Below are 57,671 nucleotides of genomic sequence, written 5' to 3'. Positions count from 1 at the left end.
CAGGCCCGGGTTCTCCGCCGCGGGCCAGACCGCCTGGGCGCTCGCCGACCAGGCACGGTTCGCCCACCAGATGACCTGCATCCCGGGGGCCGGCGCTGTACTGACCGCGATGAATCAGATCACCGAAGCGCAGTCCTACGGACTCGGACGGATTCCGGGCCTCCCGTTCAAGGGCGGGTGGGGGCCGGACGACTCCGGCGACTACCTGGTCCGGCAGTTCGGTGTCCTGCAGACCCCGGACGGGGAGGTCGGCGTCGCGCTGGCGGTGCGACCCGGGGACGGCACCTACGACACCGGACGGGCGATGCTCGACCGGATGGCCGGCACGCTGCGGACAGCCATCGACGACGGCGGTTTCACGGACGCGACCGCGTGCGCACCCGAGCCCTACCCCGAAGCGGCGCCGGTACCCGACGACGCGGAGCCGCGCTGACCGTTCCGCCCGACGGTGGGGACGGAAGGGCCCGGCGGAGGGACTCGCGTTGACCGCGTGGAACCCGGACACGGCGCCCGTATCCACCGCGTTGGAGAGCAGCCCGGTTCCCGCGTGGGGCGCGCCGGATAGGATCGGGGACGTGAGTACTCTGGAACCCCCAGCAGACGAGAAGATCCGTGCCGGGACACCCCCGACGGCGGATTCACCGATCGGCATCTTCGACTCCGGTGTCGGTGGGCTGACGGTCGCCCGGACCATCGTCGATCAGCTCCCGAGCGAATCGATGATCTACATCGGGGACACGGGCAACGGCCCCTACGGTCCACTGCCCATCCGCCGGGTCCGGGAACACTCCATGGCTGTCGCGGACGAACTGGTCCGCCGCGGGTGCAAGATGATCGTCATCGCCTGCAACACCGCCACCTCCGCCTTTCTCCGTGACGCCCGGGAGCGCTACGAGATCCCGGTCATCGGTGTGATCCTGCCCGCGGTGCGGCGGGCGGTCTCGACGACCCGCAACGGCCGTATCGGTGTCATCGGCACGGCCGGGACGATCAGCTCCGGCGCCTACCAGGAACTGTTCGCCGCCTCCCCGTCCGTCGAGTGCTTCGCCACCGCCTGCCCGAGCTTCGTCGACTTCGTGGAGCGCGGCATCACCTCCGGACGGCAGATCCTCGGAGTCGCGCAGGCCTACGTCGAACCCCTGCAGGCGGCGGGCGTCGACACCCTCGTTCTGGGATGCACGCACTACCCCCTGCTGAGTGGCGTCATCCAGTTGGCGATGGGGGAGCACGTGACGTTGGTGTCATCCGCCGAGGAAACCGCCAAGGACGTGCTGCGGACCCTGAGCCAGATGGATCTGCTCGCGGAGCCCGGAACGCCGTCCCGCACCTTCGAATCCACCGGCGATCCGCGCCTTTTCACGCAGCTCGCAGGCCGTTTCCTGGGTCCCGATGTGACACAGGTGAGCCACCTCGACGGGCTGTAACCCGCGCCGGACACGACACGTTTTCAGGCTGAGAGATACCCATGCGGCCCCGAGTCATGGCACAGTGATTCCTATGAAGTTGACCATCCTCGGGTGCACCGGAAGCCTGGGAGCCCCAAAAGGGCCCGCTTCCGGGTACCTCCTGCGCGGGACCCGCGGCCCGGCGGTGATCATGGACTTCGGTCCGGGAACCCTCGCGGCGCTGCAGCAGGTGCAGGATCCGGCGGACGCCCACGTGATGTTCTCCCACCTGCACGCGGACCACTGCATGGACTTTCCCTCCCTCATGGTGTGGCGCCGCTACCACCCGGCGTCCGCCGCTCCCGCGCGCAACCTGTGCTGCGGTCCCGTCGACCTCCCGACCCGGATGGGGCGTCTCTCCGCCGACATCGAGGGCGAGGTGGACGACATGTCCGATTCCTTCGCGTTCGTGCCGTGGCGGGACGGTGAGCCGGAGACCGTCGCCGACTTCACCGTGACCCCGTTCTCCGTGGTGCACCCCATCGAGGCCTACGGGCTGCGTGTCGAGGAACCCGCGACCGGTCGTGTCCTCGCGTACTCCGGGGACACCGGGTGGTGCGACAACCTCGTCGAGCTGGCTCGCGGCGCGGACGTGTTCCTGTGCGAGGCGACGTGGGGTGATGAATCCGCCGGGAAACCGGAGGCCATGCACATCTCCGGGCAGGAGGCGGGGCGCGCGGCGCGGCTCGCGGGTGTGCGGCGGCTCGTTCTCGTCCACATCCCCCCGTGGGTCGACGACGAGGCCACCGTCGAGGCCGCCCGGTCCGAGTTCGACGGCGAGATCATTCTGGGACGCGCCGGGATGGAGCTGGACATCTAGCTCCGCGCACCATCTGCAGCGGCTTCCGGGGCCCGCGGCCGGCGGCACGGAAAACCCCGATCAGCGGGGTTTTGGCGCGCCGGGCGCGGCGGATCTCATCAGCGGAGAATCCGACCGGTGCGGTCGGGGTGCGTCGACTCCGCCGGGGGTCGGTGTGGCTGCCGCCCCGCGCGGGGCGGCACCGCCTTCGTGGGGTGGTGGATGCGGTACACATCCACCGGTCTAAGGCGTGATCACCAGCTTCACCACCTTGTTCTCCGCCGCGTTGGCGAACAGGTCGTAGGCCTCGATGAACCGGTCCATCGTGTAGTGGTGCGTGGCCATCTTCCTGGCGGGCAACTTGCCGGATTCGACCATGCGCATCAGTTTGTCGATGGAGTAGCCGTCGATGAGTCCCATGCTGATGTTGATGCTGGAGATCCACAGGTCCTGCAGGGGCAGATCGACGGACCTGCCGTGGACGCCGACGTTGGCGACGCTGCCGTGTGGCCGGACGATGTCCAGGCAGGTACTGAAGGTCTGCGGGATGCCGACGGCCTCGACCGCGACATCGACCCCGAGGCCGTCGCTGGACAGTGCCCTGATCTTCTCGACCGCGTCGGGATCGCCGGCGTTGACCTTGTGGGTGGCGCCGAACTCGATCGCGGTGTCCATCCGGTTCTCGTCCATGTCGACGGTGATGACCCGTCCGGCGCCCGCGAGCCCCGCGGTCATGACGGCGGACAGCCCGACCGGCCCGGCACCGACCACGGCGACGGTGTCGCCCGGTTTCGTGCGGCCGTTCAGGATGCCGATCTCGAACCCGGTGGGAAGTGCATCGGTGAGGAACAGGACGTCCTCATCGCTCAGCCCGTCCGGAACGGCGTAGAGGGATGTCTCGGCGAAGGGCACCCGGCAGTACTCGGCCTGGGTTCCGTCGATGAGATGCCCGAGGATCCATCCGATTCCGCCGACGGTCTGGCAGTGCGAGTAGTTACCGACCTTGCAGAAGCTGCATTTTCCGCAGGAGGTGATGGCGGGGATGATGACCCGGTCACCGACCTTGAACTCCGTGACCGCGTCGCCGACCTCCGTGATGGTGCCGACGGCCTCGTGGCCGAGGATCCGGCCGTCGGTCACCGCGGGGACATCACCCTTCAGGATGTGGAGATCGGTGCCGCAGATGGTGGTGGCGTCGATTCTGCAGATGACGTCGGTGGGGTCCTGGATGGTCGGATCCGGTACCTCCTCCCAGGACTTCTGGCCGGGGCCGTGGTAGACGAGTGCCTTCATGGGGGCCTCCTTGTTGAGATTGAGTTTCACCAAGAATGTACTTTTGTTAACCTATTTGCCGACGGTATACCATTTACCCACCCTGCAACAGGGGTATGTTTCGATACCGATTTCAACGTCCTGTTCGGAGGGATGTTTCCGGACAGGGGGTGGGCGGGTTCCGGGGGTCATCGTCCGGTGACGCCGCCACCGCGGAGACCCGACGGGCCGGTCGCGGATACCGTCGCAGGGCACGGTGTCCGACGTACCGGGTTCCGGGGGTGGCCGCTCCGGCGGCGGGAACCGGTGGGACATCGGCGGCGAGGGTGGGGCCCCGGGGCGGCGGTGCCGTGCCGGGTATCCTGACGGGCATGACATCTTCCTTCACTCGCGCAGACGGCCGCTCACTCGACGAGATGCGGCCGGTTTCCATCACCAGAGGCTTCACCACCAACCCGGCGGGAAGTGTCCTGGTCGAATTCGGCAACACCCGGGTCATGTGCACGGCGTCCGTCGAGGAGCGGATCCCGCGCTTCAAGGTCGGTTCCGGTGAGGGCTGGTTGACCGCCGAGTACTCGATGCTCCCCGCAGCCACGCACGACCGCATGCCCCGGGAGTCCATGCGCGGGAAGGTGAAGGGCCGGACCCACGAGATCTCCCGGCTGGTCGGTCGCTCACTGCGCGCCGCCATCGACCTCTCCCAGCTCGGCGAGAACACCATCGCCCTCGACTGTGACGTGCTCCAGGCCGACGGTGGCACCCGCACCGCCGCGATCACCGGTGCCTATGTCGCGCTCGCGGACGCCGTCGCCGCGCTGCGCGAGCGCGGGGTCCTGACCGGAGATCCGCTCCTTCCCCCGGTCGCCGCTGTCTCGGTCGGCATCATCGACGGTCGCGTCTGCCTCGACCTGCCCTACGAGGAGGACTCCCGTGCCGAGGTCGACCTGAACGTCGTCATGACCGAATCAGGCAACTTCGTCGAGGTCCAGGGTACCGGCGAGGCGGGCACCTTCTCCCGGGACCAGCTGAACGCGATGCTGGATTCCGCGGAGATCGGCTGCCGCCAGCTCATCGCCGCCCAGAAGGCCGCTCTCGAGACACCCCTGAAGGGCTGAGCGCCGGTGCTTCTCCATGTGGCATCGCACAACCCCAAGAAACTGAGGGAACTCCGCCGGGTGCTCGACGCCGCCGGCGTCGAGGGCATTGAACTGCTCTCGTCGGAGGATCTGCTCGGATACCCGGAGCCCGTCGAGGACGGGCGGACCTTCGCCGACAACGCGCTGATCAAGGCGCGGGCAGGCGTGGCGGCCACCGGGATCACCACCCTCGCCGATGACTCCGGACTCGCCGTCGAGGAGCTCGGTGGAATGCCCGGCGTGCTCTCCGCGAGGTGGTGCGGCAGGCACGGCGACGACGAGGCCAACAACGAACTGCTTCTGGCGCAGATGGCCGATGTCCCGCTGAAGCGACGGAAGGCGGCGTTCGTCTCGGTCTGCGCACTGGTCACCCCGGACGGGGAGGAGTGGGTCGAGAAGGGCACCTGGTCCGGGCGGCTCGTCCGCACCCCGGTGGGGGAGAACGGCTTCGGCTATGATCCGCTGTTCATCCCCACGGAGGAGGACGAGCGCGTGGGCGACACGGACGAGCGGCCCCGGTCCTCGGCGGAGTTGTCGCCGGAGGAGAAGGACGCCCTGTCACACCGCGGCAAGGCACTCGCCGCGCTGGTGCCGGCGCTCGCGGAGCTAGTGCGGCGTTCCGAGCTCGAGGGTACCGCCGTGGGCACCGACGAAGGACGCCTCATCGCGGTGGACACCGGCGATGAGGCGGAGGTTGAAGCAGCGGAAGAGGATGACGCGCAGGAATCCCGCGACAGCTAGGGGAATGAATCAGAGATCGAACGCCGCCGTGACCTCACGGCGGCGTTTGTGCTCGATCCAGAAGGACATGAAGGGGACCGTGCCGGCCAGCGCGGTGGTCAGCCAGCGCACCGGCTCCCACCGGGCCTTGATGCCGAGGTTCATCGTCGCCATGAGGTAGCACATGTAGAACAGTCCGTGCAGCTGGCCGATGAGGGTGGCCCAGCTGGGCATCTCGACGTGGAAGATGTAGTCGAGGATCATGCGGCCGGTGAGGATCAGCAGCCAGATACCGGTCACCCAGGCGGCGACGACGAAGATCCGGAGGGCTGTCCGGATCCGGTCCCGGCGGCCGTTCGGGACGGTGGTGTCTGTTGAGGTTGAGGGGGCAGTCACGGAAATGGACCTCTTTCACTCGGTTTTGTCGCTGCGGCGACGGGGCGTGTTGAGGGCGTTGAACGTCTCGATGTCGATTGACGGCCGGGGCGGGAGGAAGTCCTCGTCGATCTCCGTCATCTCCCCGCGGGCCTCACGCTCGGCCTTCTCCCGCTCGCCGGGAGCCTGGCCGGTCTCCCGGACCTCCCGTTCATACTCGCCGATCTTCCAGTAGGCGTAGATGAAGAAGGCTCCGAATGCGGGCCACTGCAGGGCGTACCCGAGGTTCTGGAAGGAACCCGATCCGGACCGGAACCGGGTCCACTGCCACCAGGCCAGAAACAGGGTGGTCAGAACCGCGACGGCGAGGAGCAGGAGCCGGAAGAAGTGCACGCGGGGGCGTGTCTGTTTCCCGGGCTTGTCCATGTCGTTCACACCTGTCGACGATACCCCACCGGGGTACGCCGTCAGTCACCCGGAGGGAACCTGATTCGGACGCCGTGGGCCGGTGATTGTAGGATGACGCGCAGCGTGCCCTCAGTGGGCACCCGCGCCCGTGGCGGAATTGGCAGACGCGCTGGATTTAGGTTCCAGTGTCTTATGACGTGGGAGTTCAAGTCTCCCCGGGCGCACCCCACCCCTCCGGGCGTTGTCGTCCGGAGGGGTTTCTGTTTCCCCGGGTGCGTACGGATACCGGACCCGTGAGCATCTCCCGCGGTTACGACGCCCGGTTGGCGGAATCCGGCACGCTGATCGGCGTCGAGTTCGGGGAGGGCCGGAATCCGGGAGGGGAATCATCCGTGGGGAGGGATGTGCGGGTTCATTCCTGCCCAGCCCGGGGATGGTCCCGGGCCCCGCCCGGGGGCTCGGTGATGACTGCGCCGCCTCTCCCCGGGGGCTCGGTGATGACTGCGCCGCCTCTCCCCGGGGGCGGGTGCCGAGCGGGGTCGACGAGACACGGGATCTCGTGTCCGGGATCCTGGATGAGGGGCGGGATACGTCGGGGGCGGTGCGGGAGGGCTGAGGTAACCACCCCTTTGCGGGGGTGGTCAATCCAGTTCCGGGGGCGAAACAGTTTTTCCCGCTCAACTACGGTTTTTGTCGACGCCGCCCCCGTTTCGCGAAGGTGGAGCACGGACACGCTCACAAAAGATGACGCTTTCCTCATGATTCTGTGGCACATTTGCCTGGGCAAAACTAGCGGCTCCCGGGCCGCCCACTTCCATGCAAACAGGAGAGTTTCCACGTGACTGAGCACCAGCACACCTTCGGCAGCGACCGACTCATAGACAACCTCGGGGAGCAGAATTACGCACTGAGTTTCTCCGGTCAGGGTTTCGACTGGTTGCGCACGCTGCGCGACTCCCTCGCCACGGGTGCAGGCTCCAACGTCTCCGGCATAGTGGAACAGGCCGACAAGCTCCTCTCACCGGTGTCCGACGCCCTCGTCGGCGCCCGCCCGCACGGCTTCGATCCCGTCGCATGGGCGGACACCGACGGGGAACCGGCCTTCGACACCGCGCAGGCCGCGGTCAGCGTCCCGGGTATCTTCACCGCGCAGCTCGCGGTCCTCGACTCCCTGGAATCCCAGGGCCTGGACATCGAACTCGCCACGGCGGTCATCGGCCACTCCCAGGGGGTGCTCGGTGTGCATCTGATGAAGGACGTCTCCCGGGCCGCGGAACTCGTCGCCGTCGCGGAGCTCATCGGCGTGGCCATGACCCGCACCGGCCGGATGACCGGGCTCATCCAGCAGGGCGAGAATTACCCGATGCTCCTGATCCAGGGGATCACCCGGGAGCAGCTGACCGAGGCCATCGCCGCGACCTGCGGCGACGTCGATGAGCGGGTCCGCCCCGTCATCGGTCTGCGCAACGGGATCGACGCCTTCGTGGTCGTCGGCCGGCCCGCGGACCTGACCGCGGTGAAGGAACTGCTGCAGAAGTTCGCCGCGCGCGACGCGAAGGCGATCGAGAACAAGGAGCGCGGCGGCAAGCCGTTCGCCCCCGCCTTCACGCCGCTGAAGGTGCAGACCGGTTTCCACCATCCCGCCTTCAACCCGGGCGTGGAGCAGGTCGTCGAATGGGCCGGTGCCTGTGGCATCGACACGGATCTCGCCCGCGCCGTCGCCGCCGACGTGATGGTCAACCCGGTCGACTGGGTCGCCGAGGTCAGCGGTGCGGCCGATGCGGGAGCCTCCTGGATCTTCGAGATCGGCCCCGACGGCGGCGTCGCCGCTCCCACGCGGAAGATCGTCACCGGCCGTGGTGTCGGTGTGCTCGCCGTTCACGACGGGGCCGGCCAGGCACGGCTCTTCGATCCGGGCCTGCCGATGGAGCCCCCGGCCGACTTCAGCCGTTTCGCCCCGCGCGTCGCCCGCGACGCCGACGGCAACGACATCCTCGTCACCAGGTTCACCGAGCTCACCGGCTATTCGCCGATGCTGCTCGCAGGCATGACCCCCACCACCGTCGACCCCGAGATCGTCGCCGCCGCCGCGAACGCCGGCAACTGGGCTGAGATGGCCGGTGGGGGACAGGTCACCCCCGCGATCCTCGAATCGAACATCGCGAAGCTCACCGACCTCCTCGAACCGGGTGTGAACGCCCAGTTCAACTCCATGTTCCTCGATCCGTACCTGTGGAAGATGCAGATCGGCGGAAAGCGCCTCGTGCAGCGCGCCCGCGCCAACGGCGCCCCGATCAACGGGGTCGTCGTCACCGCCGGTATGCCGGACCACGACGAGGCCGTGGAACTCATCCACGAGCTCCGCGAGGCCAACATCCCGTGGGTCTGCTTCAAGCCCGGTGCCGTCAAGCACATCCGCAAGTGTCTCGATGTCGCGGCGGCCGTCCCCGAGATTCCCGTGATCATCCAGGTCGAGGGCGGCAAGGCCGGTGGGCACCACTCCTGGGAGGACCTCGATGACCTGCTGATCGCCACCTACGGCGACATCCGCGCGCACTCGAACGTCGTGCTCTGCGTCGGCGGCGGTATCGGCACCCCGGAGCGGGCCGCCGACTACATCACCGGCGAGTGGGCGACCGCCCACGGCCTGCCCGCCATGCCCGTCGACGGCATCCTCGTCGGTACCGCGGCGATGGCGACGAAGGAGGCGAAGACCTCCGAGGCCGTCAAGCAGCTGCTCGTCGACACCACGGGCATCGACGGCTGGGTCGGCGCCGGCCACGCCGCCGGTGGCATGGCCTCCGGCCGCAGCCAGCTCGGCGCGGACATCCACGAGATCGACAACTCCGCCGCGAAGGCCGGTCGACTCCTCGACGAGGTAGCCGGCGACGCCGACGCCGTCGCCGCCCGCCGCGACGAGATCATCACCGCCATCGGCCGCACCTGCAAGCCCTACTTCGGTGACCTCACCGACATGACCTACCGCACGTGGCTGCAGCGCTACCTGGAGCTCTCCGGACCCCACAAGGGGGAGTGGACCGACATCACCTGGTTCAACCGCTTCGAGGAGATGGTCGCCCGCACCGAGGCCCGCCTCACCGACACGGACCACGGAACCTTCACCCCGGCCGTCACCCTGACCGAGGCCGACGCACCGCGCACCGCGGTCGAGAAGCTCATCGAGACCTACCCGCAGGTCGAGTCCGAACTGCTGCACCCGGCGGACGTCGCCTGGTTCCTCGGGCTCTGCCGCACCCCGGGCAAGCCCGTCAACTTCGTCCCCGTCATCGACGAGAACGTCCGCCGCTGGTGGCGCTCCGACTCCCTGTGGCAGGCCCACGACGAGCGCTACGACGCCGACCAGGTGTGCATCATCCCCGGGCCGGCCGCCGTCGCCGGCATCACCCGGATGAACGAGCCCGTCGCCGATCTGCTCGCCCGCTTCAACGCCGCCACCATCGAGCGCGTCGGGGAAACCTCCACCGAGGCACCCGCCACCGTCGACACCGCCCCCGTCCCGCGGGTGCTCGCCGCGCCGGGCACCTACTGGGCCGGACGCCACACAGCATCCCTCATCGACCGCCTCGGTGCACCGGACGCCTGGGAGACCGCCACCGACGGCCGCTCGGCGACCCACTCCGCGACCGGATCGACCCTCGTCGAGCAGGACGACACCCACGCGGTGCTCACGGTCCCGCTCGCCGGTTCCACCGCGGCCGGCACCACCACGGATCTCACCATCCGCTTCACCCTGCCCGCCGACGCCGTCCCCGGTTCCGTCCCGCAGGTCACCCAGGCCGACGCCGAGAAGGCGATGGGTGAGCTCACCCGCGTCGCCGCCGGCGGCACCCTCGCCGAACTCGACGGACACACCGCCCGCTGGTCCACCACCCTGGACCTCGGCCACACGGCCGACTACCAGGGCGTGACCACCGGCTACCTGCCCTCAACCCTCACCCCGGCAGGCACCGCCCCCGACGTCCTCGTCGGCCGCGCCTGGCCCGCCGTGTTCGCCGCCGTGAACTCCGCCGTCATCCCCGGCACCGACTCCGCGTCCGTCGTCGAGGGCATGCTCTCCCTGGTCCACCTCGAGCACCACCTCAAGCTCGACCGCGAGCTGCCCGTCCCCACGGCCGACAGGCCCGTGCAGCTCGACGTGACCGCCACCGCCGACGAGGTCACCGACACCGACATCGGACGTGTCGTCGTCGTCCGCGCGAAGCTCACCGCCGACGGCGAACCCCTGGGCACCCTGTCCGAGCGTTTCGCCATCCGCGGCCGCAACGGCCGGGCCACCGCGAACACCAACACCTCGGTCCTGCCGAGCGTCATCGACAGCCCGCGCTCCTTCCGCTCCATCGCCACCGTCACCGCCCCGAAGGACCTCCGGCCCTTCGCCGTGGTCTCCGGTGACCGCAACCCGATCCACGTCTCGCCGACCGCGGCCGGACTCGCCGGCCTGCCGGGCGTCATCGTCCACGGCATGTGGACCTCCGCCATCGGCGAACTCATCGCCGCCTCCGGCTACTCCGACGACAGCACCACCACCGCGCCTGGCCGCGTCGTCGAGTACACCGCCACGATGCTCGCCCCGGTCCTGCCCGGCTCCACGATCGAGTTCACCGTCGAGCGCACCGGCATCGACGACCGTCCAGGCTGCGGTGAGGTCCGCAGCGTCACGGCCACCGTCGGAGGCAATCCCGTGCTGGTGGCCACCGCCGTCATGGCCGCGCCCAGGACCTTCTACGCCTTCCCCGGCCAGGGCATCCAGTCCCCGGGCATGGGCATGGACGCCTACCTCTCCTCCGCCGCGGCGAAGGAGGTCTGGGACCGCGCCGACGCGCACACCCGCGGCAAGCTGGGCTTCTCCGTCCTTGAGATCGTGCGCAACAACCCGACCGAGGTCGTCGTCCACGGCGAGCGCTTCCACCACCCGGACGGCGTCCTGTTCCTCACCCAGTTCACCCAGGTCGCCATGGCGACCCTCGGCGTGGCCCAGGTCGCCGAGATGCGCGAGGCCGGCGCCCTGAACCAGCGCGCCTACTTCGCCGGCCATTCCGTCGGCGAGTACAACGCCCTCGCCGCCTACGCCCGGGCGCTCACCCTGGAATCCGTCGTCGAGATCGTCTACCGCCGCGGCCTGACCATGCACCGCCTCGTCGAACGCGACGAGAACGGCAACTCCAACTACGCGCTGGCCGCACTGCGCCCGAACAAGATGGGGCTCACCGCCGACAACGTCGGCGAGTTCGTCGCCCGCATCGCCGAGGAGTCCGGCGAGTTCCTCGAGATCGTCAACTACAACCTCGCCGGCCTGCAGTACGCCGTCGCCGGCACCGTCACCGGCCTGAAGGCACTCGGTGCCGCCGCCGAGAAGGCCGCGCCGGGTCAGCGTGCGTTCATCCTCATCCCCGGCATCGACGTGCCCTTCCACTCCTCGGTCCTGCGTGACGGCGTGGACGATTTCCGCGACCACCTCAACTCCCTGCTGCCGCAGGAACTGGACCTGGACGTTCTCGTCGGGCGCTACATCCCGAACCTCGTCGCCCGCCCGTTCGAGCTCACCCGTGACTTCGTCGAGTCCATGACCGAGGTCGTCGACTCGCCGCTGCTCACCGGGATCCTCGAGGATTTCGACGCGGCCGCCGCGAACGAGCAGAAGCTCGCCCGCACCATCCTCGTCGAGCTGCTCGCCTGGCAGTTCGCCTCCCCGGTCCGCTGGATCGAGACGCAGGACCTCGTCCTGCGCGACACCGACCACGGTGGACTCGGCGTGGAGCGCTTCGTCGAGGTCGGCGTGGGCTCCGCCCCGACGATCGCGAACATGATGGGCCAGTCACTGCGTCTCCCGCAGTACGCCCACTGCGACATCGAGGTCCTCAACATCGAGCGTGACCGCAACGTCGTGTTCGCCACCGACGAGATCATCCACGAGACAGCCGTCGAGGAGGAGAACACCGACACCGGTGCCACCGCCGGGACACCGGCCGTCGAAGGCTCCGCTCCCGCGGAACCCGCGGCAGCAGCCGCCCCGGTCGAGCAGGCCGCTCCTGCCGCGCCGGCCGGCGGGCCACGCCCGGAGGACATCGCCTACGGGCCAGCCGACGCCACCGCGCTGCTCATCGCCCTGTGGACGAAGGTCCGTCCGGAGCAGATGGGTGTCACCGACTCCATCGAGACCCTCGTCGACGGTGTGTCATCCCGCCGCAACCAGCTCCTGCTCGACCTCGGTGTCGAGTTCGGGCTCGGCGCCATCGACGGTGCCGCCGACGCGGAGATCGCCGACCTGAAGAACACCGTCTCCCGCATGGCGAAGGGCTACACCGCCTTCGGCCCGGTGCTCTCCGACGCGATCGCCGACGCCCTGCGCCGAATCACCGGCCCCACCGGCAAGCGCCCCGGCTACATCAGCGAGCGCGTCACCGGAACCTGGCAGCTCGGGCAGGGCTGGGCCGACCATGTCACCGCGGCCGTGGTCGCCGGCTCCCGCGAGGGAGCCTCCCTCCGGGGCGGCGACCTCGCCACCCTGAGCCCCGCCGCGCCGTCCAACACCGGTGAGCTCGACGCCCTCATCGACGCCGCCGTCCAGCAGGTCGCCGCCGACCACGGGGTCTCCGTCGGACTTCCGTCCGCCGGCGGCGCCGGCGGCGGGGTCGTCGACTCCGCCGCACTCGGCGAGTTCGCGGAGCAGGTAACCGGCAGGGCCGGCGTCCTCGCCGCCACCGCCCGCACCATCCTCACCCAGCTGGGCCTCAACCACACCCCGCGCACCGCCGGTCTCTCCGACGCCGAGGCCGACCAGAGCTTCTTCGAGCTCGTCAGCAAGGAACTGGGCTCCGACTGGCCGCGCCTGGTCTCGGAGACCTTCGAGGCCGAGCGCACCGTGCTCATCGACGACCGGTGGGCGACCGCCCGCGAGGACGTCATCCGCGTCGCCGCGGGGGAGATCGACGGCGAGGGCCTCGACGTCACCGGCACGGGTTCGGCCGTAGCCGACCTAGCCACCCACCTCGCAGGCAAGGCCGACGAGACGACCGCCGCCACGCTGCGCCGCCTCGCGGAGCAGGCACGCGACACCACGCCCGGCGCCTACGCCGACGATGTCGCCGTGGTCACCGGCGGATCGCCGAACTCCATCGCCGCGGCGATCGTCGCCGAGCTCCTGGCCGGTGGTGCGACCGTCGTCGCCACCACCTCCTCGCTCAACCACGACCGCCTCGAGTTCTACAAGGGCCTCTACCGCGACAACGCCCGCGGCGGTGCCGCACTGTGGATCGCGCCCGCGAACCTCACCTCGTACGCCGACCTCGAGTCCGTCATCGACTGGATCGGCTCCGAGCAGACCGCCACCGTCAACGGCGAGAAGAAGGTCACCAAGAAGGCACTCGTCCCGACGCTGCTGTTCCCGTTCGCCGCGCCACGCGTCATGGGCAGCCTCGACGACGCCGGCCCCCGCGCCGAGAACGAGATGCGACTGCTGCTCTGGTCCGTCGAGCGGCTCATCTCCGGGCTGTCCGCCATCGGCACCGACGTCCGCGTCGGCCGCCGCATGCACGTCGTCCTGCCCGGCTCCCCGAACCGGGGCCGCTTCGGCGGCGACGGCGCCTACGGCGAGGCCAAGGCTGCACTCGATGCCCTGGTCACCCGGTGGAACGCCGAACCCGTGTGGGGCGACCGCACCTCACTCGTCCACGCCCTGATCGGCTGGGTCCGGGGCACCGGACTGATGGGCGGCAACGACCCCCTCGTCGAGGCTGTCGAGGCCGCCGGCGTACGCACCTACTCCACCGCGGAGATCGCCGCCGAGCTGCTCACCCAGATCGCCCCCGAGGTCCGCGCCACCGCCGCCCAGTCGCCCGTCACCGTGGACCTCACCGGCGGACTCGGCGAGGCCGATCTGGATCTCGCCGAACTCGGACGCAACGCCGCCCGGGACGCCGCCGCGGCCGAAGCCGAACAGGACCGCGACGACACGAAGCGGGAACTGGCCGCGCTGCCCACCCCGTACCGCCGCGTGCGGCAGACGGCCCCGGACTTCTCGGGACAGGTCACCGCCGACCTCGACGACATGGTCGTCATCGTCGGCACCGGCGAGCTCGGCCCCTACGGCTCCGCGCGCACCCGCTTCGACGCCGAGGTCACCGGTGACCTCACCGCCGCAGGCGTCATCGAACTCGCCTGGTCCATGGGCCTGATCACCTGGGAGTCCGACCCGACCCCCGGCTGGTACGACGCAGAGGGCAACGAGGTCGAGGAAGCCGACATCCACGACCGCTTCCACGACGAGGTGCTCGCACGCGTCGGCGTGCGCCGCTACCACGACGACTTCGGCATGGTGGACAACCTCGCTCCGGAACTGACCACCGTCTACCTCGACCAGGACATGACCTTCAGCGTCTCCGACGCCGAGGCCGCCCGCACCTTCGTCGACTCCGAGCCGGACAACACCAGCGCCTGGTTCGACGAGGAGACCGGCGAGTGGAACGTCACCCGCCACGCCGGGTCCGCCGTCCGCGTCCCGCGCCGCATGGCCATGTCCCGCTTCGTCGGCGGCCAGATCCCCGAGGGCTTCGACCCGACCGTGTGGGGCATCCCCGCCGACATGGCCGACAACCTCGACCGCGTCGCGCTCTGGAACATCGTCTGCACCGTGGACGCGTTCCTGTCCTCCGGGTTCAGCCCGGCCGAGCTCATGCGCGCCGTGCACCCCGCCCGCGTGTCCTCCACCCAGGGCACCGGCATGGGTGGCGTCGAGTCCATGCGCTCGCTCTACATCGACCGCATGCTCGCCGAGCCGCGCGCCAACGACATCCTCCAGGAGGCGCTGCCCAACGTCATCGCCGCGCACGTCATGCAGAGCTACGTCGGCGGCTACGGTCAGATGATCCACCCCGTCGCAGCCTGCGCCACCGCGGCGGTCTCCGTTGAGGAGGGCGTGGACAAGATCAAGCTCGGCAAGGCCGACGTCGTTGTCGCCGGCGGCTTCGACGATCTCTCCATCGAGGGCATCACCGGCTTCGGTGACATGGCGGCCACCGCCGACTCCGCGGAGATGGCCGGAAAGGGCATCGAGGAGAAGTACTTCTCCCGCGCCAACGACCGGCGCCGCGGCGGCTTCGTCTCCTCCGCCGGAGGCGGTACGCTGCTGCTCGCCCGCGCGAGCGTCGCCGCGGAACTCGGACTGCCGGTCCACGGTGTGATCGCCTTCGCCGAGTCCTTCGCCGACGGCGCGCACACTTCGATCCCGGCACCGGGTCTCGGTGCCCTGTCCGCGGCCCGCGGCGGGGTGAACTCGCGGCTGACCAGGGCACTGGCATCGGTGGGTGTGACCGCCGACGAGATCGCCGTGGTGTCCAAGCACGACACCTCCACCACCGCGAACGACCCGAACGAGTCCGACCTACATGAGCGGATCGCCGCGTCCATCGGACGCGCGGACGGCAACCCGCTCTACGTCATCTCGCAGAAGTCGCTCACCGGCCACGCCAAGGGCGGTGCCGCGGCCTTCCAGATGATCGGCCTCACCCAGGTGCTGCGCAGCGGCATCCTCCCCGCGAACCGGGCGCTCGACTGCGTCGACCCGGTCCTGGCGAAGCACAACCACCTCGTGTGGCTTCGCCGTCCGCTGAACCTGGCCGCCCGCCCGCCGAAGGCCGGACTGGTCACGTCCCTCGGGTTCGGCCACGTCTCCGCGCTGGTCGCCATCGTGCACCCGGGCGCCTTCGTCGAGGCGCTGCGCAACGCACAGGGTGACGACGCTGTCGCATCCTGGACCGCCCGTTCCACCGCCCGCGAGGAAGCCGGACTCCGCCGGATCCTCCGCGGAATCTACGGCGGACCCGCCCTGTTCACCCGCCCCACCGACCGCAACCTCGGAGCCACCGGGGCAGCGGCCAAGGAACGCGAAGCGAGTGTCCTGCTGGACAACGACGCCCGACTCGTCGACGGCGTCCTACGCACCGGCGGAGAGATCTAACGCTGGCGTACCGCTGACCGACCGACGACCGCCCGGAACTGTGCTGCCCCGAAAGTAGAATGGATCCATGCCCGCACCGCTGCTGCCCGCCATCGGAACCGACCTCGTCCACGTTCCCGGCTTCGCCGAGCAACTCGACACCCCGGGCAGCACCTTCACGGACGTATTCACCGCCACGGAGAAGCGCACCGCGGCCCGGAAACCGGCCCATCTGCGGGCCGAGCACCTCGCCGGGCGTTGGGCCGCCAAAGAGGCGTTCATCAAGGCCTGGTCCACCGCGCTCTACGGGCAACCACCCGTCATCGCTCAGGAACGTCTCGACTGGCGGGAGATCGAGGTAAGACCCGACCGGTGGGGGAGAGTCACACTCGTCCTCCACGGGGAGGTGGCATCAGCTGTCGCAACCAGCCTGGGGGACGTGCGCGTGAGCCTGTCGATTTCGCACGACGGGGACTACGCGACGGCGGTGTGCTGGGTGGGGTAGACCCCTCCTTGGGGGTGATCTCTTTTGAGTGTCTTCCAGAATCGGGAATCGGCAACTATATTCGTATTTGAGAAATGAACCTCAGTAAGCGTCAGCCCGTTTCTGACGTTGAATGCTCCGAAGGCCGATGGACAGTGATGTTCATCGGCCTTTTCTCATACGGAAGGGCCCCGTAATGGCTGAAAATCAGCAGCGCTACCTCGTCGGAATCGACGTCGGATCGTACTCGGTCGGAATGACCGCGGTCGCCATCGACGAGAATGGAATTCCGACGGAAATCCTGAGCTCCGTCTCGCACATCCATGACTCCGGGCTTGATCCGGACAGCCAGAAAGCGGCGTTCACCCGGTTGGCCGTTTCCGGCGTCGCCAGAAGAACCAGACGGTTGTTCCGTCGGCGTCGAAAGCGCCTGATCCAGCTGGACCACTTCCTGGAGAAGCAGGGTTGGCCCGTCAACGAGATGGAATCCTACGAGGATCCGTATCTTCCGTGGAAGGTTCGCGCAGAACTGGCGGCACACAGAATCAATGATCCGGTGGAACTCGGTGAGAAACTGTCCATCGCGCTGCGTCACATCGCCCGCCACCGCGGGTGGCGTAACCCGTACACCAAGGTCTCATCGCTCATGGTGGACGTTCCACCCAGTGAAGCCTTCGAAGAGATCCGGACGACGATCGCAAAGACAACCGGTGTACGTATCCCTGAGACCGCGACCGTCGGACAGATGGTCGCGGCAACCAGCTTCGGCCAGCACAAGCTGCGCGGTGAAGGTGGCCTACTTTCCGCACGGTTGCAGCAATCCGATCATGCCCGGGAGATCCGGGAGATCTGCACGAAACAGGGTATCGACGCGGCACTTACGCGGAAGATCATAGAGCGGGTTTTCGTCGCGGAATCACCTAAGGGTTCCGCATCCGGGAGGGTCGGTAAAGACCCGCTGCAACCGGGGAAACGCCGTGCTCTGAAGGCTTCGGATGCATTCCAGAGGTATCGGATAGCCGCACTCATCGGCAACCTCCGGATCCGTGAGGCCGATGACCGACGGGCGCTGACTCTCGAGGAACGTAATCTGATCAATGATCACCTCCTGAACCTGACGGCCAAGGTCGAGCCCGACTGGAACAGCGTAGCGGAGATCCTCGGGATCGACCGAGGCAGGCTCCTCGGTACCGCGACAATGACGGACGACGGCGAGCGTGCCGGGGCCCGACCTCCGGTCCACGACACAAACCGGCAGATTCTCGCCTGCTCCGTCAAACCCCTGGCAAATTGGTGGAAAGAAGCCGATGACAGCCACCGGGTGGCGATGCTCAAGGCACTCGCCAACGGCGAGGTGGACGACTTTGATTCGCCAGAGGGCGCGGCGATCCAGGAGTTCTTCGCAACCCTCGATGACTCTGAGCAGGAGAAGCTCGACAAGCTGCACCTGCCCATGGGACGGGCAGCTTACTCAGAGGACACACTCCGACGTCTTACCCGAGTGATGCTCGACGATGGTGTGGACCTCTACGAGGCGAGGCGACGCGAGTTCGGTGTGGCACCGGACTGGAAACCACCGGCACCGCGAATCGGTGAACCCGTCGGAAACCCGGCAGTGGACAGAGTCTTGAAAACGGTGGCACGGTGGCTCGAAGCGTCCATCGACACGTGGGGAACACCGGAAAGCGTGAACATCGAACATGTTCGTGCCGCCTTCATCAGTGAGGCCAAGAGCAGGGAGATCGACCGCGACATTCAACGTCGCACGAAGCGCAACGATCAGCTCTTCGCCGAGATGCAGAAGAACCTCGGGATCGAAGGCAGCCGGACACGACGTGCCGATCTCTGGCGCTACCAATCTGTCCAACGCCAGAACGGGCAGTGCGCGTATTGTGGCCAACCCATCGGCTTCAACAACTGCGAGATGGACCACATCGTTCCCCGTGCAGGAGCGGGATCAACGAACATCCGGGCGAACCTCGTGGCCACCTGTGGTCGGTGCAACAGGTCGAAAGGAAATCTCCCCTTCGTTGTATGGGCGCAAAAGTGTGGCATTGACGGAGTCAGCCTCAAGGAGGCGAAGGAGCGTACCCGTCACTGGATCACAGACCCCGGCATGAGGATCGGGGATTTCAGGAAATTCACGGCTGAGGTGTGCAAGCGTCTGGAACGTGCGACCGTTGACGAAGAGCTGGACAACCGGTCCATCGAATCCGTCGCCTGGATGGCCAATGAGCTTCGTGCCCGTATCTGGCAGCGCCTCCACCAAGAGGGTTCTGGCGACCCGAAGATCCGTGTCTACCGGGGATCACTCACCGCCGGTGCACGAAGAGCATCCGGGATAGAGAAAAGGCTCCAGTTCATCGGGGGAACCGGAAAAACCCGGTTGGATCGCCGTCACCATGCGGTGGACGCCGCAGTCGTCTCGCTCATGTCCGCGAGCGTTGCGGAGGTTCTGGCACAGCGAGAAAACCTCCGCTTTGATCAGGAACTCCGCCGTGAGCCTCTCCAGTGGAAAGAATTCACCGGTACCGATACACACCATCAGATTCAGTTCTCCATGTGGAAGAAGAAAATGAAGGTGCTCGCCCGGCTGCTCCAGGAAGCGCTCGATGAAGACCGGATTGTCGTTATGTCGAATCTCCGATTGAGATTGGGCAATGGTGCGGTACATGAGGACACCATCCGTCCACTCAAGGAGCTGAAGGTCGGGGAAGCGATATCCGTCCAGGATATCGACAGGGCTTCCACCGAAGCTCTGTGGTGTGCACTCACGAGACACCCTGACTTTGATCCAAAGGAAGGACTACCGGAGGACCCCGACCGGACCATCCGTATCCATGGACGTCGGTTGAATGGGGGAGACACGATCACAGTGTTCCCGATCAATGCAGCGTCCTTAGCGGTCCGGGGAGGATACGCAGAGCTGGGATCGTCGTTCCATCATGCCCGTATCTACCGCTACCCAGCGGGAAAGAAGATGGCCTACGGAATGATGAGGGTGTACACGATTGATCTTCAGAAATACCGTGATCAGGACCTCTTCGAGGTAGACCTCGCCCCACAGACCATCACCCGCAGGTATTCAGAACCCAAACTGAGGCAGGCACTTGATGCTGGCACCGCGGAATACCTTGGATGGCTGGTAACTGATGACGAACTACTGGTGAAAACAGACGCGTTCAATACCGGGCACCTTGCGCAGGCACAAGAAGAAGTTGGAACGATCACTAGGTGGCGGCTGGATGGTTTTTTCAACAATAAACAGCTTCGGCTTCGTCCGCTGCAAGTGAGTGCGGAAGGCCTTAGTGAAAACGTTTCGGAGGGATTGCGTAAAACAGTGGATAGACCCGGCTGGTTACCGACGGTCAACAAGTTCTTCGAAAGAGGAGCTGTGGTGGTAGTCCGGAGAGATGCGCTTGGGAGGCCGCGGTTGGAGAGCGCCGCACATCTCCCGGTTGCATGGTTGACAGGAGCTTAGTCCGGTGAATCCGGGATGGCGTGTGCTTGATTTCACGGAGTTCAAGGGAAGCATCGTGTATCGACGCGGGCGGCTACTAGTTAAGAGGGATGGAGCCTGTGAACAGGTCTCGCTTCCCCTCACCCAGATTGCTGTAGTTCTCATTGGGAACCACGCTTCTATCTCCGGTGCGGTGCTGACCAAACTAAGTGAATACGATATTCCACTGCTTGTCTGCAACTGGAGCGGGGTACCCGTGGCGGGAGCCCTACCGTGGCGTGATCACACTCGAATCGGTGCACGACAGCGTGCCCAGGCGGAGCTTACACTCCCACGTCGTAAGAATGCCTGGGGGCGCATCGTCAGAGCGAAAATTAGCGGACAAGCAGCAACGATCAGAAGCGTATCCTGGTCAACTTCGGAGGCCCTTGCAAACCTGGCAAAAACGGTGAAGTCGGGAGACCCGAACAACACTGAAGCTGTCGCGGCTAAAAGGTACTGGCGTACGGTCTCACAGCGTGAAATTGGATTCGCGAGAAATCCGGGCGCCCATGAAGGGGGACTGAACGGATGTCTCGATTACGCCTACACCGTCCTACGAGGTCACGGTATCCGTGCAATCGTGTCTGCGGGGCTCTGCGGAACGCTAGCTGTTTTCCATCGGCGCCGTGATAATCCGTACGCACTCGTCGATGATCTTATTGAGCCATTCAGACCGGCGGTTGATGCTTACGTTCTAGCTCACTGTACCGAGCATGGTACTGAGATGGGTGATCCTGAGGTGAAGCGAGGATTGGTCGGAGCTGTGACAGGCGTGTTCGAGGACACCGGGGAGACGATTCCGACGGTTCTCACGGCATTTTGCCAGGAATACGGGTTATATGTTGAAGCGAATCGAAAAACGCTAGCGGTTCCTATCTGGCGGGGTGGATTAGATGCCTGCAAAGGGGAGTGAACCGGTGTGGTGTCTGGTCATGTTCGATCTACCCGTGAAGACGAAGAGTCAAAGGTCCGCCGCCAATCGCTTTCGAAATGAGCTGCTGGACCTGGGGTTTTGCATGGCACAGCTTAGCGTGTACGTGCAGTACTTACCGCTAGCTTCGCGCCTGAACCAGATAGTGACCGCAGTTAAAGCAACGTTGCCCCCAGGGGGTGACGTCCGCATTGTCTCCATAACGGACAACCAGTGGGCGAAGGCGCTCCGTTTTTCGAGCGCTATGCCCACAAACCAAGAGGAGCAACCGTCTCAACTCACAATTTTCTAGCTGAGGGTCGAGTTAAACACCGAGTTCAGGGACCTATTTTTGAGCATACTGAAGTATATCAGGGGTAGTGAGAAATGAACCCCAGCATTCGAGTTAGTCCTATTCCGAGAAAGTGAAGTATATCAGGGGTAGTGAGAAATGAACCCCAGCCGACCGCCCGGCGTGGTGACACCGGCGTGAAGTATATCAGGGGTAGTGAGAAATGAACCCCAGCGAGGTTTTGACCCCGAGGGATTCGGCGTGAAGTATATCAGGGGTAGTGAGAAATGAACCCCAGCACCGACCGTGAGCGCCAGGCCGACGATGGAAGTATATCAGGGGTAGTGAGAAATGAACCCCAGCCATAGGTGGATGAGAGTAGCTGGTAGACGAAGTATATCAGGGGTAGTGAGAAATGAACCCCAGCGCCGTAGGCTTGGTACGCTAAGCGGGTAGAAGTATATCAGGGGTAGTGAGAAATGAACCCCAGCACAGAGTTGAAGGACAATCTTAACCCGGGAAGTATATCAGGGGTAGTGAGAAATGAACCCCAGCGCAGTCTGGGTAGGGTTTTCATCGTCGTGAAGTATATCAGGGGTAGTGAGAAATGAACCCCAGCATAGCCCTCAACCCAGATTCTTCGTAAAGAAGTATATCAGGGGTAGTGAGAAATGAACCCCAGCGACGAGCTGGGCGGCATCGGCCGGGAGTGAAGTATATCAGGGGTAGTGAGAAATGAACCCCAGCGGACGAGGACGATGCCCTCGGTGATCGGGAAGTATATCAGGGGTAGTGAGAAATGAACCCCAGCTGAAAGCCGATCGGTTTTCCAGCGCTGAGAAGTATATCAGGGGTAGTGAGAAATGAACCCCAGCTGGCTGAGAATGGGTGATGATGCGGCGAGAAGTATATCAGGGGTAGTGAGAAATGAACCCCAGCCCGCCCGGGAACACCAGCGCACGGCACGGAAGTATATCAGGGGTAGTGAGAAATGAACCCCAGCTCCAACATGGTGTGTCCTCTCGGGTTGTGAAGTATATCAGGGGTAGTGAGAAATGAACCCCAGCCAACAGTGTCGGGTTGACCACTAATCTTGAAGTATATCAGGGGTAGTGAGAAATGAACCCCAGCACGGCAAAGTCGCTGGCCTCGCCACGCAGAAGTATATCAGGGGTAGTGAGAAATGAACCCCAGCATCATCCTCCACGGGCCGGACTACATGAGAAGTATATCAGGGGTAGTGAGAAATGAACCCCAGCATACCGCGTATGTGCCGGGGATGAGGGTGAAGTATATCAGGGGTAGTGAGAAATGAACCCCAGCGCGTGCCCTGGCGCTCGCCCAGTTAGTTGAAGTATATCAGGGGTAGTGAGAAATGAACCCCAGCAACAGCGTGGAGGCCATCCGGTCGCTGGGAAGTATATCAGGGGTAGTGAGAAATGAACCCCAGCGCTCGTGATCGTCCCCATCCCGAAGCTCGAAGTATATCAGGGGTAGTGAGAAATGAACCCCGGCCAGCTCAAAACCGCTCACCTTGCTGTCGAGAAGTATATCAAGGGTAATGAGAAAGGATTATATCCGTTCCCTTGGTATGTATTATTTGGAGGGGGTGTTGAGGCGATGCGGGATAGTTTAAATCTATCGTATTTTAATTTGAGAAGGTGTTAAATTGGACTAGGTTTCGAACGATATTTGGTGGTGTGTATTTTTTAATTATTTTGTTTCGGGTTGTCGGGATGGTTTGGGGACGTTTCCTACGTGGGAAATAGTCCGTTATGTGGGTTTGGAAGTTATGCTGGTTATTGATCGGCGAGAATCGTGTAATCGTTCTTTATCTTTGATAGCGTTTTAAATGCATGCTTCAGCGTGAACTTGTTTGGGAGAAGCGTTCGAACAAATCGTGATAGACAGTGGTGGGCTGGCCGTTCGATGGAGGCAACGGGTCGTGGGTCTCTGGCTTTGAGTTAACCCTGCGCCACAGAGAACAGGTACGCGACGAGCATCCGCTTGATCTCTCTCACCGTGTAGTCGAAGCGTCTGTTGTCGATGCCGGGGTCACGGACCGCGAAATTGAGCAGTGAGCTTGCCGTGTGGACGAGGATGGCCGCAAGTTCGGCCCGTTGTTCGTCGGTTGCGTGACTCGCCAAGGGGCGCATCGCCTCCGCGATGATCTCGAGTACCTCGGACTCCGTCGCAGCGGCCGTGGCCCGGGTGGCCGGGGTGGACTGGATCGCGTGCCAGACCGCTCGTCTTGAGGGGTCGTCGTGCCACAGCTTCGCGACGTGCTCGATGAACTCATCGAGGAACTCGGGCCACTGGAGGGCCGGTACCTGGTGGGCGAAGGTGTCGAGCTCGGCCACGACACCGGCGGTGTCCTGGCGGTCCAGCTCACAGATCAGGACGTACTTGTTCGCGAAGAACTGGTAGAGCGTGCCGATGGGGACCTCTGCGCGCCGCGCGACCTCGTCGAAGGTGAAGGACTCGAACCCGACATCCACGAGGACACTCCGTGCCGCTGTGAGGATGCGGTTGAACCTCTCGCGTGACCGCTGTTGAGCCGGGCGTCTGCGCGGGACGAGGATCTCCGTCGAATTCTGGTCGCTCGGGGGAGTGGAACGAGGTGTCATCGGCGTATCCCGGTCACAGTCCTCGGAGAACCCGCGCGACGTGGCCGGTGGCGCGAACGTTGTACTGCGCGGACTCCACCCGGCCGTCGGTACCGACGATGATCGTGGAGCGGATGACCCCCTGCACGACACGACCGTAGTTCTTCTTCTCGCCCCACGCGCCCCACTCCGCCATCGTCTCCTGCGATTCATCGGAGAGAAGGGTGAACGGCAGGTCCTCGTCCTCCCGGAAAGCGGCGAGTGCGTCAGGAGAGTCCGGGGAGACACCCAGGACCGTGATACCGAGATCGGTGAAGTCGGACAGGTTGTCCCGGAAATCACACGCTTCCTTCGTGCACCCCGGGGTGCCGGCCTTCGGGTAGAAGTAGACCAGTACGTGGCGCCCGGCGAAATCCTCCAGTGAAACCGTCTTTCCGGTGTGGTCCGGAAGCGTGAGCGCCGGCGCCGGATCACCGGGTTCCAACCGTCGGGGAGCAGATGACGTATTCGTGGGGGATGACGAAGGCGCGGGCATGAATATCACCTTACCCGGCCCCGATTCCGGAGTTAAGACCGGATTCTCCCTCGATCGCCACTGCGTCCGCCCGTGCACCTTCGTCGCCCAGGTGCGCGTCACCCCTCCCATGAACTACCGTTGGAGGCATCGTAAGACTGACCACCACAATTAAAACCGGGAGTTCATCCGTGGCACGTGACATCGAAGACATCCAGCGCGAGCTCGACCGCACCCGCCGGCAGTTCGCCTCCACCCTGGACCAGCTCGCAGAGCGCGGCCGTCCGGAGAACATCGTGGACGACGCCAAGCGTTCCGCCACCGACAAGCTGAACGACCCGAAGGTCCAGAAGATCCTCGCCGGTGTCGCCGGCGCCGTGGTCCTGGCCGTTGCCTTCGGGGTCTACCGCTCCCGCAAGAAGAGCAGCGATCTCAAGGAGCTGCAGCGTATGCTCTCCGAGCGTCTCTCCTAGACACCCCGTCTGGACAAGATCAAAGAGGATCAGGCCCACCCCGGGTTACCGGGGTGGGCCTGATCCTCTGAAGAGGCTACTGATTCTCGTCCGCGTTTCCGGCCTTCCAGGTCTCCCAGGGGATGTTCCAGTCCCCGAGACCGTCCCAGCCTGACAACTGCCCACCCTGCGTGTTGCTGACGATGACGACATCGCCGCGTTTGACCGTGTTCTGGAACCACTGGGCGTTGTCCGTGGAAACATTGAGACACCCGTGGGACGTGTTCTGGCTTCCCTGCGCCCAGACCGACCATGGAGCCGCGTGCACGTAGATTCCGGAGTAGCTCATCTGGGTCGCGAACTGGACCTTCGTGCGGTACCCGTCCGGATCATCCACCGGTGTGCCGTACGTCGACGAGTCCATGACCAGTGTCGGGTGCTGGTCGCCGATGATATACGTGCCGTTCGGGGTGGGGAAGCGTGCTGACCCCATCGAGATCGGGATACTCCTCAGCACCTCGCCGTTGCGGGTCACCTTCAGCTGCTTGGTGTTGTCATCGGCGTAGGAGATCACCGAATCGCCGATGGTGAAGCTCGCGGCATTGTCGGCCGCACCCCAGATCCCGCCGCCGAGTTCCTTGCCGTAGATGTCGGCCTTGACCTCGACCCTGGTACCCGGTGCCCAGAACTCCTCGGGGCGCCACCGCACCTCACGGTTGTTCAGCCAGTAGAAGGCGCCTTCCACCGGAGGATCTGTGGTGATCTCCAGGGCCTCCTCGGCAGCTTTCCTGTCGGGGATGTTGAGCCCGAACCGGAATGCGATGGTCTGGCCGATCCCGACCGTGGACCCATCCAGGGGAGCCAGAGCGACCGATGCGGTCTGTGCCGGTTGTGAGGTGCTGAACGTGGTCGTGCGCGTCGTCCCGTTGGAACCCGTGGCGGTGATCGTGTAATCGCGGTAGTAGCCCAGTACCTCGGCGGTCGTCCACGTTTTACCGTCGTCGGAGAGCGTGGACTCGACCTCGTAGCCGTCCTGGTTGGTCATCACGACCTTCTTCAGGGTTCCCTCGAGCGCCTTGACTGTCACCTGCACCTTCGGATCCACGCCTGTTGAACCGTCGGGGATACTCACCGCGGGTTTGAGGGGTTCCGCAGTGGTGGTGGCTGTCTCCGTGGCAGCTCTCGCGGAGCTGCCGTCGCTGGTGTCACCGTCAATCGTGCAACCGGCGAGAAACCCGGTGGTGGCGACAATGGCCAGGAGACTGGTCAGCCTCCCGGTCTTTGACGCGTGCTGTCCGAAGGTCATTGTGCTCCATTTGGTCTACGTCTCTGCGTGGCATGTCTGTCCGGTAAGCCCGACTGTGCCGCTTCACTAGATCGGCGGCTGCGTCCGCAGGGTTACGGTGCTACCAGCCTACGTTCCGGAGGTGCGATGAGTGGGGACCTTCGGGGCGATTGTTCTTGAGCCGTGACCGTGCCCGCCGTCCCGACTTGTGTCCCGTTCGGGCTCATCCATCCTCCATCTGCAGCCGGCGATGTCGAGGACCGCTCCTGATCTGGAAATACGGCGGATGAGCTGGCGATTTTACAATCATTCCGGCCGCTTGTAATATTTCTCTTCGTTGCCGAGGGAGTAAAAATCCCGGTAACGGTACGCGCCATTAGCTCAATTGGCAGAGCAGCTGACTCTTAATCAGCGGGTTCGGGGTTCGAGTCCCTGATGGCGCACAACCTTTGACAGGCCGGAGGAAAACCTCCGGCCTGTTTTCTTTTCCCCTGATCGTGGTTACCCGAACGTGGCTGAGACGGGACCTGGCGGTGGTCCGAGGAGCTCAAGCGCCGGGGTTCCGGCTACCGGAACCGAGCTCTGTGGTGAAGGGGGCCCGGTTGGGTGGTTCCACGATGCCCACTCTGTCTCGATCTGCCCCTCATCTTCCCGCTGCCATGGGCGTACGGCGCGGGAGATGCGGCTGAGCGAGTCGGTGAAGCCGACCGCACGGCTTCACCCGTGGGCTGGGGCATCCCGAATGCCTTGAGGGAGCGCTCTGCTCCGACTTCCGGCACACCATCCGATGAACTGCATACGGAGGATCACGCGATCGGTCCGCAGGTGATTGGACTACACCTTCATGCCGAGGTCCTCCTCCAGAGGAGGCACAATCGGGAACGGACGCATCGGTGTATCGGGGTTTCTTCACCGGCTGGAGCAGTCGTGCTGTAGCCCGTCGCGGTCACTGGGCCGGTCCCTGCCGTCACAGGCATTGCTCTCCGATGATTCCCTTCCGGCGGCCCGAGACAAGGACCATCACCGCCCGGAAACCAGCTGCTGGGTGTGCTCGGCGGGCAAAGCGGCATGCCGTGTTCCACCGCGATCCTGGTGGATGGGGAGGGATCCTGTGCGTCTGGGCGCCGGATATCTCGTGGTTGTCGTGTCTTCGCCGAGACGTGGGACCACGGATGCGCCCTACCCGGAGGTTGCGGCCAGAGGCGCTCTAATCCGACGTCTCTTCACCCGGACCTGGTCGCTTTCATCGATTTCCGCATCACCCCGGCGGTACCCGAATCGAGGGCTGTAGCAGCCGACCCCAGCCCCTGTGACGACCATCACCGGCATCACCAGATTCCGGCCCCGATCGGGTACCCGAGGTGCGGGGTGCTGATTGGTCCGTCAGAGAGACTGCCGGGAATGCAGACACGAACGGGGATACGCTGGTGACCATGTTTACCGGGATAGTTGAGGAGCTAGGTCAGATCACGGGGATCGCATCTGACGGCGACATCATCCGTCTCTCCGTCAGATGTGCGGACATCCTCGAGGATTCAGCTGAGGGGGAATCCATTGCGGTGAACGGGGTATGCCTCACCGTCGCACAACTCAATGACGAGGGATTCAGTGCCGACGTCATGCCGGAGACTCTCCGTCGTTCCTCACTCGGAGCACTCGTGCCCGGCGACACCGTCAACCTCGAACGCGCCCTCGCCATCACCGGGCGTCTCGGCGGACACATCGTCCAGGGGCACGTCGATGCCACCGGGAAGATCCTCAGCCGGACACCCGGTGAACGCTGGGAGGTCGTCCGGATCTCTCTGCCGGAGCAGATTTTCCGCTACGTGGTGGAGAAAGGCTCCATCGCCGTTGACGGCACATCTCTGACCGTGTCCGGCGTTGGCGAGGACTGGTTCGAGGTGAGCCTCATCCCCACCACCCTCGAGAGCACCATCCTCGGGAGGCTCGCTCCCGGATCCGTGGTCAACCTGGAGGTGGATGTTCTGGCCAAGTACGTCGAGAAGCTGGTCAGCCGTGATGCGCAGGAGCGGTGACCCGATCCGGCGCAGCTGAACGAAGGCTCCCGGACAACTGTCCGGGAGAAACCCACGTCGTGGGCGACGTGGATCGATGGAATGTAACGGCATCATTTTCTTTAATGGCCACAAGACCTCGGACCACCGGCAGTCGTGGCCCTTCACCATCCGGCCCGTTCACGTACTTTCCCTCCGCACACGAGGCGGAGGAATCACACTCGCGTCGGACACCCTGAAATGGCGGTCGACCTGGCCCGATTCGCCGGACTACGTCGCGCAGGTGTGCCGTCGGAAGTGGACCTCGGAGAATGTATGCCGGGGATCGTGGCCCCCGGACCGCGGATCTCTGTGCAACTGCAGCCGCGCGCTGATCTCCGTACGGTAGTTGATCGGGCGCGGCGCCGAGTGAAATCGAGCATCGAGATTGTCGCCGTAGCCTGGACATCCGCCGAATCCGGGGGCCGCCGTCGCGCTTGAGCGCGTCATTCCCGGTGGAAATCAGTTTGGATGATGGCTTCGCCGTCGCCGAGGCAATCCTCGAGAGAATGACGCTAGATTCCGCACCCCGGTGGTGTCGTACCAACCCGGGATTCACACGAACAGGCGGCCATCAGCTTAGGGGCCGACGGGTGATGGGGGTCCCACTCGCCGGCTACCACCCCGCCGATCCCTGCGTGGAATCGAGTGCCCCACGAAGCAGATGGTTCAGCGGCGCAGACGCATGAGCGTACCGGCATCTGTCGACGGGAACCGCCCCGGTACCGAAGGACTCAACCGACCTACACTGGGAAACACAGGTAACCAGCTTCTCCGAAAGCGAGACAACAGCATGCGCGCACTAGTCATCGTCGACGTCCAGAACGATTTCTGCCCCGGGGGTGCACTGGGAACGGAGCGCGGCAACATCGTTGCTGAGCAGATCGCTCTCCTCCAGCACGACCCCGACGGTGGGTACGACGCGATCATCGCAACGCAGGACTGGCACATCGATCCCGGGGAGCATTTCTCCGACCACCCCGACTACGTCGACTCCTGGCCGGTGCACTGCGTCGTCGGGACCGGGGGAGCGGGCTTTCATCCCGCAATCGACGAAGAGGTCCTGGACCAGATCTTCCGGAAAGGCGAGTACAGCGCCGCGTACTCCGGCTTCGAGGGGCACGCGGCCACCGACGACGACATCTCAATGGCGCAGTGGCTCCACGACAAAGGAATCACGGACCTCGACGTCACCGGTATCGCCACCGACTACTGCGTCAAAGCAACTGTCCTCGATGCCTGCCGAGAGGGCTTCAACGTGAGGGTGCTCACCCGACTCTGCTCGCCGGTGCACCCCGACACCGAAGCTCAGGCACTCACCGACATGGAGAACGCCGGGGCCGAGATCGTCTAGTGCGGACCACCTCTTATGGGTGCCGCTCCCGGATCTGGCCGGATCCTGATTCGGTGCGGAATGCGGGAGGGACATCTCCGAGATCTGGCACATGGTGTCCGGAAGCCGGCTGGTCCGCGACGAGTCTCCCGTGATCAGAGCACCACGAATCCGAACGCGGTGAACGAGGCACCCCCAAGCGAAGGCCGGCGGGGCCTCGTCAGTTGGTCCCACTGGTGGAACGGTTCTTCCCGTTTGGGTGGGTCGGTCCGTCGATTTTGGGGGCCTGATCCATCAACTGGGCACCGTCTCCGCCCTCGCGGGGAGGTTCTCCGGAAACTGTCAGGGTGTGTGAGAAGTGACGGCGACGGCAGACCGAGCAACCACCATGAAATGCCACGCGCCGGCGATAAGGCCCGACTGGTGGTCGACCTTTCCCGTCACCTGCCCGCAGCAGATTGCCCGGGTTGTGCGGAGATGATTCCGGGGCTGCGACCACCGGCCTGGTTTCCCGGAGGTGCGGGTTTCCCGCTGACACGACCGATACCGGTTTCGTTGCCACGTCCGGGGTGTATCCGGGATGGCGCCGAGTCATCGTATCGGATCACGTTCCCGGTGGAGATCAGACGATTGCCGGAGATCCGGAAGATCCAATACGGGAGGCAGCTAATTCTTGTCCGGAAACTCCGTGGTCGGTCGCTCCCATTGAGTCAGGCTGGCCATTGATTTCCGGAGAAGTTTCGAAGGTAACAGGGAATAACCGGTGTTGCGGAGACGGACGGTCAGGGGGTTGGAATTCTGGTTGATGAACCCGACTCTCCGTGATTGCCTCCATATGCGGCGTACCCGGCTCCTTCTGATCTGGCTGTAGCGTCGCAGAGCCTCTTCCAGCGCGGTGGAGAAACGTGGATCCGGGGGATCGGGAATCCGGTGGAGGAGAGCAGTGAGGGTGGCGGCATCCTCGATGGCCTGTCCGGCGCCTTGCCCCATGTCGGGTGTCATGGCGTGCGCCGCATCGCCCAGGAGAACACCCCGCCCACGCGTGAACGTCGGAGGAAGATCCGTCAGATCGTGAATCTCGTGGTGCAGCACCGTTTCGGGGTTGACGTCGGAGAGAAGCTCGGGAATGGGATCGTGCCAGTTCCTGAAGTGGTCGAGAGGATCATCCCGGCTGTCGGTGATACCGGTTGAGAGCGTGGCGTACCAGTAGGTCCGGTCGCCGGTCAGCGGTATTACGCCGAACCGCGCCCCGTGACCCAGGGTTTCACTGAGATGGTGTACCTCCGGACTTTTCCGGTGTGACACGGAACGCAGTGCACTGTATCCGGCGTGGTGCAGACCGCGGTCCAGCCGCCACCGGCGTCTGGCGCTGCTGTGGATACCATCTGCGGCGATGACGAGGTCGAAGTTCTCCCGGACCGAATCGATGGTGAGCGTGGGGCTACCGTCGCTGTCGACCTCGGCGTCAACTCCGTTGCGCACGGTTCCGGGGAGGAGCTCCCGGGTGAGCAGATGGTGCAGATCAGCGCGGTGGAGTGCCGCAACTGGGGGAACCGTGGTTGTATTCAGTGATACGAGACAACGTCCATCCGGCGTCCGGATGGACGAGGTTTTGGGTCGATCGGCTGTACTGATCGCCCTAATCTGTTCACCGATTCCGAGTGAGTCCAGCGCGGCCAGTGAGTTGGTGAACAGGGTCAGGCCGGTTCCGCTGGACGCGGAATCGACTCTCCGCTCGAAGACCGTGACATCGTGGCCGCTGGACTGAAGCCCCACCGCGGAGGACAGACCCCCTATTCCGGCACCGATGACCCCAATTCTCATGATTCGTCCAATCCCGGAGAAAACCTCAGCCAGAACCGGGTTTTGTCCGTCCAGGCATGTGAAAACCGAGAGTATCACCTGTGCGCAGGCCCGGCGACCGTCGAATTGGTGCAGGGACGGAAAAAAAGAACTCCCCGGGTCATCGACCACGGGGAGTTCTTTCACTTGGGGGTGGCTGACGGGACTCGAACCCGCGACACCCAGGATCACAACCTGGTGCTCTACCAGCTGAACTACAGCCACCATCGCATGTCACCCATGGTATTACCCGTGCGTGAGCAGCGAGGAACATCTTAACCCAGGACGCGATCTTTACAAAAATCGGGCGAAGGCCTGCTCGGATTCTGCGGCGGCTGCCTGGGTCTCCTCGGTTCCGGGCCCCGGGTGGTCGACGAAGATCGCCCTCCGGTAGTAGTCCAGCTCCCGGATCGACTCGATGATGTCGGCCAGCGCCCGGTGCGCCATCCCCTTGTCGGGCTGCCGGAAGTAGACCCTCGGGTACCAGCGGCGGGCGAGTTCCTTGATGGATGAGACGTCGACCATGCGGTAGTGGAGGGCGGCGTCGAGAAGCGGCATGTGCGCCCTGATGAACGCCCGGTCCGTTGCGATCGAGTTTCCCGCCAGCGGTGCGGGATGCTCCGGGTCGCAGTGCTCGGCGATCAGGTCCAGGACCGCTTTCTCGGCCTCGGCGAGGGACACCGTAGAGGCCCGGATCTCGTCGGTGAGGCCCGAGGAACGGTGCATCTCCGTCACGAAGCCGTCCATGCGCGACAGTTCGTCCTCCGTGGCGTGGACGACCAGGTCCACTCCCTCACCGACGATGTTCAGGTTCGCGTCGGTGATGACCGCCGCGACCTCGACGATCACGTGCTCGGACGGGTTGAGGCCCGTCATCTCGAGATCGACCCAGACGAGTCGGTCGTTCTTCGCCGGGATCTTTCCCGGATCTGCTGTGGTGCTGTTGCTCACTGCTCAACCCATCTTCTTGTAGAACGAACCCATGATCGGGGCGCCGACGGCCGTCGGCATGATGGCACTGATCCGGTCCATGGCCTTTCCGATCGGCCCGGGGACGACCCGGCGACGGTTCCCGGACATCGCCTGGAGCGTTTCCCGGGAGCACGATTCGTAGGTGGTCCAGAGGAAGTCGGGCACCACCTTGTCGACGATGGACTTGTCCGCCTCATCGATCACCGCGTCCCGGACCGGTCCGGGCGCGAGGAGGGTGCAGGTGACTCCCGTTCCCCGCAGTTCGTAGTGGAGCGCCTCGGTGAAGGCGTTGACGCCCGCCTTCGTGAAAACGTAGGTGGCGTTGTTCGGGATCGGCATGTTTCCCGCGGCAGAGCCGACGTTGCAGATGGCGCCGCTCCCGCGCTCGAGCATGCCGGGGAGAACGGCCCGGGTCAGCTCGAAGACGGCGGTCGCGTTCAGCTGGAACTGGGTGGTCTCGTACTCCCAGTCCTGATCCATGAACGCGCCGAAGCTGGCGATGCCGGCGGAGTTGACGATGATGTTGATCTCGCGGCCGGTGATCTCCTCTATGAGGGTTCCGCGCGCCGCGGGATCCGCCAGGTCGCAGGGCCGGACTTCGACGGTGACGCCGTGTGTGCCCTCGAGTTCGGAGGCGAAGTCGCGGAGCACCTCCTCCCGGCGGGCCACGAGGATGAGGCTGTGCCCGAGTCTCGCCAGATCTCGCGCCATCGCCATTCCGATACCCTGGCTCGCCCCGGTGACGAGGGCTCGGCGGTCTTTACTGGGGGAGGGTAAAGCCATGGGGGCTCCTTCATGAGAGAACGACGGAAGCTGAATCGGGTTGACGTGGCCAATCGTACCTACCGGCTCCCTCGGTCCCGGCCCCGAGGACGCCCGGTGGCGTTTTCCGCGGCGGTTGCCGGAACGGCGGAAAGCGCCCGGTTTCATCTGTGGTGTGTGGGGAGACGGTTCCGTCCCCGGTGGTCGTCACCGGGGTGGTCGGGGGCTGGTGTGGGGTCGGTTCGACGCGTTCTGCACGACCGGGCTGCCGCCGAACCGGGGCCGACGCGATTCTGCGTCCGGGGGATCCGGCCGTGGTTTCCGGGGCGGGGTCTCCCCGCCACCGGAACCATCGCGCCGGTGGGCTGCGGTCGAACCGTCGGGGCGACCTGGCTCAGGGCATGTTCCGTCGAGCGTGCCGTATCGCCCGGGCTACGGTGCCGCAACCTCTCGTCGGGTGCTGCCCCGCCTGTTGCGGAGTGGTGCGCGTATCGGGGTCCGCCGGTGTTGGATGTCCGATACGGCGAAGGACAGCCCCGGAGCCGAGATTCAACGGCTCCGGGGCTGTCCGGAATCGTGCCCCCGGCAGGATTCGAACCTGCGACCAGCCGGATAGAAGCCGGATGCTCTGATCCACTGAGCTACGGAGGCGGGTAACCCGCGGGACGTGAAACCGCCCGGGGTCTTCCGCTGCGAGACTTTACCCCACCGGACGGCCGGGGAACCAAACCCCCCGTGGTCGTCCACACGGCTAGGGGGAGCCCGTGGACAGCGATAGTCTGTAGCCATGGATGGACAACCCGACAGCTCCCGGCGGGGAGCCTCCGACAACGCTGCCGTCGATGCCGCGGGGGCGCCGGTCACCCCACGGCCGGACAACAGTGCGTCCGGAGCGTCCCGTGGATTCCGCGGGCGTCGGGTCCGCGGATCGGCTGGACTGTATCTCATCTTCTTCCTGACCGCGGGACTGGTCGGGGCCGTGATCTCGTGGGGGTTCCTCGGTGAGTCCCTGGCGGCGTTGGGGATCCCCGACCCCGGACCCGCGACGACCGCGGGGCTGCCGTTGCTCCGGTCGGCGGCGGTGATGCTCATGTGCCTCTCGGTCGGTTCATTCCTGTTCAGCTCCTTCCTCACCTCGCCGGTCACCGGGCCCCTGTCCACCGGAGAGATCCGGGAGATCCGCGCGGCGGAGCAGTCCGCCCGGGAGCTGCGGGACCGTGATTCCGGGGCCGGTACGGATGATCCCCGGAACATCGTCGACGATGTCCCGGAGGTCGATGAGGAGATGGCACTCGGGTCGGACGCCGACCGGGTGACCCGGGCGAATCTCTACGCGGCACGGCTCGGCGTGGACGGTTCGGTGGCCGCGCGCACCGGGACCGTCGCGGCGGCGTGCGTGGGGCTGATCGCGCTACTCCTGATCCCGATGTATCTCTCGGACGTGTCGGGTGAGCCGTTGTCCAGGACGCTGCGTCCCGGGAACTGGGTGATCGCGGTCAACCAGGTCTCGACGTCGCTCGCCTGGCTGGCGGTGGCCGTGATCGCCTTGTCCACCGCTGTCGTCGGGTCCCTGTCCAGCCGGTGGGTGATGCAGCCGTTCCTCCTGCTCGGTGCGCTCGGTATGGTGGTCCCGCTGGGGCTCGAGGGACACTCCGCGACCGGTGGCGATCACGACTACGGAACCAATTCGTACCTGTGGCACCTGGTGTTCATGACGCTGTGGGTGGGCGGACTGATGGCGCTGATCGCCCACGGCCGTCGGCGGGGGACCCGGATGGGCCTCGCCGTGGAACGCTACTCGGTGATCGCCCTGCTCTCCGTCGGGGTGATGACCGTGTCCGGTCTCATCAACGCGGCGATCCGGATCCAGTGGTCGGACTGGCTCACCACGGGCTACGGCTGGCTCATCACCACCAAGACGGCCGGTGTCGTGGTTCTCGCGCTGTTCGGCTATCTCCACCGGAGGGCCACCATCCCCGCGATCAGGCGGGACCCCTCGGATCACTCGCTGTTCCGCCGCGTGGCCGTGGTGGAGGTCCTCGTGATGGCGGCGATCACCGGCGTGGCCGTCTCCCTCGGCCGGACACCGCCTCCGCCGCCGAGGTCCGCGGACCTGAACACCATGGACATCCAGCTCGGATACAAGCTCTTCGAGGAGCCGACGCTGTGGAACGTGTGGACGATGTGGCGCTTCGACATCGTGTTCGGCTCGGCCGGGGTGATCCTCGCGATCGCGTACGCCTGGGCGGTGCACCGTCTGCACCGCCGCGGAATGGCCTGGCCGGTGGTCCGCACCGTCTGGTTCCAGCTCGGAAACCTGATGCTGGTGCTCACGATGTGTTCGGGTATCGGGCTGAATATGCCGGCGACGTTCTCGATGCACATGATCGGGCACATGATCCTCACCATGGGTGTCCCGGTGTTCTGGGTGCTCGGTGGTCCGTTCACCCTGTTCCTGGCGGCGCTCGAGCCCGGTGAGCCGGATGAACCGGGGCCCCGGGAGTGGCTGCTCGTCGCCATCGACAATCCCGCCGTCCGGTTCCTGACGCATCCCGCGGTGAACACGATCCAGTTCGTGGTGCTGTTCTACATCCTCTACCTGACGCCGCTCTACGACGTCGCGGTGACCGAGCACGCCGGCCACCTCACCATGAACGTGGTGTTCCTGTGGTCCGGGTTCATGTACTACTGGGAGCTCATCGGCGTCGATCCGACGCCGGTGCGCCGGAGCCCGATGGGCAAGGGCGCGTGGCTGTTCTTCTCCCTGCCGTTCCACATGTTCTTCGGTGTGACGCTGATGCAGATGCAGACGATTCTCGCCTACGACTTCTATTCGACGCTCGGCCTGCCGTGGGAGATCGACCTGCTGAAGGACCAGAACGTGGGCGGCGGTATCGCGTGGGCGTCGGGACAGTTCCCCCTGATGATCATCTTCAGCGCGGTGCTCCTGGAGTGGTGGCGACACGACCGCCGTGAGATGCGGATCTACGATCGGCGGGCGGACGCCACCGACGACGAGGACATGACGGCGTACAATGAGATGCTCGCCAAGGTGAACGCCGGGGAGAACTACTTCGACGAGTACTACGAACGGGACATCAGCACCGACGGCGGCCGGGGCGGTCCGGGCGGTGGACGCTAGGTCGTCGCCCCGCGGCTGTGGGGGACCGGGTGCGGAGGGCCCGTTGTGCACAGTGGCGGGCCCCACGCTCCGGCGCCGCTGCCGGGGTGGTGTGACTGTGACGGTGTACACGACACCGCAGCCACTCCCGAGAGGAACCACCCACATGGCCCAGCACAGTTTCACCCTCACCGGCAACATCGGGGCAGACCCCACCTATCACGGCGTCAATGAGCGCAACGGAGTCACCAAGTTCCGGCTCTGCGCGAACCGGCGGCGCCCCGGGGACCGGGAGGGGACCTGGATCGACTACGACACGCTCTGGATCGAGGTGCAGTGCTGGGGCAGACTCGCCGAGCACGCGCGGCGCTGCCTCCGGAAGGGGATGAGTGTGTTGGTCGTCGGGACCGCGATCCTGGAGACGTGGACCGACGCGGACACGGACAGCAACCGGTCGCGGATCGTCCTGAGGGCCAGCCACATCGGCCCGGACCTGAACCGGTACCTCACCACGTCCACCACGCCCGGCGGGGAGATCGTCGCGGAGCCGTTGACCGGGGGATGGGTGACCTCGGGGTGCATCCCCGCACACCGCGCGGAAACCGCGGGCGACAGCGGGGCGGCCGGGGGCGGCGGCGCGCCGGGGCGGAAGCCTGAAGACGATTCCCACACGCGGTCGGGACGGCAGCTCGTCGGCGCCGGATCCGGCGTGGACGCCGAGGTGGATCCGCCGTTCTGACGGATGCCGGGCACGCCGCGGGCCGGAGGCAGGCGGTGGCCGTCCGTGTGCCGCGGGGTCTCCGGGATCCGTGGGGTAACCTCGTGGGGCAGGACCGCAATCTAGTAGAAAGCACTAAGGGACAAACATGGGCGAGTTCATCTACACGATGAAAAGCGTGCGTAAGGCACACGGGGACAAGGTCATTCTCGACAACGTCACCATGGCCTTCTACCCGGGCGCCAAGATCGGTGTCGTCGGCCCGAACGGTGCCGGTAAATCATCGATCCTCAAGATCATGGCGGGCCTCGACCAGCCGTCGAACGGTGAGGCATTCATCGATCCGGGCTCCACCGTCGGCATTCTGCTGCAGGAGCCGCCGCTGAACGAGGACAAGACCGTCCGCGAGAACGTCGAGGAGGGCCTCGGCGAGATCTTCGAGAAGAAGCAGCGCTACGAGGCCGTCGCCGAGGAGATGGCCACGGACTACTCCGATGAGCTGATGGAGGAGTTCGGCAAGCTCCAGGAGGCACTGGACGCCGCGGACGCGTGGGAGATCGACTCGAAGATCGACCAGGCGCTCGACGCCCTGCGCTGCCCGCCCGGCGACGAGCCCGTCACCCATCTCTCCGGTGGTGAGCGCCGCCGCGTCGCACTCGCGAAGCTGCTGCTGTCCGAGCCGGATCTGCTGCTGCTCGACGAGCCCACGAACCACCTCGACGCCGAGAGCGTGCTCTGGCTGGAGCAGCACCTGGCCAAGTACCCGGGCGCGGTTCTCGCCGTGACCCACGACCGGTACTTCCTCGACCATGTCGCGCAGTGGATCTGTGAGGTCGACCGCGGCAAGCTCTACCCCTACGAGGGCAACTACTCCACCTACCTGGAGACCAAGGCCAAGCGCCTCGAGGTCGCCGGCAAGAAGGACCAGAAGCTGCAGAAGCGCCTGAAGGAGGAGCTGGCCTGGGTCCGCTCCGGCGCGAAGGCACGTCAGGCCAAGAACAAGGCCCGTCTCGCGCGCTACGAGGAGATGGCCACCGAGGCCGAGAAGTACAAGAAGCTCGACTTCGAGGAGATCCAGATCCCCACCCCGCCGCGCCTGGGCAACCAGGTCGTCGAGGCGAAGAACCTGACCAAGGGCTTCGACGGGCGCGTCCTGATCAAGGATCTCTCCTTCACCCTGCCGCGCAACGGCATCGTCGGCGTCATCGGGCCCAACGGTGTCGGTAAGTCCACGCTATTCAAGACGATCGTCGGGCTCGAGGAGCCGGACTCCGGCGAGGTCAACGTCGGACAGACCGTGAAGCTGTCCTACGTCGACCAGAACCGCGAGAACATCGACGGAGAGAAGACCGTCTGGGAGGTCGTCTCCGACGGTCTGGACCACATCGTCGTCGGCCAGAACGAGATGCCGTCCCGCGCCTACCTGTCCGCCTTCGGTTTCAAGGGGCCGGACCAGCAGAAGCCGGCGAAGGTGCTCTCCGGTGGTGAGCGCAACCGGCTGAACCTGGCGCTGACCCTGAAGCAGGGCGGAAACCTGATTCTGCTGGACGAGCCCACCAACGACCTGGACGTCGAGACCCTGTCCTCCCTGGAGAACGCACTCGTGCAGTTCCCCGGCTGTGCCGTGGTCATCTCCCACGACCGCTGGTTCCTGGACCGCACCTGTACCCACATCCTCGCGTGGGAGGGCAACGTCTCCGAGGGGCAGTGGTTCTGGTTCGAGGGCAACTTTGAGGAGTACGAGAAGAACAAGGTCGAGCGCCTCGGTGCCGAGGCCGCCCGCCCCTCGCGCGTGACGCACCGCAAGCTCACCCGCTGATCCCGCGGTGACGTGACACCGCCCGGCGGCGCTCACCCCCTCCCGGCCCCGCACGATCGGAGACACCCCCGACCGTGCGGGGCCCGAGACGTTCAGTATGCTTTTGATGTTGAAATGAAATCGTCGTGCCGATCCCTCGGCGGGTATAGATTGGTGTTCCAGAGGCCACCAGCCGGGCCCGCAGCCCGCAGGTCCGCGACACACCCGCACGGAAGGATCCCCGAACACATGGCCAACAGCAGTGACCGCAACACCGGCAGCGCCCCCGTCCACACCGCTGAGGTGCACGTCCGGTGGTCCGACTTCGACCGCTTCGGCCATCTCAACAACGCCGCCTACATCGAGCTGGCGCAGGAGGCCCGGAACATCTTCGCGCTGGAGGAGTTCATCGGTCGCGGCCACGACGTGCCCGCCGTGTTCATCCGCCGGCTCGACGCCAGCTACATGAGCCCGATCCTCCCGGACACCTCCACCGTCGTCGTCGAGACCCGGGTGACCCGGGTCGGACGGACGTCCTTCACCACCAGCCAGTCGATCATCGACCGGCACGGCACCGTCGCCTGCGTCATCGAGTGCGTCCAGATCGCCGTGGACCTCAAGACCGCCACACCGCGGGCCATCACCGCCAACGAGCTCAAGGTGCTCAGCCGGGCGGCCGGCACCGATGTCGCCGGTGCGGCCGATGCGACGGAGGAGGGTCACGAGTGACCGAGACGCTCACCGTCACCGCCGGGGCCGAGGGGCTGCGGGCGCTGCTGTCACGGGCCACCGGCATCGACGCGGACGCCTCGGCCCGCTTCCGGCAGCGGGGGGACGGCAGCGTCGACGTGTTCGTCACCACCCCGTTCGACGTGATCGCGGCGCGCCGGGTCGAGGGCACCGCCGGGCGGGACGGAGCCGTCGTGCGGGCCTCCGACCTCCGGGACGCTCTCGCCGAGGGGCGCACCGAGATCGGTGCGGCCCGTGACATCGCGTGGCCCGGGGCACTGCCTCCGGCCGGCGGCTTCACCCTCCTCGACACCCTCCCGGTGACGGTCGTGCGGCAGCTCGCGGATCAGGGGCAGGCACTCGCACGCCAGTTCTCCGGGCCGCTCGGACCGCCGCAGTCCCTGCTCGACCAGACGGTGCTCACCGTCACCGCATCCGACGGTGCCGGCGCGGATTCCGCCGGGGACCCCGGTGCCGCGGAGATAACGATGCGCATGGTGTTCACCTGCACCTCCCTCGGGCTGATCCCGGGGGCCGCGGCGCCCGAGTCCATCCCGCGTCACCTGCGGGTCTCCGGCACCGGGACCTGGGTGCGGGTGGACGCCCCGTTCGGCACCGTCTACCGCAGCACCCGGCAGTCGGTCCTCCAATTCTGACTCCGGGGGCGCTGAGCCCGGGCCGCGCTCAGTCGAACCGGTTGACCAGCATGTCCGCGACACGCACCATGTGCTCCCACAGGGCCGCGCGGTACGGGGCGGGTAGCGTCTCCTCGTCGACGGTGTCGATGGCCGCGGCCATCATCTCCAGCCAGCGGTCCCGCTCCGCGACGCCGATCGCGAACGGGTGGTGGCGCATCCGGAGCCGTGGGTGTCCGCGGTTCTCGCTGAAGGTCTGCGGGCCGCCCCAGTACTGGGCCAGGAACCATTTCAGGCGCGCCTCCGCTCCCTCCCAGTCGTCGTGCGGGTACATCGGCCCGATGAGATCGTCCTCGCGCACCTGCAGGTAGAAACGGTGCACGATCGTCGAGAAGGTCTCTTCACCTCCGACGGCCCCGTAGAAGCTGCTCGGCTGATTCTCCGCCATGTCATCTCTCCTCCGCCGCGGGGCCGGACGGGCCCGCGGTTCCGTCGGTGGTGGACGGCTCGGCGCTGATGCCGATGCCGTTGGGGTACGGCGTCGAGATACCCCGCTTCTGCAGGTCGGTGATGATCCGGCCGAGTAGCTCGCGGCGCACGGCCCACTGGGTGCCTGCGGCGACCTTCGCCCGGACCCGGATCAGCATGTGATCCACCGCCAGTGCGTGCACCCCGTCCACCTCGGGATCGCCGAGGACGGAGTCCTTCAGGGCCTCACTCGCGGCGGCGGCGCGGGCGGAGTCGCCGATGGCCTTCTTGGCGTCCTCGACATCGTTGGACAGGCCGACGGGAACGTCGACGCGTGCGACGGCGTGGCCCTTGGTGGAGTTACCGACCCGCTGGATCAGTCCGTTGCGGACGAACCACAGGGTGCCGTCCACGTCGCGGATGGTCGTCAGCCGCAGGGACACCGCCTCGACCGTGCCCACGGCGTCCCCGACGTCGATGGAGTCCCCGACCCCGTACTGGTCCTCGATGAGCATGAAGATCCCGGAGAGAAAGTCCTTCACCAGGGACTGCGCACCGAAACCCAGGGCGACACCCGCGACGCCGGCTGAGGCGATCAGGGGGCCGACCTGCACCCCCAGCTCCGACAGGATCGCCAGGCCCGCCCATCCCCACACGAAGATCGCGACGGCGGAGCGCGCCACGGATGACAGCGTCGTGATCCTGGCCTCCCGACGTTGCCTGTCGCGCGTCCCCTCGGGGACGAGCGCCACCGACTCACCGAACAGCGAGTGTCCCGGGCCGCGTTCGATCGCGTGCCTCGAGGCCCGCCTGATGAGGATGATCAACGTCCACTGGATCCCGACGGCCACGACGAGGATCAGTCCGACCGCGATGGCCATGTCGATCAGTCCGTCGGTGTTCAGCCCGTGCTTGTCCCTGAAAACATGCCGCAACGTATCCTTCACGCCTTAAGAACCTACCGGGTGCGGGCACGGGCGTTAGGCTGGGGGCCATGAGCAACCGATCTGTGGCAGTCATCACCGGGGCGACGGGTGGAATCGGTCGAGCCGTCGTCGACATCCTCATGCCCGACTTCGATGTCCTCGCCCTCGGGCGGGACGAGGCCGCGCTGGGAGAGCTCGATGCGCTCGACCACGTGCGCGCACTGCGCTGCGACCTCGTCGCGGAGCTCCTCGACGCCGGGCCGGGCGCCGGACTGCGTGAGGTCCTGGACCTGCCCCGCGTCGACGTGGTGGTGCACGCCGCGGCGGTCGGACACAGGTTCTCGGTGGAGCAGGCCACCCCGGAGCAGTGGCGGAGCATGCTCGACCTGAACGTCGTGGTGCCGGCGGAGCTCACCCGCCGGCTGCTGCCGGCGCTCCGGGCGGCCGGGGGAAACGTGGTGTTCATCAACTCCGGGGCGGGCAACGGGGCGCATCCGGGCACGACGGTGTACACCGCCACCAAGCACGCGCTGCGCGGTCTGGCGGACAGCCTGCGCAAGGAGGAGGCGGGCGCCGGGGTGCGGGTCAGCAGCGTCGCCCCCGGTCCGACCGACACCCCGATGCTGCGGGGCATCGTCGAGTCCGCGGGCGGAACCTACACCCCCGCGCACTACATCGAGCCCGCTGAGGTCGCCGCCGCGGTCCGCCTCGCCGTCACCGCGGGGCCGACCACGCAGCTCACCGACATCGCGGTCCGACCCCGCATCGAGCTGGCCGACCGCTAGCCCCGCCCCGACACCGCCGCGAGGGCGTGCACGGCGGCGGCATCGGTCGTCTGCAGCAGCGTCGCGTCGGTGCCCGGCATCGGACTGATCGTGGTGTCCGGCATCTGGGCGTGGGTGGGGATCCCGATGAGGTGGAGCCGCGGATCCGGTGTCCCGCCGGCGGTGACCACCCGCTGCGTCACCGGATCGACCTCCGGGGAGGGGGTCGTCGAACCGTCGGACAGGCGGAACACCCTGATCCGGCCCTGCTGCAGCAGATGCCGCATGAGCGGGTCGGCGGTGGTGCGCACATCGGGCGCCGGGAGGCGGGCGTCGAGGAGCACCCGCGCGGTGACCGCCCGGCCGGTGGTGGGGGAGTGCATCCGGTACGCGCCGCCGGTCACCCCGACGGTGGGGTGCGCCCCGAGGAAGGACACGACACCGGCGTCGACCAGGGCGAGCAGCTCCCGGGTGCGGAAGGCCGGGGGACCGGAGCCCGCCATCCTGCCCAGCGCCATCATCCAGGCGTAGCGGCCGCGCCGGGATGATGGCGTGTAGCGGCCGTTCGCCCCGAGGACCGAGACGGTCTTGCGCGCCGACGCGATCGACCACATCCCCTCCTTCCACGCACTGTCCCGGCCCGCAGCGGCGTGGGCGATGTCCGCCGCCAGACCGTCCGCGACGGCGGCGGTGAACTCCCCGGGGGACATCGGCCCGGTGATCCCGCGGGCGGCCAGCGGGTCGGCCTCGGCCACGGGGTCGAACACGGGTACGCCGGGGACCCGCGCGGCCAGCACCCGGGGCAGGTCCGCCACCGGGGTGTCGTCGATGAGTTCGGCGATGTCCGCCGGATCCACGGTCAGGTCGGGCCGCATCCGCTGCAGGGCACGGTGGTGGGCCTCGTGGGCGTCCCGGGCGACGGCGGGCCACACCTGCCGGTCGAAATCGATCGGCGTGTCGCCGGCGGAGAGAGCCCGGACGACGGCATGCAGTCTGGCGTGCGGCATGCGGGGCGGCAGCGAGTGGTACTCGGACTTCGGGAACAGCGGGTAGCCACGGCCCGATGCCGCGACGATCCGCGGTTCGCGGCCGGAGGGGACGTACCGCAGGCCGGAGCGCGTCGCGGGGTCGTCCACGAATCGCCCGCCGCGGCCCGCGGTGAGGAGGATCATCGCGTCGAAGAATCCCATTCCCAGGCCACGGACCAGCACGGTGTCTCCCGGGTCGATCAGGTCCAGCCGCTGGTCGGCGGGATTACCGGGCCTGATCCACTTCAGGTCGTCCGATGCGCAGAGCTGGTCCGCGTCGTCCGGCACAGAGAGCTGCCACCCGGGGGCGAGGATCGTCGCACCCGCCCGGACCACCGAGCCGTCCGCGAGCGTGATCCCGTCGGTTCCGTCATTGGCCGCGGTGAGCGCCACCGCGCGGCTGTGGTGGTGGTGGAGCGTGACCTGCGGGGGAAGCCGGTGCCGGGTCACGTCGAGGAACCACCGGAGGTACGCGCCGTAGAGGCGGCGGCTCGGATTCGATTCGGGGCGCGTGGCGCGCAGCTCGTCGGCGAACGCGACCGCCACCGCCGGGGCGGGCCGGTGCCGCCGGAACACCCGGGCGACGTCCGGGTCGATCCCCGCTTCGTCGGGGTTCTCCCCGCGCAGCAGCTGGATCCACTCGTAGAGCGTCGGTCCCCGCCGTACGGGGGCCGACACCGTCGAGCCGGGTTCCGTGAACATCGTGACCGCACCGGCGAGGGTGTTCATGCACAGCTCACCCGCCTGGTCGGTGCGCCAGACCTCGCCGGAGCCGTGCTGGGAATCATCGATGAGGTGCACGTCCAGGGGCACGTGTCCGGGTGCTTCGTGCAGGGCGGCGCCGAGCCGCTCCAGCACCGACGTGCCGCGCGGCCCGGCGCCGATGATCGCGATCGACCGCGTGGTACCGGGATTCGGGGAAGTCACACAGACAGGCTAGTCCAGCCGGCCGGTCACTCGCCGGCGTCGACCGCCCGGTTGCGCAGCGCCCGCTCGACCCTGTCCCGGCCCTCGGCGACGACGCGCTTCAGGCCCGCCGGGTGATCACCGTCGAGGAACGCGCCGGCACGCGCGACGCCCTCGCCGGTGATGTCCCAGGACGGGTAGATCCCGTTGAGCGCGGCCAGCGCCATCTCCGGGGTGGCGGTGCGCCAGAAGCCGGGCGCCAGCTCGAAGTAGGCCTCGTTGAACTGCCGGAGGTTCGGCGCGGCGCCGGCCCAGGTCAGTCCCTCGATCTTGTGCCGGACGGCGAGGTTCGACAGACCGGAGTGCGGATCGGTGACCTCGTCGAAGATCTCCTTCTTCCGCTCCGGGGTGTTCACCGCGGCGTGCGCGGCCCACGCCCACTTCTGGCTGTCGGAGGAGGAGTCGCGGGCGAGTTCCGCCTCGATGGCGGCCTCCGGGTCCGCGATCTGCCCGGCGGCGATGAGTGCGGTCAGTGCCCGCCAACGCAGGTCGTTGTCCACCTCGAGGCCGTCGATGGGGGAGACCCCGTCGCGGAGCCGCGTGAATAAATCGATCTGCTCGGTAGTGTCGGTGCCCAGCTTCCGGCGGGACAGCACCTGCAGGAACGTCAGCTGTGCGTCCGAACCGGGCTCGGCCTTCCGTGCGCCGTCGAGGAGGGCGTCCGCGAGCAGCGCTCGCCCGGTCTCCTCCGCCCAGGTCGGGTCGGCGTAGTTCGCCAGGGCGCTCGACGCCTGGGTGAGAATCCGCTCGAGGACGGCGATCTCCGTCTCCGCGGAGGCTCCGCGGGCCACCAGCCGGATGAAGTCGCGGGCCCGCATGCGTCCGTCGCGGACCATCTCCCAGGTCGCGGACCAGCACAGTGTGCGTGGCATCGGGTCCTCGATGCGGTCGATGTTGTGCACGACGAAGTCGAGGGAATCGGCGTCCAACCGGGTCAGGCAGTACGTGAGGTCATCGTCGTTGACCAGGACGAGATCGGCGCGCTCGGTACCGATGAGATCCGGGATCTCCGTGAATTCGCCCGAGACGTCCAGCTCGACGCGCTTCACGCGTCGGACCACCCCGTCGGTGAGCGAGTACAGGCCCACTGCCACGCGGTGGTCGCGCAGTTCCCCGGCGCCCGGTTCCGCACCGTGCTGGCGGACACCGAAGGAGACGTACCTGTCACCCGACACCTCGAACTCGGCGGCGAGCGTGTTCACGCCCGTCGTCTTCAGCCACTGGTCCGCCCAGTCGGACAGGTCGCGGCCCGAGGCCTCCTCGAGGGCCCGGAGCAGATCGTCGAAGGTCGCGTTGCCGTAGGCGTGCGTGGCGAAGTGCCGGCGGACACCCGCGAAGAACTCCTCTCGACCGACGTAGGCGGCGAGCTGCTTCAGCACACTCGCGCCCTTGGCGTAGGTGATGCCGTCGAAGTTCTGCTCCACCGTCTCGATGTCGCCGGCGTCCGTGGTGATCGGGTGCGTCGACGGCAGCTGGTCCTGGCTGTACGCCCAGGACTTCTCGATGTTCGCGAACGTCACCCACGCGGTGTCGTATTCCGTGGCCTCGGCCTGGCTGATCGCCGCGGACCAGGTGGCGAAGGACTCGTTGAGCCACAGGTCGTCCCACCAGCGCATGGTCACCAGGTCGCCGAACCACATGTGCGCCAGCTCGTGGAGGACGGTGTCGCAGCGGCGCTCGTAGCGGTAGCGGTTCACCTTGGAGGTGAACACGTACTCGTCACGGTGGGTGACGCAGCCGGCGTTCTCCATCGCGCCCATGTTGAACTCGGGCACGAAGACCTGGTCGTACTTGTGGAAGGGGTAGGCCATGCCGAAGTTCGCGTGGTAGAAGTCGAAGCCCTGCCTGGTCTCGGTGAACAGGCGTTCGGCGTCGAGACTGTCCGCGACGGACTTCCGGCAGTAGATGCCCATAGGTACGGTCAGTTCGTGCGGCTGGCCCGCGGGGGTCTCCGGGTGGTGGGTGAGCTCGCCGGTCCACTCGCTGCGCACCTCATGGTAGGGACCGACGCAGATCGCGACGAGGTAGGTCGACAGCCGGTAGTCGATGCGGGAGACGTGGGTGGCCGTCCCGTCCGGGTTATCAGTCACGGTCTGCTCCGCGTTGGAGATCACCCGCCACCCGGCGGGCGTGGTGATCGTGAGGTCGTAGGTGGCCTTGAGATCCGGCTGGTCGAAGCAGGCGAACATCCGCTTCGCGTCCGCGGTCTCGAACTGGGTGTACATGTAGACCTCGTTGTCGGCGGGGTCCACGAAGCGGTGCAGGCCCTGCCCGGTCCGGGAGTAACGGCAGTCCGCCGTGATCCGCAGCGAGTGCGCGCCGGGCTCGAGTCCGTTGAGGGCCACCCCGGCGGCCTCGTCGTAGCCGTCGTCGCCGAGAGTGACGGCGTCCGCCGTGATGTCCCCACCGTCCAGCAGCACCTCGGACACCCGGGCCGCCCGCAGATCGATGAACGTGTCGCCGGCGGTGGACACGGTGAAGTCGACGGTGGTGACCGAGGAGAACTCCTTCTCCCCGCCGGTCAGATCGAGGGCGATCCCGTAGTTGTCGACGTCGAGCATCGACGATCGGGCCTGGGCTTCCGCATGGGTGAGATTGGTCGAGGTCACGTAACCCGAACTCCTGTCTGTGTGGACTGCTGCGGTGCCGCCGACGGCGGGCCGCTCTATCAATCAGGTGGTGGACGAAAAACAGTGCACCCGCACCGCGGACGCCTCCCGGGACGGTGACACCGGATGACGGGTGTCCCCGGCCGTCGGGGGTGGCGGCGCTACACGGTCCAGGATACGGGCCGTGCGGGCAACCGGGCGTGCGTGGGCCGGAAAAGCACCTATCCTGGGCGGCACGACCCGACGCGCCGGGTTCCCGGAGGGAACACCGGCCGACAGAACCCGAGAGAGAGAAGGTAGCCCGTGAGTCAACCCCTGAAGTTCTGGTTCGATGTCACCTGCCCGTACGCGTGGATCACGTCACGTTGGGTCACGGAGGTGGAGAAGGTCCGCGACGTGGACGTCACCTGGATCCCGATGAGCCTCGGCGTCCTCAACGAGGGTCGCGATGAGCTTCCGGAGCAGTACCGGAGGATGATGACGACGACGTGGGCGCCGGCGCGCGTGTTCGCCCGGGTCGCCACCGAGCACCCGGACAAGGTCGGGGAGCTCTACACCGCACTCGGGACGAGGATCCACGATGAGGGGCGGGGTGAGGAGCTCAGGGAGAGCGCCGGTGACGGCGACGTCTCCGACGCACTGATCCCCCTCGTACGGGAGGCACTCGTGGAGGTCGGGCTCGACGGTGACCTGGCCGACACCGGAACCGGCACCGACTGGGATGACGCACTGCGCGGGTTCCACCAGCAGGCGATGGACGCCGTCGGCGACGAGGTCGGTACCCCGGTCGTGGAGGTCGCCGGAACCGCCTTCTTCGGGCCGGTGCTGACCCGCATCCCCCGTGGAGAGGACGCCGGAAAGGTGTTCGACGGCGCCGTGGCCCTCGCCGGCTACCCGCACTTCTTCGAGCTCAAGCGCTCGCGGACGGAACGTCCCGAGTTCGACTGACCCGGCGGAGGGTCGCCGGCTGGGTCAGGCGCCCAGTCGCCGCGCCCGCGTCCACGCCTCCGGGACGTACGCGCAGGTCGGATCCGACGCGAGGTAGTCGTGGGTCATCGCGTACGCCGTGGAGCGGGAACCGCCGCACACCCCGTGGAACTCGCAGACGCTGCACTTGCCGTGCCAGTTGTCCGGGTCGCGGAGTGCGGTGAACACCGGCGAGCGGGAGTAGATCTCGGAAAACGGCGTCTCGGTGACGTTCCCGCAGTGCACGGGCAGGAAGCCCGAGGGGTAGACGTCGCCGATGTGGTCGACGAAGGCGAATCCCGATCCGGAGTTCACGGCCATCGGGGGCCGTGGGCGGCGGGGATGCTCGGGATGTGCCCCGAGCAGGCGGGTCGTCTCCCCGGTGAGCGTGCGGTAGAGCTCGCCGCCCCGGTACGGGGTATCGGCGCGCTCCCGCTGGAGCACCACCCGGCGGTACTGCGGGGCCTCCGTCGTCTTGATCGCGATCCGGTCGGAGACGTCGGCCAACCAGTTGAGCACGTCCTCCCGCTCGTCCGGGTCCAGGCAGTTCAGCCGTGCGCCGCGTCCGGTCGGGACGAGGAAGAACGTGTACCACATCTTCGCGCCCATCCCGATGACGGTCTTCAGCAGGGCGGGCGCCTCGTGGATGTTCGAGCGCGTGAGCGTCGAGTTGATCTGCAGCCGGAACCCTACGTCGAGGATCTCCGGGGCCATCGAGAGTGTCGCGTCGAACGTTCCGGGGAATCCGCGGAAGGCGTCGTGGGTCTCGGCGGTCGCGCCGTCCAGTGACATCGACATCGCCTTGCCGCCGGCCGCCCGCAGCTCCTCCAACCGGGCCCTGGTCAGCTTCGGGGTGACCGAGGGGGAGAGGGAGATCGACAGCCCGCGTTCGGTGCCGTACCGGACCAGGTCCACGAGATCGTCGCGTTCGAAGGGATCCCCGCCGGTGAGCACGACGAGCGGGTGCGGGCGGTCGTAGGCGGCGAGCTGGTCGAGCAGTTCGAATCCCTGCCGCGTGGTGAGCTGCCGGGGGTCGGCCCTGGTCTGTGCGTCCGCGCGGCAGTGACGGCAGACGAGCTGACAGGCGCGGGTCACCTCCCAGATGACGATGAACGGCTTCGCACCGATGTCATGGCGGATCATCCGGACGCTGGGATGGGTGTGGGACACGGTTCCGCGGGCTCCTTCCGGACGGGTGTTCACTCCCTATGACGCTAGCCCCGGACGTGGCGAAAAGCAGCTCGACAGGGGGCGCTATGCGACATCTCACGTCCCTGGGTTTCGTCTCCGGGCGGCGGGTCCCTCCCCGGCGCCCGCCGGGTTACACTTGTCGCATGCGCGTTTACCTCGGAGCGGACCACGCAGGGTTCGAAATGAAGAATGTCATCGTCCAACATCTCAGCGACGCCGGACACGAGGTGATCGACTGCGGCGCCCACACCTACGACGCCGAAGACGATTACCCCGCGTTCTGCATCGAGGCCGCCTCCCGGACGGTCAACGATCCGGGTTCCCTCGGCATCGTGCTCGGGGGGTCGGGCAACGGTGAGCAGATCGCCGCGAACAAGGTCAGGGGTGCCCGTTGCGCCCTCGCCTGGTCCGAGGAGACCGCCCGCCTGGCCCGCGAGCACAACAACGCCCAGCTGATCGGGATCGGCGGCCGGATGCACTCGAAGGAGGAGGTGCTCGCGATCGTCGACGCCTTCCTGGATCAGGAGTGGAGCGAGGCCGAGCGTCACCAGCGCCGGATCGACATCCTCGCCGACTACGAGAAGACGGGCATCGCCCCGGCACTGCCCGAGGCCTGATCCTCCTGATCATCCCTCACGTACAGTGAGCGGGCCCCGACCGGTCACCGGTCGGGGCCCGCTTCACGTCCGGTCCCCGGGTCTCCGGGCCCCCTGCGTCAGAAGTCGAAGTCCATTGCGCCGCCGTCGCCACCGAAGAAACCGTCGCCACCGAAGAAGCCTCCGTCATCCCCACCGGCACCCGGGTCCGCGTCGAGATTCTGTCCGGCGTCGCCGGCGGACCCGTCCGGTGCGTCCGCCCCGGCGTCACCGTAGCCCTGCTCGAAGTCCTGGGGTCCGTAGTGGACGCCGGACATGCCGCCGAAGAGCATGGAGAACATCATCACGGATCCGGCGGTCCACATGCCGGTGCGCAGGGCGCCGGCCCACCACGGCTCGGAGTACCAGCCGGCGGGTACAGGGCGGCCGGCGACCATGCCACCCGGGTGGTAGTTCGGGGTCTCCGGTGACGCCGTGGGAGAGGCGGTGATCTGCTTTCCCTCGTGGTCGATGGTGCGCTGCTCGGTCACGGACCCTGCACGCCGCTGGCCCTCGAGGGGTGGCAGCTCCGGGCCGGCGGGCATACCCATGATCTCCCGGGCCGCGTTCACGTAGTGGAGTCCCTCCAGCGCGGACTCGCGGGCGAGCTCAGCCTGGCGCACCGTCTGTGCGGTGCTGATCTGGCCGGAAGCGGCGTTGTAGCGCTCGGAGGCGTCGGCGAGCGCCTGCGTCGAGGCGGTGTCACTGCCGCTCAGGCTGAGGACCTGCGATCCGAGCCGCTCGATCCACCGGCGTGCGTCCGCCACCGCGTCGTCGAGTTCCGCGCCGGCGGAGCGACGTCCCCCGGTGGACCCGTTCCTCGACAGCAGGAGAACGACTCCGAGGATGACGACGGCGATCAGGAGCAGAGGGAGAATATTCATCGGCGACCTTCGTGTACGACGGCGGGGTGGAGTTCGGCAGGGCTCGGGGCGGCGGTTGCGGGCCACGACTCTGCTCTGCACGGACAACGCCTGATCGGCCCCGGAGGTTCCCGGGGGCCCTCCGCAAGAAAAACCCCGCAGCACACGGTCGTGTGCTGCGGGGTTGCTGCGGGTTCAGGTTCAGGGGGTGGGCCCACCGGTCGAAGAGCGGTGTGGGGTGGTTCAGGCTTCGGAGTTCTCGGGTGACTTGACGGACTTGCGGCCGTTCTTGCGTTCTTCGACCCACTCGTGGATGGTCTGCGAATCCCAGAGGGTCAGTCCGTGCATCTTGGCGACGGGCTTGGGGGCACGTCCGCGCCCGGCGTAGCTGGTGAAGGTACCGCGCGCAGTCCCGGAAAACTTGGCGCACTCGATGGCAGTCCAGAGCTCTCTGCCGGAGTCGGAGTCAATGATCTTAGGTTGCATGTCGGCCACGATACGGCAGGTAGCTAACGGAGTCCTGAGAAAAATGTGGGCTGAAGAATGTTCGTCGACGTACCTGTTTCATCGGCGAAAAACCGTCGCCGAAACCTACATTTGAGAGGCGTCAAAACGACGGCGTCCCGTTTCCGGGTCGCCATACTGTCCCATCAGTGTCGATGGCCAGTTAGGTCCACCCCCGAAAGTGTTTTTAATTGCAAATATATAAAAACGAAAGGGTAGGCTATCCAGATATGTCGGGAGTGTGCTGCTTATAAAAGAATAAGATCGTTACGCTTATTTCTTCACAACTTTTTCTGAAAGCGGTGAATATCGAGGGTTCGAACGTGCGAGTGAAGCGTTCGGATGGGCGGATCGCCCACTTTTGGGGCTGTGTCCGACACTTCCGGGGGTGCTGGATTCCGCCTGCGATCTCCGGTGTGAACGGGATGTGTGGTGGGTCCCGTGTGCGGCACCGTCGCGGGATCCGGACGTTTCCCGTGTCCCGGTCGTGTGTCGCGGTCGGGAGCCGGCCGTCACCGCGGCATTTCTCATCTGTCCCGGGTTGGGCTAGAATGTTCATCACCGCCGTTCCGTACCGGTGAAAACGGTCGCGGGTCAGTGGAACTGGGAACGTCGTATAGTGGCTAATACCTCAGCCTTCCAAGCTGAAGACGCGGGTTCGATTCCCGTCGTTCCCTCCAAGCAGAAACACCCCTCTACCAGCGCAAATGCGAGGTAGGGGGGTGTTTTCAGTCTGCGGTCCCGGTGCGTACACCAGCTGAAACACTAGCTCCCACATCCGACGGCGAAACGCCCCCGGGCACGGTCCCGGCCGGGCTAATATCCCGTTGAGAACGAGATCTTCACCCAGCCGTCGCCGCCGCGTTCACCCGGGGTGCCCGAAGCACCCGGGCCCGATGTGCCGTACGAGCCGCCGTCACCGCCGCCGTTGTAGCCGGCGGGCGGCTTGAGGTCCTGGCCTTTATCGACGATCCCGGGGAGCAGCTCACTCACGTTCGGGAAGTAGGTGATGTCTCCTGTTCTGTCGCCTTGCCCGGTCCCGCCAGCACCGCCTTCCTCGCGTTTAGTCTGTATCGCAGCTCCGCTCGATTCGCGGAACGTGACGGTGGTGGCTCCACCCGGTTTACCCGGGTTTGGGTCGTTGGATATGCGGCTAGTACCAGGCCCACCTTCCCCACCTGCGCCAACATCGATAGTGACTTTAGCGGTTCTGCTAATAATCGCCGGGTCGGCTTCCTTCCATAGTGACGCTTTCCCAGGTTTGCCCGCCCCGCAGTTAATGTCCTGGAAATGATTGTTTCCGCCCGCACCGCCGCCACCTCCAGCGAAAATCACGTAGTCGATCCGTTCGACCCATTCCGGGACCGCGAGTGTGTGGGCCCCAGTAGTGCTGTAAACATGAACCTCAAACCGCCGCGACGAGAAAACACGAACACCGTCCACCCACACCTCACGGATATTCTCGCCGTCCTTGATGATCTGCTTAATCTTCTTCCCGTCGACGATAATCACGGTCAGCTCCCCTTAACGAAATAGATAATTCCCGGCTGCGTCGCCTGATCCGCGCTATCAACCACTTTTGTTCTAGAAACATCCTGCGTTCGATCATCGACGTACTTCTTCGTCGCCGCATGACTCCCAGCAGTCGGCGCCCCAATCTCGATATGCCCGTCACTATGGCGAACCACAACCGTCTCGCCCGCGTTGTAGTACGACATTCCCGTAACCTGCTCCGGGACATCAGAAAGATCCGTGAAACTCGTCGCCCGAATCTCCTTCTTCACCCACTTACTGTTTACGGCGCTGCCATCAGTATTCGGAGTATCCGAGACAAGGATGCTCCCGGCCGCATTCCGGGATACCACCGTCCCCTGCGCACCGTCCGCAGCGTCAGAAAGCAACGCCTTCTGGACGTAGTTATTCAGCTGCCCCTCGTATAAACGCTGGTTCAGCATTTTCAGGTTCACGGCTTCGTTCTGCGCCGTAGCATCAGCGACCTGCAGCGCACCAGTGCTTGTGCGAACCGCGACGGTGCTGGACTCAGGGGTAACTCTTGCCTTAGATACGCCGTCGGGAAACCCGATAATGTCATTGAAAATATGCTTATGGTTCGCAACCGAATAAATGTTGTCCGGTGGCAGCGAAACAAGCCGCATTCCCGCAATTAGGGTATTCTGCTCACTTTTTTCACCAGAAGGGTGATTGAAAAATATCCCCTTAAACCGGACTGCCGTGACCTTTCTATTAAACCGCAGAATGGTTGATACCCGCGTCCACTCAGTCGGGACATCATATTTGTTGAAAATATATCTATCTCCGTACCTGCCGATCGCTCCCGAAGCGATGGCGTTTTCTCCCGCTCTATCCCTAAGCTCAAGATAGAAGATTGTTCCTTCGACTGGAGCCTTAATCCAACACTCGAAGTAGTATGGAGTGCCAGAAGATATCTCCATATACTCCGGGTAAATCGTGGACGTTTCGTGCCCGCCGTAAGATCTCTGCAGGTCAGTGGCCGGTGGAACTTCGTCGCTTTCTTCCAGTCCTTCGGCCCAAACCGGGCGCCCGTTGAAAGTCGGGATCATGTTCCCCGAGCCAGTGGCAGCAATCTCCCGCTTCAAATCCTCTTTCGATGCTTTCGAGTCCAACTCCGACGTGACCCCAGCTGCCAGATGCCGACGCTCCACCGAGCGCGCCTTCATCCCAGTCTCAGCCACAGACTGAGCCATCTCCGCAAACGACTCAGCCTCATCACGGAACGTCGACGTCTCATCCCGCAGCACCCGCACCTTACTCTCGGCGCCCTGGATCTCCGACACCAGCCCAGACGCCGCCTCACGATCACCAGCCGCAGCCGTAGCCGACTCAGTAGCAGACGCAGCCGCCGACCTAGCCTCATTACGTGCAGTCTCCGCAGACGACGACAAGCCCCGCACCTGCGCCAGATACCCATTCGTCGTGTCCCTAGCCCCACGTGCCTCGTCCCGGAACGCCTTGCCCTGAGACTCCAACGTCGTCAAATTGTCCCGCAGATCCTTGTAGTCCTGCGACAAAGGCAGGGTCATAAACCCCTCCGTGTTGTCGAACTCGGCCCACACGCGCCCCGAACCACGAACATCGTCATCATCAACGAACCGGCCCTCAAAACGACCACTGAAATTACTACTATCAGCCATTATCAATCCCATTCAGTTCAGTCGGAATAGGCCGCAAATCGACCCCCGGGTATTTAGCTTTGATGTCCTTTTGGAGGAGGTTTATATGCTGCATCGCCATAACGAGACGCTTATTCGATGTGGTTAAACGACGCTTCAAATCATCAACCGTCTCATTCAAACTGCCCATATCCCGGGACATTCCCTCGTACTCATCCCTGAGCTTCGACAAACCATCCCGTAATTCCAGCGCTTCACGGCGAAACTCGTCAGCGCGAGCGTCCGCAAGTTTCAGATTCGATTCCATCCGCTCGTTCAAATCAAACGCGGCCTGGGTGTAGATCTTCGATTCCTCGCCCTTGTGGTGCTCCCGGGACTGCAGCCAGCCCCAGAACCCGGCGAGGAGCGCCACAACAATCGAGGACAGCGTCGTCGCTGTCGTGCTATCCATACAGACCCCTCATCCTCGACGGGAGGAGACTCGAGAACACCGTCGTCATCGCCGCCATACCCGCCATCGCCAGGTAACACACGGCCGACCCGAAGGCGTCCGGGATCACCAAACCGACGGTGACGTATCCGACGCCCCAGATGAACGACAGCCCGCCGACAAGCCCAGTACCCCACCTGAATAAACGCTGTGAAAAAGTACCGGCGAGACAGATCGCTCCGGCGAAGATCCATACCGCCACCCATGCCCAATCGGGCAGGACGTGAGCAATGAATTCGATATGCAGCGCAATCGGGTACCCCAATGCGAACCACAGGCCAGCCTTCGACAGGGCGAACAACGCCAACACGACGGCGCCGATCCGCCGGCCCTTGTCTGCGCGCTCCACCCATATCGTCGGGCTGGTCATGGTCTACGCCCTCCGACGGCGGTTGAACTCGCGAACCGCGTCCTCGAGGTTCCGGGTCGCTTCGATGGCATCATCCACGAGATCCAACCCAGACGACTTTTCGGCCCGGTGTTCAGTCTCATGGAGCTTGTCGACCACGTCGGCGCGGGCCTCGTTGATCTTGCTGATCTGGGACGCAGACCAGCCGTTACGGGTGTTCTTCACACCGAACACAGTTCCGATGAACCCGACGATCAGAACCGCAGTCTGCACCCGCGGATCAGCACCGAGGGGTGAGGATGCGGCCCACGCCGCGAGAGTGGTGAGCAGACCGACGATAGCGGTCACCGTGTTCGCGTTCTCGCGGAACCACGACTGCTTCTGGACCTGCTGGTGGAGCCACACACCGGTCCAGTCGATGACAGGACTGGACGGCGCGCGGTGACGGGGGAGGGGAGCGGTCATGTTAGTTCTCCTTCAGGTTGAGGTGGTTGCAGAGCGCCGACAGTCGGGCGCCGAGCTCGCGGAGCGCCTGCTCCTGCTCAGCGACACGCTTGAGCAGCGCCTCCGTGTTCGCGCGGGCCACAAACGAGTGGGCATCCGCGTTCAGCAGCGCGTCGATGGGGCGCATCGTGACGGTGGACCCGGGCACACGCGACGTGTACCGGGTCCCGATGGAATCGAACTGTTCGGTCATCTTCTTCTTGATCTCCTGCATGAACGGCGGATGGTCGATGTACTGCTGGATCTTGAACCGGAACGTCGGCATATGGATCCCGCCCGGGTCCCACTTCCCCTGGTCGGCGCCCGCCCACTCCTTGTGGCCGATCACCGCATCTGCGGACAGCCCGAGGTACCAGCAGATCGCGGCACACGTCCGGTAGTAGGCGTCGAGCTGCTCCTCCGGCCACGGCGACGTGCCGTCCGACTGCGCCTCGATACCGATAGACACCGCGTTCGCGTTATCCCGCGGCCACCCCGGCCAATGCCCCCGGCCCGCGTGGTAGGCGATCCCGACGCCGACGATGGTCGCCAGGCCATCCCGCGCCAGGTGGATCTGCGAGCACAGCCCGAGCTGAGGGTGCCGGGCGATGTAACTCGCCGGCGTCCCATTCGATCCCGTGTGGTGCGCGACGACGCCAATGATCCGCCCGAAATCCCCATGCCCACGATCCCGAGCGGCCTCAAACTCCACCGCCCGGACACCGAACAGGGTCAGAACGTCGCGGAGAAACAGGGGATCGCCCCGGTGCTGAGGGTTCGGCGCAATCGCCATGTGAACTCCCTGGTCAAATGTGGTGTGCGGGGTTTCCCCCGCCTGGACACCAGCACGATCCCACACACCGGGCTGCGGTCAGTTCCCCTCCTCCTCGCTGGTGCCCGACTCCAACGCAGCCAGACGCGCCCTGATCTCCTCAATCGACGCGCCCGTCTGCTTGCTCACGATCTCCGCGAGCTCCTCGTTAGACATGGACACCGACGGCGCGACGGCATCCTTCTCCGCCTGCCGCTGCACCTCGCGGACACGGGTCACCAGCCGGTCAATCGGCGTCATCGCGTCAAACCGGCGCCCGAACAGCGGAGTGATCATCGTCGGCTGGTCCGCGGAGAACGTCAGCTCCCACCCCGAGATCACCTCGGACAGCTGGGCACCCCTATCCGTGATCGTGACTCGGTCGCCGATCCTCCACCCGAACCGGCGCACACCATCCACGATCTCGTCCCGCCCGAACGGCTGGTACAGAGACGGTGCCGACGTAATCGAAAGTGTGATCGAACCCTGGATGTCCGCCCACTGGTGTTCCAGCTGGTTCGCCGTGTCTGCGGACCACGCCCCCGATCCGACTGAGGCGTACTTCTCCCGGTAGTAGAACGGGCCCGCGTACCGTGGGTTGATCGTCGCAGCGACCCGCGAATACGCCGTGGAGGAGTCCGTGAGCGTGTTGTGCCGGCGAACATCAATGTCCATATGCTCGAACCCCTCACCGCGGCGTGTGGCGGCCCCAACCGCAGGGGAGCCCCTGCCCTCCAACTCGCCAAGCGTGTACGTCCCACGCTCACCGGCCCTGGCCTCAGGAGACAGCCGAGAATCCTCCCCGGCCTTGATCTGGTTCACCACCCACTGATCCCACTTCGTGCCGGCGATCAACTCCGCGGCCTCCGGCGCGCTGTGTGTCGTCTCGTACTCAGCGATACCACCACCCGGCGCCGTCGAGAACACCACCTCGCGCCGGTCCCGCGTCGGCCGGATCCACACCATGATCCCCGGGACACCCCGCTCCATCACCCGCAGATCCGACTCACGCTTCGCCGACTCCTCGAGGAAATCCAGACGTGACGCAATGACAATCATCTGCCCCGACCGCCATACGAACAGATGATCGAGAGGATGCAAGCTGTTCAGGTCGAACATCGTGAACGGCTCCAACTCGCCGTGCTTCAACCGCAGGACCTTTCCCCGCTCTACCGCCTTACGGGCAGCCGCGAGTTCCCCTTCACTCTTTCCCCACGTCCCCGGCGGATACTCAGACACGAACTGCCGGAAGTACCGGAACCGCGAATCCCGCAGATGGGCTACTAGGTCGGCGTTGTCGGCGACCCGGTGAGCCGTCCGCCCGTAGTCCACCGGCTCCTCACTAGA

General features: G+C 65.7%; 43 protein-coding genes, 5 tRNA genes, 1 pseudogene and 1 CRISPR repeat array (2 of these 50 cut by a window edge). Of the genes and pseudogenes, 24 read left to right on the top strand and 25 right to left on the bottom strand.

From position 1 onward, the window contains the following. The 3 genes from KRX55_RS02035 to KRX55_RS02025 all read left to right on the top strand — a co-directional run. Window positions 1-433, top strand: partial view of a hypothetical protein gene (locus tag KRX55_RS02035; RefSeq protein ID WP_218406165.1) — the final stretch only. It extends 497 nt beyond the left edge of the window; only the last 433 of its 930 coding nucleotides appear in the window; its start codon lies off the left edge, out of view; the stop codon is at window positions 431-433. 151 nt (window positions 434-584) lie between these two features. After that, window positions 585-1,424 (top strand): glutamate racemase, encoded by an 840-nt coding sequence (gene murI, locus KRX55_RS02030; RefSeq protein WP_255567502.1) that lies wholly within the window; start codon window positions 585-587, stop codon window positions 1,422-1,424. Between the two features lie 73 nt (window positions 1,425-1,497). Beyond that, window positions 1,498-2,265 carry an MBL fold metallo-hydrolase gene (locus KRX55_RS02025; RefSeq protein WP_218406164.1) on the top strand — a complete coding sequence of 256 codons (768 nt, stop codon included), beginning with the start codon at window positions 1,498-1,500 and terminating at the stop codon, window positions 2,263-2,265. A gap of 222 nt (window positions 2,266-2,487) precedes the next feature. Here KRX55_RS02025 and KRX55_RS02020 read toward each other — a convergent pair whose 3' ends face one another. Next, on the bottom strand, window positions 2,488-3,537 hold the full coding sequence (locus KRX55_RS02020; RefSeq protein ID WP_218406229.1) for a zinc-dependent alcohol dehydrogenase family protein: 1,050 nt from the start codon (window positions 3,535-3,537) through the stop codon (window positions 2,488-2,490). A gap of 350 nt (window positions 3,538-3,887) precedes the next feature. Here KRX55_RS02020 and rph point away from each other — a divergent pair, with 350 nt between their 5' ends. Both rph and KRX55_RS02010 read left to right on the top strand, forming a co-directional pair. After that, entirely contained in the window at window positions 3,888-4,631 is a 744-nt protein-coding gene (gene rph / locus KRX55_RS02015) for a ribonuclease PH (protein WP_198737780.1), read from the top strand. A 6-nt stretch (window positions 4,632-4,637) separates the two neighbouring features. Beyond that, a pseudogene (locus KRX55_RS02010) lies at window positions 4,638-5,273 on the top strand (non-canonical purine NTP pyrophosphatase); the annotation flags it as partial. Window positions 5,274-5,402: 129 nt separating this feature from the next. Here the strand turns inward: KRX55_RS02010 and KRX55_RS02005 are convergent. Both KRX55_RS02005 and KRX55_RS02000 read right to left on the bottom strand, forming a co-directional pair. Further along, window positions 5,403-5,768 (bottom strand): DUF3817 domain-containing protein, encoded by a 366-nt coding sequence (locus tag KRX55_RS02005; protein WP_218406162.1) that lies wholly within the window; start codon window positions 5,766-5,768, stop codon window positions 5,403-5,405. A gap of 15 nt (window positions 5,769-5,783) precedes the next feature. Further along, the gene (locus KRX55_RS02000) at window positions 5,784-6,173 is read right to left on the bottom strand and encodes a hypothetical protein (protein WP_218406228.1); all 390 of its coding nucleotides are present in this window, start codon (window positions 6,171-6,173) and stop codon (window positions 5,784-5,786) included. 124 nt (window positions 6,174-6,297) lie between these two features. On the opposite strand from KRX55_RS02000, the gene KRX55_RS01995 reads away from it, so the two are divergent. The 6 genes from KRX55_RS01995 (at window position 6,298) to cas2 (ending at window position 21,319) form a co-directional block, all read left to right on the top strand. Continuing rightward, window positions 6,298-6,379, top strand: a tRNA-Leu gene (locus KRX55_RS01995). Window positions 6,380-6,993: 614 nt separating this feature from the next. Next, a complete protein-coding gene (locus KRX55_RS01990) occupies window positions 6,994-16,131 on the top strand; it encodes a fatty acid synthase subunit beta domain-containing protein (RefSeq protein WP_370625729.1) in 9,138 nt (3,045 codons plus the stop codon). Between the two features lie 82 nt (window positions 16,132-16,213). Further along, window positions 16,214-16,615, top strand: coding sequence for a holo-ACP synthase AcpS (gene acpS / locus KRX55_RS01985; RefSeq protein WP_218406226.1), 402 nt, complete (start codon window positions 16,214-16,216; stop codon window positions 16,613-16,615). A 175-nt stretch (window positions 16,616-16,790) separates the two neighbouring features. Next, the gene (gene cas9 / locus KRX55_RS01980; RefSeq protein WP_255567458.1) at window positions 16,791-20,075 is read left to right on the top strand and encodes a type II CRISPR RNA-guided endonuclease Cas9; all 3,285 of its coding nucleotides are present in this window, start codon (window positions 16,791-16,793) and stop codon (window positions 20,073-20,075) included. Between the two features lie 22 nt (window positions 20,076-20,097). Continuing rightward, window positions 20,098-21,009 carry a type II CRISPR-associated endonuclease Cas1 gene (gene cas1, locus KRX55_RS01975; protein WP_370625728.1) on the top strand — a complete coding sequence of 304 codons (912 nt, stop codon included), beginning with the start codon at window positions 20,098-20,100 and terminating at the stop codon, window positions 21,007-21,009. Continuing rightward, entirely contained in the window at window positions 20,990-21,319 is a 330-nt protein-coding gene (gene cas2 / locus KRX55_RS01970) for a CRISPR-associated endonuclease Cas2 (RefSeq protein WP_218406160.1), read from the top strand. The genes cas1 and cas2 overlap by 20 nt, the downstream gene beginning before the upstream one ends. Before the next feature lie 50 nt (window positions 21,320-21,369). Further along, a CRISPR array of direct repeats spans window positions 21,370-22,813; the repeat unit is 36 nt; unit sequence GAAGTATATCAGGGGTAGTGAGAAATGAACCCCAGC. 449 nt (window positions 22,814-23,262) lie between these two features. Here cas2 and KRX55_RS01965 read toward each other — a convergent pair. Then, window positions 23,263-23,925, bottom strand: coding sequence for a TetR/AcrR family transcriptional regulator (locus tag KRX55_RS01965; protein ID WP_218406159.1), 663 nt, complete (start codon window positions 23,923-23,925; stop codon window positions 23,263-23,265). A 13-nt stretch (window positions 23,926-23,938) separates the two neighbouring features. Further along, complete coding sequence (gene bcp / locus KRX55_RS01960; protein ID WP_218406158.1) at window positions 23,939-24,439, bottom strand: thioredoxin-dependent thiol peroxidase; 501 nt, start codon at window positions 24,437-24,439, stop codon at window positions 23,939-23,941. A 170-nt stretch (window positions 24,440-24,609) separates the two neighbouring features. On the opposite strand from bcp, the gene KRX55_RS01955 reads away from it, so the two are divergent. After that, window positions 24,610-24,891 (top strand): DUF3618 domain-containing protein, encoded by a 282-nt coding sequence (locus KRX55_RS01955; protein WP_218406157.1) that lies wholly within the window; start codon window positions 24,610-24,612, stop codon window positions 24,889-24,891. Between the two features lie 76 nt (window positions 24,892-24,967). Here the strand turns inward: KRX55_RS01955 and KRX55_RS01950 are convergent, their stop codons facing one another. Further along, on the bottom strand, window positions 24,968-26,176 hold the full coding sequence (locus KRX55_RS01950) for a L,D-transpeptidase (protein ID WP_218406156.1): 1,209 nt from the start codon (window positions 26,174-26,176) through the stop codon (window positions 24,968-24,970). 349 nt (window positions 26,177-26,525) lie between these two features. Between KRX55_RS01950 and KRX55_RS01945 the strand changes: the two genes are divergently transcribed. The 3 genes from KRX55_RS01945 to KRX55_RS01935 all read left to right on the top strand — a co-directional run bounded on the left by KRX55_RS01945 (window position 26,526) and on the right by KRX55_RS01935 (window position 29,563). Next, a tRNA-Lys gene (locus tag KRX55_RS01945) sits at window positions 26,526-26,598 on the top strand. A gap of 990 nt (window positions 26,599-27,588) precedes the next feature. Further along, the gene (locus KRX55_RS01940; protein WP_218406155.1) at window positions 27,589-28,191 is read left to right on the top strand and encodes a riboflavin synthase; all 603 of its coding nucleotides are present in this window, start codon (window positions 27,589-27,591) and stop codon (window positions 28,189-28,191) included. Window positions 28,192-29,002: 811 nt separating this feature from the next. Continuing rightward, on the top strand, window positions 29,003-29,563 hold the full coding sequence (locus tag KRX55_RS01935; RefSeq protein ID WP_218406154.1) for an isochorismatase family protein: 561 nt from the start codon (window positions 29,003-29,005) through the stop codon (window positions 29,561-29,563). A 645-nt stretch (window positions 29,564-30,208) separates the two neighbouring features. Here KRX55_RS01935 and KRX55_RS01930 read toward each other — a convergent pair. The 5 genes from KRX55_RS01930 to KRX55_RS01910 all read right to left on the bottom strand — a co-directional run bounded on the left by KRX55_RS01930 (window position 30,209) and on the right by KRX55_RS01910 (window position 33,769). Beyond that, the gene (locus KRX55_RS01930; RefSeq protein ID WP_218406153.1) at window positions 30,209-31,366 is read right to left on the bottom strand and encodes an FAD-dependent monooxygenase; all 1,158 of its coding nucleotides are present in this window, start codon (window positions 31,364-31,366) and stop codon (window positions 30,209-30,211) included. A 170-nt stretch (window positions 31,367-31,536) separates the two neighbouring features. Next, window positions 31,537-31,609 (bottom strand) — tRNA-His (locus tag KRX55_RS01925). Between the two features lie 69 nt (window positions 31,610-31,678). Continuing rightward, entirely contained in the window at window positions 31,679-32,260 is a 582-nt protein-coding gene (gene orn, locus KRX55_RS01920) for an oligoribonuclease (RefSeq protein WP_218406224.1), read from the bottom strand. Between the two features lie 78 nt (window positions 32,261-32,338). After that, window positions 32,339-33,139 carry a mycolate reductase gene (gene cmrA, locus KRX55_RS01915; RefSeq protein ID WP_218406152.1) on the bottom strand — a complete coding sequence of 267 codons (801 nt, stop codon included), beginning with the start codon at window positions 33,137-33,139 and terminating at the stop codon, window positions 32,339-32,341. A 556-nt stretch (window positions 33,140-33,695) separates the two neighbouring features. Next, window positions 33,696-33,769: transfer RNA gene (locus KRX55_RS01910), tRNA-Arg, on the bottom strand. Between the two features lie 136 nt (window positions 33,770-33,905). Here KRX55_RS01910 and KRX55_RS01905 point away from each other — a divergent pair. The 5 genes from KRX55_RS01905 to KRX55_RS01885 all read left to right on the top strand — a co-directional run bounded on the left by KRX55_RS01905 (window position 33,906) and on the right by KRX55_RS01885 (window position 40,140). After that, window positions 33,906-36,260, top strand: a complete 2,355-nt coding sequence (locus KRX55_RS01905; RefSeq protein ID WP_218406151.1) for a cytochrome c oxidase assembly protein — start codon at window positions 33,906-33,908, stop codon at window positions 36,258-36,260. A gap of 145 nt (window positions 36,261-36,405) precedes the next feature. After that, window positions 36,406-36,978: a single-stranded DNA-binding protein gene (locus KRX55_RS01900; protein WP_218406150.1), complete on the top strand. Its 573-nt coding sequence runs from the start codon at window positions 36,406-36,408 to the stop codon at window positions 36,976-36,978. Between the two features lie 127 nt (window positions 36,979-37,105). After that, window positions 37,106-38,776: an energy-dependent translational throttle protein EttA gene (ettA, locus tag KRX55_RS01895; protein ID WP_200260563.1), complete on the top strand. Its 1,671-nt coding sequence runs from the start codon at window positions 37,106-37,108 to the stop codon at window positions 38,774-38,776. Window positions 38,777-39,004: 228 nt separating this feature from the next. Then, window positions 39,005-39,484, top strand: a complete 480-nt coding sequence (locus KRX55_RS01890; protein WP_218406149.1) for an acyl-CoA thioesterase — start codon at window positions 39,005-39,007, stop codon at window positions 39,482-39,484. After that, window positions 39,481-40,140, top strand: a complete 660-nt coding sequence (locus KRX55_RS01885; RefSeq protein ID WP_218406148.1) for a hypothetical protein — start codon at window positions 39,481-39,483, stop codon at window positions 40,138-40,140. Before KRX55_RS01890 ends, KRX55_RS01885 begins: the two co-directional genes overlap by 4 nt. 28 nt (window positions 40,141-40,168) lie before the next feature. On the opposite strand, the gene KRX55_RS01880 is transcribed toward KRX55_RS01885, so the two are convergent. Both KRX55_RS01880 and KRX55_RS01875 read right to left on the bottom strand, forming a co-directional pair. Further along, on the bottom strand, window positions 40,169-40,567 hold the full coding sequence (locus KRX55_RS01880) for a globin (RefSeq protein WP_200260572.1): 399 nt from the start codon (window positions 40,565-40,567) through the stop codon (window positions 40,169-40,171). Window position 40,568: 1 nt separating this feature from the next. Then, window positions 40,569-41,534, bottom strand: coding sequence for a mechanosensitive ion channel family protein (locus tag KRX55_RS01875; protein WP_370625727.1), 966 nt, complete (start codon window positions 41,532-41,534; stop codon window positions 40,569-40,571). 47 nt (window positions 41,535-41,581) lie between these two features. Between KRX55_RS01875 and KRX55_RS01870 the strand changes: the two genes are divergently transcribed. After that, complete coding sequence (locus KRX55_RS01870) at window positions 41,582-42,298, top strand: SDR family oxidoreductase (RefSeq protein ID WP_218406147.1); 717 nt, start codon at window positions 41,582-41,584, stop codon at window positions 42,296-42,298. On the opposite strand, the gene KRX55_RS01865 is transcribed toward KRX55_RS01870, so the two are convergent. Together KRX55_RS01865 and pepN are read right to left on the bottom strand one after the other, a co-directional pair. After that, a complete protein-coding gene (locus KRX55_RS01865) occupies window positions 42,295-44,232 on the bottom strand; it encodes an FAD/NAD(P)-binding protein (RefSeq protein WP_218406146.1) in 1,938 nt (645 codons plus the stop codon). The genes KRX55_RS01870 and KRX55_RS01865 overlap by 4 nt on opposite strands. Window positions 44,233-44,258: 26 nt before the next feature. After that, window positions 44,259-46,880: an aminopeptidase N gene (gene pepN / locus KRX55_RS01860; protein ID WP_218406145.1), complete on the bottom strand. Its 2,622-nt coding sequence runs from the start codon at window positions 46,878-46,880 to the stop codon at window positions 44,259-44,261. A 303-nt stretch (window positions 46,881-47,183) separates the two neighbouring features. Between pepN and KRX55_RS01855 the strand changes: the two genes are divergently transcribed. Next, window positions 47,184-47,828: a mycothiol-dependent nitroreductase Rv2466c family protein gene (locus tag KRX55_RS01855; protein ID WP_218406144.1), complete on the top strand. Its 645-nt coding sequence runs from the start codon at window positions 47,184-47,186 to the stop codon at window positions 47,826-47,828. 24 nt (window positions 47,829-47,852) lie between these two features. Here the strand turns inward: KRX55_RS01855 and KRX55_RS01850 are convergent, their stop codons facing one another. Further along, a complete protein-coding gene (locus KRX55_RS01850; protein WP_218406222.1) occupies window positions 47,853-48,989 on the bottom strand; it encodes a TIGR04053 family radical SAM/SPASM domain-containing protein in 1,137 nt (378 codons plus the stop codon). Between the two features lie 191 nt (window positions 48,990-49,180). Between KRX55_RS01850 and KRX55_RS01845 the strand changes: the two genes are divergently transcribed. After that, window positions 49,181-49,654 (top strand): ribose-5-phosphate isomerase, encoded by a 474-nt coding sequence (locus KRX55_RS01845; protein ID WP_198737755.1) that lies wholly within the window; start codon window positions 49,181-49,183, stop codon window positions 49,652-49,654. A gap of 98 nt (window positions 49,655-49,752) precedes the next feature. Here KRX55_RS01845 and KRX55_RS01840 read toward each other — a convergent pair whose 3' ends face one another. Both KRX55_RS01840 and KRX55_RS01835 read right to left on the bottom strand, forming a co-directional pair. Further along, window positions 49,753-50,550 (bottom strand): DUF1542 domain-containing protein, encoded by a 798-nt coding sequence (locus KRX55_RS01840; RefSeq protein ID WP_218406221.1) that lies wholly within the window; start codon window positions 50,548-50,550, stop codon window positions 49,753-49,755. 228 nt (window positions 50,551-50,778) lie between these two features. Beyond that, on the bottom strand, window positions 50,779-51,021 hold the full coding sequence (locus KRX55_RS01835) for a helix-turn-helix transcriptional regulator (RefSeq protein ID WP_200260586.1): 243 nt from the start codon (window positions 51,019-51,021) through the stop codon (window positions 50,779-50,781). A gap of 623 nt (window positions 51,022-51,644) precedes the next feature. On the opposite strand from KRX55_RS01835, the gene KRX55_RS01830 reads away from it, so the two are divergent. After that, window positions 51,645-51,719 (top strand) — tRNA-Gly (locus KRX55_RS01830). A gap of 136 nt (window positions 51,720-51,855) precedes the next feature. Here KRX55_RS01830 and KRX55_RS01825 read toward each other — a convergent pair. The 7 genes from KRX55_RS01825 to KRX55_RS01795 all read right to left on the bottom strand — a co-directional run. After that, entirely contained in the window at window positions 51,856-52,551 is a 696-nt protein-coding gene (locus KRX55_RS01825) for a glycine-rich domain-containing protein (RefSeq protein ID WP_218406143.1), read from the bottom strand. Between the two features lie 2 nt (window positions 52,552-52,553). Continuing rightward, a complete protein-coding gene (locus KRX55_RS01820) occupies window positions 52,554-54,212 on the bottom strand; it encodes a hypothetical protein (RefSeq protein WP_218406142.1) in 1,659 nt (552 codons plus the stop codon). Continuing rightward, complete coding sequence (locus KRX55_RS01815; protein WP_218406141.1) at window positions 54,205-54,642, bottom strand: hypothetical protein; 438 nt, start codon at window positions 54,640-54,642, stop codon at window positions 54,205-54,207. Before KRX55_RS01815 ends, KRX55_RS01820 begins: the two co-directional genes overlap by 8 nt. Then, window positions 54,635-55,051, bottom strand: a complete 417-nt coding sequence (locus KRX55_RS01810) for a hypothetical protein (protein ID WP_218406140.1) — start codon at window positions 55,049-55,051, stop codon at window positions 54,635-54,637. The genes KRX55_RS01815 and KRX55_RS01810 overlap by 8 nt, the downstream gene beginning before the upstream one ends. 3 nt (window positions 55,052-55,054) lie before the next feature. After that, window positions 55,055-55,495 carry a hypothetical protein gene (locus KRX55_RS01805; RefSeq protein WP_218406139.1) on the bottom strand — a complete coding sequence of 147 codons (441 nt, stop codon included), beginning with the start codon at window positions 55,493-55,495 and terminating at the stop codon, window positions 55,055-55,057. Window position 55,496: 1 nt separating this feature from the next. Further along, window positions 55,497-56,306: a peptidoglycan recognition protein family protein gene (locus KRX55_RS01800; protein ID WP_255567455.1), complete on the bottom strand. Its 810-nt coding sequence runs from the start codon at window positions 56,304-56,306 to the stop codon at window positions 55,497-55,499. Window positions 56,307-56,384: 78 nt separating this feature from the next. Further along, window positions 56,385-57,671, bottom strand: the 3' portion of a protein-coding gene (locus KRX55_RS01795) for a hypothetical protein (protein WP_218406138.1). It continues 900 nt past the right edge of the window; the window shows 1,287 of its 2,187 coding nt (coding positions 901-2,187); the start codon falls outside the window, past its right edge; the stop codon is at window positions 56,385-56,387.

This window comes from Corynebacterium sp. TAE3-ERU16 (genome assembly GCF_019209935.1).
GTDB classification, from domain to species: Bacteria; Actinomycetota; Actinomycetes; order Mycobacteriales; family Mycobacteriaceae; genus Corynebacterium; species Corynebacterium antarcticum.
Note: the sequence above shows the minus strand (reverse complement) of the source record. Positions and strands in the feature narration are given on the sequence as shown.

What these genes read in the sequence shown, in the direction of transcription:
- cmrA (WP_218406152.1), bottom strand. Translation starts at nt 33,139, where the DNA reads ATGGCTTTACCCTCCCCCAGTAAAGACCGCCGAGCCCTCGTCACCGGG.
- KRX55_RS01940 (WP_218406155.1), top strand. Translation starts at nt 27,589, where the DNA reads ATGTTTACCGGGATAGTTGAGGAGCTAGGTCAGATCACGGGGATCGCA.
- KRX55_RS01800 (WP_255567455.1), bottom strand. Translation starts at nt 56,306, where the DNA reads ATGGCGATTGCGCCGAACCCTCAGCACCGGGGCGATCCCCTGTTTCTC.
- KRX55_RS02025 (WP_218406164.1), top strand. Translation starts at nt 1,498, where the DNA reads ATGAAGTTGACCATCCTCGGGTGCACCGGAAGCCTGGGAGCCCCAAAA.
- ettA (WP_200260563.1), top strand. Translation starts at nt 37,106, where the DNA reads ATGGGCGAGTTCATCTACACGATGAAAAGCGTGCGTAAGGCACACGGG.
- KRX55_RS01820 (WP_218406142.1), bottom strand. Translation starts at nt 54,212, where the DNA reads ATGGCTGATAGTAGTAATTTCAGTGGTCGTTTTGAGGGCCGGTTCGTT.
- KRX55_RS01905 (WP_218406151.1), top strand. Translation starts at nt 33,906, where the DNA reads ATGGATGGACAACCCGACAGCTCCCGGCGGGGAGCCTCCGACAACGCT.
- cas9 (WP_255567458.1), top strand. Translation starts at nt 16,791, where the DNA reads ATGGCTGAAAATCAGCAGCGCTACCTCGTCGGAATCGACGTCGGATCG.
- cas2 (WP_218406160.1), top strand. Translation starts at nt 20,990, where the DNA reads ATGCCTGCAAAGGGGAGTGAACCGGTGTGGTGTCTGGTCATGTTCGAT.
- KRX55_RS01805 (WP_218406139.1), bottom strand. Translation starts at nt 55,495, where the DNA reads ATGACCGCTCCCCTCCCCCGTCACCGCGCGCCGTCCAGTCCTGTCATC.
- KRX55_RS01950 (WP_218406156.1), bottom strand. Translation starts at nt 26,176, where the DNA reads ATGACCTTCGGACAGCACGCGTCAAAGACCGGGAGGCTGACCAGTCTC.
- KRX55_RS02000 (WP_218406228.1), bottom strand. Translation starts at nt 6,173, where the DNA reads ATGGACAAGCCCGGGAAACAGACACGCCCCCGCGTGCACTTCTTCCGG.
- KRX55_RS01870 (WP_218406147.1), top strand. Translation starts at nt 41,582, where the DNA reads ATGAGCAACCGATCTGTGGCAGTCATCACCGGGGCGACGGGTGGAATC.
- KRX55_RS01935 (WP_218406154.1), top strand. Translation starts at nt 29,003, where the DNA reads ATGCGCGCACTAGTCATCGTCGACGTCCAGAACGATTTCTGCCCCGGG.
- KRX55_RS02020 (WP_218406229.1), bottom strand. Translation starts at nt 3,537, where the DNA reads ATGAAGGCACTCGTCTACCACGGCCCCGGCCAGAAGTCCTGGGAGGAG.
- KRX55_RS01815 (WP_218406141.1), bottom strand. Translation starts at nt 54,642, where the DNA reads ATGGATAGCACGACAGCGACGACGCTGTCCTCGATTGTTGTGGCGCTC.
- KRX55_RS01810 (WP_218406140.1), bottom strand. Translation starts at nt 55,051, where the DNA reads ATGACCAGCCCGACGATATGGGTGGAGCGCGCAGACAAGGGCCGGCGG.
- KRX55_RS01880 (WP_200260572.1), bottom strand. Translation starts at nt 40,567, where the DNA reads ATGGCGGAGAATCAGCCGAGCAGCTTCTACGGGGCCGTCGGAGGTGAA.
- KRX55_RS01850 (WP_218406222.1), bottom strand. Translation starts at nt 48,989, where the DNA reads ATGATCCGCCATGACATCGGTGCGAAGCCGTTCATCGTCATCTGGGAG.
- KRX55_RS01900 (WP_218406150.1), top strand. Translation starts at nt 36,406, where the DNA reads ATGGCCCAGCACAGTTTCACCCTCACCGGCAACATCGGGGCAGACCCC.
- KRX55_RS01930 (WP_218406153.1), bottom strand. Translation starts at nt 31,366, where the DNA reads ATGAGAATTGGGGTCATCGGTGCCGGAATAGGGGGTCTGTCCTCCGCG.
- bcp (WP_218406158.1), bottom strand. Translation starts at nt 24,439, where the DNA reads ATGCCCGCGCCTTCGTCATCCCCCACGAATACGTCATCTGCTCCCCGA.
- KRX55_RS01835 (WP_200260586.1), bottom strand. Translation starts at nt 51,021, where the DNA reads ATGCAACCTAAGATCATTGACTCCGACTCCGGCAGAGAGCTCTGGACT.
- KRX55_RS01965 (WP_218406159.1), bottom strand. Translation starts at nt 23,925, where the DNA reads ATGACACCTCGTTCCACTCCCCCGAGCGACCAGAATTCGACGGAGATC.
- KRX55_RS01890 (WP_218406149.1), top strand. Translation starts at nt 39,005, where the DNA reads ATGGCCAACAGCAGTGACCGCAACACCGGCAGCGCCCCCGTCCACACC.
- rph (WP_198737780.1), top strand. Translation starts at nt 3,888, where the DNA reads ATGACATCTTCCTTCACTCGCGCAGACGGCCGCTCACTCGACGAGATG.
- KRX55_RS01845 (WP_198737755.1), top strand. Translation starts at nt 49,181, where the DNA reads ATGCGCGTTTACCTCGGAGCGGACCACGCAGGGTTCGAAATGAAGAAT.
- orn (WP_218406224.1), bottom strand. Translation starts at nt 32,260, where the DNA reads ATGACGGGCCTCAACCCGTCCGAGCACGTGATCGTCGAGGTCGCGGCG.